Genomic DNA, 57671 nt, shown 5'->3' with positions numbered 1-57671 from the left:
AGGTGACGTTCGGTTGGGCGTAGGTACTGGGTGATCGTCAGCAGATCGCAGCCTGCCTCATGCAGGTCGCGCATTGCTTCGGAAATCTCCTCACGCGTTTCGCCCATGCCCAGAATCAGGTTCGACTTGGTGATCAAACCGCGGTTCCGACCGTGGGTGATGACATCCATGGAGCGTTCGTAGCGGAAAGCCGGACGGATGCGCTTAAAAATACGCGGGACGGTTTCCACATTGTGTGCGTAGACTTCAGGCTTCGAATCGCAAATGGCGTCGAGGTTATCCGGTTTTCCGGAGAAATCGGGGATGAGCAGCTCGACTCCGGTGGTCGGGTTCATCTTGTGGATCTGGCGTACCGTCTCGGCGTACAGCCAGACACCTTCATCTTCGAGATCATCGCGGGCCACGCCGGTGACGGTTGCGTAACGCAGATCCATCTTCTTCACGCTCATGGCCACCTTGAATGGCTCTGAACGATCTAGTGCAGCAGGCTTTCCGGTGTCAATCTGGCAGAAGTCGCAACGACGGGTGCATTCGGAACCGCCGATAAGGAACGATGCCTCGCGGTCTTCCCAGCACTCGAAAATATTGGGGCAGCCAGCTTCTTCACATACTGTGTGGAGGCCTTCGGACTGCACCAAATTTTTCAGGCCCACATATTCGGGACCGATCTTGAGTTCGGCGCGGATCCACTCGGGCTTACGCTCAACTGGCGTCTGGGCGTTGCGCTTTTCGACGCGCAGCAGTCGACGGCCTTCAGGTTCAATGCTCATTAGAGGGTCCTTCTACGTTAGTAATATTTTGCTTAGACGACTTGTGGCGAGAGGAGACGTTCAAGTTCCTCTTGCACCCGCTCAACGACATCGTTGGGGGAGACCGTCTGGCCTAGTTCTTCGGAGATCGTGGTTACGCCGGCATCGGTAATTCCGCAGGGAATGATCTGGCCGTAAGCGGTCAGGTCGTTTGAGCAATTGAGCGCAAAACCGTGCATGGTGACTCCACGGGTGATGCGGATGCCAATGGCGGCTATCTTTCGGTCTTCTTCGCCGTCCTTGCCTGGGACCCAAACGCCTGAACGCCCCTTGACCTGAACGGTGGGGATGCCCATTTCATCTATAACGTTAATCAACGCTTCTTCGAGGGTCTCCACGTACAAACGTATCGCACTGATTTTCTTCAGCTTCACGATCGGGTAGCCGATGAGCTGTCCGGGGCCATGCCAGGTCAGTTTCCCGCCACGGTCAACATCAACAACGGGGGTGCCATCTAGGGGTAAGTCTTCAGGTTCGGTCCTTTTGCCGGCGGTATAGACCGCCTCATGTTCAAGAAACAGGACTCGCGGGGTCTGTTCATCGGCCGCTACAGCATCGTGCAATTTTTGCTGGTAATCCCATGCTTGCATATATGGAATTAGCTCCGTGCCGAGTCCGACTCGTTCGAATTCGATCGCCATAGTGGTTACCATACGCCTTTTGCAACAGGCCCCGCTAATTGGCTGAGAAGCGCTGAGCTGTGGATAACCGGGGCGAGAATCTGTACTTTGCGTTAGAACTGGAACATGAATGATTCAAACAATCTGTTGGCCTGGCCAACTTGCCCCGGATATGTGACGGTTCGTCCGTTAAAGGCCAAGTCACCGTGCAAAGTTTGGTTAATGCGTCGTGACTCGGATCAGAGTTACATGGTGTTGAAACTTTCTTCGAACGCCGAAAGTATCTGTTCGCTGCGTCAGAAGCAGGTCGAATCCGCAAGGAAATATGTCATAGATTTTTACGGCACCCTTTCGACACAGTTGGGCGAGGGGATTCTGATGGAGTACTGTCCCGGCGGAAGCTTGGCTCAACTTCTCGAAGAACGAGCACCATTTTCTCTCGGAGAGTGCGTCACGGCCTTGGCACCGGTAGCCCAAACCCTGGCAGCCTTGCACTCCACTGGGCAAGTCCACGGCGACGTCTCGGCTGGCAATGTGTTGTTGACAGCCGATGGAATGCCGAAATTAGGCGATTTCCAAGAAAGTCGAACCGGTATCGATCAGACACCCGGGTCGGGTACTCCCGGGTTTATGGCGCCTGAGGTTTCCGCTCGCGAACCTGAGGGACGCCTCGGCGAGCAGGACGTTTACTCCTTAGGTGCGTGCCTCTGGTTCCTGCTTGAAGGAACCGCTCCTCCAGAACCGAATATGCGTCCACCTGTCACGGTCATCTTCCCGTCGGTGCCCACGCTGGTCCATGAGCTCCTGCTTGATTCTCTGCACCAAGATCCGGTGCAGAGGCCGACAGCGGAGCAATTCGCCAGGACGCTCTTCGCTGCGGCGCAGGCTGAAGCCATCACTTGGGAACAGTGCACGCCGGTGGAGTCGACTCATCTCATGGCCACAGTTCACCCTAGCGAGGTGCGCGGTAGGCGTCGGCGCAGGCGGTCAAGAAGACCCCAGGCTGAGAAGGGTCAAAAAGACTATGCCGCACCCGAATGGCGTATGCATGAATTACGCCGAACCCCAGGGCGCGCCAAGGTCTATCTGGCTGTCGCTGGAGGGGTAGCGCTCGTGGGCGTGAGCTTCCTCGGTGTAAATCTAGTGGGGGAGCGCGGGCAATCGGAGTCGGGGACTCTGTCGCAAACACAGGAGCGTCGTGAACCATGCCGGATCCTGGACGGCGCCGTGGTTCCTGCCTGCGCGTTCTCCGCTGAGACGGTGATAGCCAGTTTCATCAAGCTTTCACGCGAACGGGATGCGGCCTTAGAGTCCGAGGACCTCAAAGCATTGTCAGCGATTTATCCGCCCGCCTCCGAGCAATTCCAAAGGGACCAGCAAACGCTTGAACGCTTGGACTCACTGAAGCTGGGAATCAATGGATTAGCTACCCGCTTGGAAGATATCTCGGTGACTGCCCGTGCGCAACCAGACACCGTGATACTACGTGCGACATCCACTCAGGAAGCCTACGACTATGTGGATTCAGCGAACCGTGTGGTCCATCAGGTGGCCCGTGGCACGCGGGAACGTATCGAAGTGGAACTGAAGCTGATTGAGGGGAACTGGAAAATTGGAAAGGTGCTCAGCCGCGAGGCATGACAAAGGCGAGGCACCCCGAATTGCCTTCGGGGTGCCTCGCCTTTGCCTGGAGCTACAAGACTGCCTCGTAGCTTAGACCCAGAGAGTCGCGATCGCGATATTGATCAATGCCAGGCCGCCGGTTGCGTGCGCAATCCCGGTCGAAACCTCTTCGCCGGCCTTGACCTTCTTGCGACCGATGAATGCCGCTACGAGAATGGCGATGGCGATGACAACCTTGACGCCAATCTTCATGTGATTCACGTCGCCATCACCTGCTTCGGCCATGCCAACGAGAGCCAAACCGGTAATTAGCTGAGCAATCGCGCCATACCACTGCCAAACATTCACGGTAGGGGTCTTGAAGTTTGCCAGCCAGCCACCGAAGATCGCTGCCGCACCGAGAATATGCAAGAAAACAAGGATAAGAGTTAGGAAGTCCATAACTCCAGCCTAATTGATTTTCGACGAATTGTAGAAACGACGATCGCCCCTCCCGGATGAACGGAAGGGGCGATCGTTTACCTAGCTTGCGAAAGTCGATCGACGACTTTACAGACCCAGGTCGCCTTCGAAAGCGCCACCCTCAAGGCGGGCCTTGAGAGTCTGCAGGAATCGACCTGCATCGGCGCCGTCAACCAGACGGTGATCGTAGGTCAGGCAGAGGTACATCATGTGACGGATGGCGATCGAATCGTTACCATCGGCATCGGTGATGACCATTGGGCGCTTCACGATCGCACCGGTACCCAAGATTGCTACCTGCGGCTGGTTGATGATCGGGGTATCGAACAGTGCTCCGACCGAGCCGATGTTGGTGATCGAGAAAGTGCCACCGGAAAGCTCATCCGGACCAATCTTGTTGGTGCGGGTGCGCTCTGCGACGTCAGCAATCCGCGAAGCCATGCCAGCCAGATTCAGATCGCCAGCGTTCGACACAACAGGAACCAGCAGGCCCTTGTCGGTGTCTACCGCAAACGCCAGATGCTCGGCATTGTGGTAGGTGATCTGCTGAGTCTCTTCGTTGTACTCGGCGTTCAGCTTCGGGTGAGCCTTCAAGGCTTCGGCAACTGCCTTGGCGATGAATGGCAGGTAGGTCAGGTTGACGCCATTGACTGCCTTGAAATTGTTCTTGGCAGAAGCGCGCAGCTTGACCACGCGGGTCATGTCAATCTCGTGAACCTGAGTCAGCTGGGTGGAGACCTCAAGGGACTCACGCATACGACGGGCGATTACCTGACGGATACGTGGAGCCTTCTCGGAGGTACCGCGCAACGAGGATGCCTCGACAACCGGGGCGGCCGGCTTAGCGGCCGCAGGAGCGGCAGGGGCAGCAGCCGGGGCGGCGGCTTCCTTGGCAGCTACTGCGTCAAGGACGTCTTGCTTGCGAATACGTCCACCAACGCCGGTGCCCTTGACGGAAGCGATGTCGATTTCGTGCTGGTTGGCCAAACGACGCACCAGTGGGGTGACGTAGCCAGCGTCGCTGTTGTTTTCGGCAGCAGGAGCAGGAGCAGGAGCAGCGGCTGGTGCTTCTTCCTTCGCGGCCGGTGCTGGAGCGGCTGGAGCTTCTTCCTTCGCAGCTGGTGCTGGAGCGGCAGGTGCTTCTTCCTTCGCAGCTGGTGCTGGAGCGGCAGGTGCTTCTTCCTTGGCGGCCGGAGCAGCGCCCGCAGCACCGATCACTGCGAGAACGGCACCAACTTCGGCGGTGTCGTCTTCGGCAACACGGATTTCCAGCAGGGTGCCGGCAACTGGCGAAGGAACTTCGGTGTCTACCTTGTCGGTGGAGACCTCGAGCAGTGGCTCGTCTACGGCGACCTCTTCGCCAACTTCCTTCAACCAGCGGGTAACGGTACCTTCGGTGACCGATTCGCCCAGAGCTGGGAGGGTGACCTCGGTGCCCGAAGCGGAGTCTGCTGCAGCAGGTGCTGCTGCAGGGGCTTCGTCGGCTGCTGGAGCAGCAGGAGCTTCCTCCTTGGCCGCAGGCGCCTCTTCGGCGGCCGGAGCCTCTTCAGCTGCAGGAGCCTCCGGCGACGCGGCGTCGGAACCTGAGCCATCACCGATACGAACCAGAGGAGCGCCTACTTCGGCTTCCTCATCTTCGGCGACGAAAATTTCTTCGATAACACCAGCGACAGGTGATGGAACCTCGGTATCGACCTTGTCGGTGGAAACTTCCACCAACGGCTCATCAACCTCAACGCGGTCGCCGACCTGTTTCAGCCAACGGGTTACCGTACCCTCGGTAACGCTTTCACCCAGTGCGGGCAGGTTTACGGTCTCAGACATCTTCCCGTATCTCCTCTTAAATAAAGCTTGAAGTGTGGTTTGGGTGCGCAATTTAAACGGTTGAACACCCAAAACCGATGAATGGAGGCGTTGCCTCCGAGCTTAGTGCACCGGGTAGGGTGTGTGTGAACGCACTACCCGGTGACCAACAGCGTAATTAGCCGTGAAGTGGCTTGCCGGCCAAAGCCATTGCGGCTTCGCCCAGCGACTCGTTCTGCGTTGGGTGTGCATGGATGAGCTGTGCAACATCCTCCGGGTAGGCTTCCCAGTTCACGATCAGCTGTGCTTCACCGATCTGCTCGCCGATACGGCCGCCGATGCCGTGAACGCCCACGATTGGGCCGTTCTTGACGCGGACCATCTTGATCAGGCCGGAAGTGCCCAAGATCGAGGACTTGCCGTTGCCAGCCAAGTTGTACTCGGTGGTTTCGATCTGGTCCTCGCCGAACTTCTCCTTTGCGGCAGGCTCGGAATAGCCGACCGAGGCGATTTCTGGCTCGCAGAAAGTTACCTTTGGAATGTTGATGTCTTCGACGATGGTTGGGTTCTGGCCAGCGATTTCTTCGGCGACAAAGATGCCGTGCTGGTAACCGCGGTGTGCCAACTGAACGCCAGGGACCATATCGCCGATGGCGTAGATGTTGCCCACGCCGGTGTGCAGGCGCTCATTAGGGATCACGAAACCGCGATCGAGGGTGATGCCCTGCTCTTCGAAGCCCATGTTCTCGGTGACCGGGCCACGGCCGACGGCCACGAGGACAATCTCGGCTTCGAGGGTCTTGCCGTCGGCTAGGGAGACCTTGACGCCGTCGGCATCCTGCTCGACCTTCTCGAAGAAGACACCGGTGTTGAACTTGATGCCGCGCTTCTTGAAGGAGCGCTCGAGGTTCTTGATGATTGCTGGGTCTTCGTTTGGTACCAGTGAAGGTAGGCCCTCAACGATGGTCACGTCGACGCCGAAGGACTTCCAGACCGAGGCGAACTCAACACCGATAACACCGCCACCAAGCACAATGGCGCTCTTTGGCATGTCAACCATGTTCAGCGCTTCGGTGCTGGTCAGCACGCGTCCACCGATTTCCAGACCGAAGGTCTTGGAGGTCGAACCGGTCGCGAGAACGATGTTCTTGCCCTTGTACGGAACGCCATCAACCTCGATGGTGTCCTTGGAGACCAGTCGTCCGCTACCTTCGATAACGTTGACCTTCTTCATCTTCAGTAGACCCTGAAGACCCTTGTGCTTGCCGGCGACGATGCCGTCCTTGTACTTGCGTACTCCGCCTAGGTCAATTGACTCGAGGGAGGAGTTGATGCCGTACTTGGCACCTTCGCGAGCGTTTTCGGCGAGCTCTGCTGCGTGCAGGTACGCCTTGGTTGGGATACAGCCGGTGTGCAAGCAGGTGCCGCCGACCTTTTCCTTCTCGATCAATCCAACGGTGAAGCCCAACTGGATGGCGCGTAAAGCGACCGAGTATCCAGCGGAACCACCGCCGAGGATGAGGACATCAAATTCTTGCGTTGCTGCCGAATCGGCCACGTGAACGCTCCCTCGTAATAGCTAAGTGAGGTCGGCCATGGCCGACCTGGAGATCGGGTGGTGAACTGGACTAACTCTCGCACGGGGCGCGAGCCAATTAATTCACCGGTGATGTTTCAAAACTTACCTTAGTACCGCCAAAGCACCAGAGTCATCTTGAGCTGGCTAAAAGTCGGCCATATCTCGTATTTTGGCACACATCCCGGCGCATTGGACTATGACATCGCACGCACCGGGATGTGTCGAAAAAGGCATTTCTAGCGGGTGCCAGACAACTTCTCGGCGTAGGCGACCAAGGTGCGGACCTGCGAGCCGGTGCCGTTCTTAGGGGTGTAGCCCCATGGCGAACCCTCGTTGAAGGCCGGACCAGCAAAGTCGATGTGCGCCCAAGGAATCTTCTGACCGTCGGTTTCGCCCACAAATTCTTCCAGGAAGACCGCAGCGGTCATCATCCCGCCCATGCGCTCGCCAATGTTGGCCAGATCGGCGACCTGGGAATCGATGCTTGGACGGAGCTCTTCCGGAAGCGGCATGCCCCAGGCGAGCTCGCCCACTGCATCCGAGGCTGCGACCAAATCGTTACGTACCTGCTCGTTGCCCATGACACCGGCGGTGCGCAGGCCCAATGCGAGCATCTGTGCACCGGTCAACGTGGCAATGTCGATCACCACATCCGGATTCTCCTGGCTGGCCGCTACCAAACCGTCGGCCATGACCAGGCGCCCTTCGGCGTCGGTGTTGAGCACTTCGACAGTCTTCCCGCCGAGCATGGTCAGTACGTCTCCGGGACGCGTCGAAGCACCGCCTGGCATGTTCTCAGCCAGGCACAGCCACGCGGTGACCTTCACGTCGAGGCCAAGCTCCGATACCGCGGCGATGGTGTGGAAAACTGCCGCGGCGCCGGACATATCGGACTTCATCGCGTGCATGCCCGCGGCTGGTTTGATCGAGATGCCACCGGTGTCAAAGGTAATGCCCTTGCCCACCAGTGCCAGGTGCTTGGCGGCCTTGGCCGGGGAATACTCGACCTTGACCATGCGCGGCTGGCGGGCCGAGCCGCCACCAACGCCCATCAGTCCGCCGAAGCCTTCCTTGGTCAGGCGCTTCTCATCAAAGATGGTGACCTTCAACGGCAGTGACTTGGAGTAGTCCTTCACCGCGGTGGCGAAGGTTTCCGGGTACAAGATATTGGCCGGGGTGTTGATCAGATCTCGGGTGCCACGCACGGCGCGGCCGATAACCGCGGCGCGCTTGAGCAGGGCTGGCAGATCCTTGGAGGTTGCGACCGCGGTGGCGATGAATGCCTCGCCAAGGACTGGCTTGTCGTTCTTCTTCGAACGGAAGTTCTCGAAGCGGTATGCGCCCAGGGCTACGCCTTCGGCCACTGCTGAAACTTGCTCGAGCGTGTCGGCAGGCAAGGCGAAGATCGCGGTCTTGGCGTGGGAAAGCTGGCGTGCTGCCGATCCGGCGGCGCGACGCAACTTCTCGTCGTTGAGCTCGGAGAGATCCTTCACTCCCAAGCCGATGCACATGATCGTCTTGACCTTGATGCCGTCAATTGCTGGAAGCACGGTTGCTTCGTCGGCAGAACCGGCAACGTTCAGCGCGGCCAGCGACTGTTCCAGAGCGGTGGTGGTTTCTGCCGCGAGGGGTGAAGCGGCGATGGATACCTTGTCGCCGTTTTTCAGCACGCCCAAAATGAGGGCGTCGGCGTTTTTACGTTTGATGTCTGCACCAATGGCGGTCAACGTGAGATCACTGGAGTTGATCACAAAATCATTCCTTCTATGCCTTTGTAGGGTCTAAGGACGGTTCAGCCCGCGAGAATAACCGGTGGATGGTGCCGGTGAGCTGAGTGTTTCCTACACCCGATGTTAGCCGAGGTTTGAGCTCGGCGTGCGATACTTCACAGCGAGCGAAAGGCTGAACGGATAGGATAAGTTCTTGAGCTTTAAGTAATCGCCTCTGTTTGGCGGTACCGAAAACGATTGAGGTGAGAATGTCCAAGGATCCGTTGATGACTCTGGTCAGCACTAACTTGGACGATCCGAGTCTGCAGGGTCTAGGGATGTACGTTTCGTTGCGTGGAGTATCTGACGCGGGCCATGCCCATGACTTGGTATGCAATGAGCTCTTCGGAAATTTGAATTCTGAACTCTATGCCAGTTTTGACGCGGATGAGCTTGTTGTCTACAGCGCCCAGCGCCCACGGGTGTCTTTCCTCGGCGACCACTTCGCCGGCTATCAAGAGCCGCGCATCGAAATCTACCTGATGACCGACGCATTGGACCGGAAGTTCTGGTTCCTCACCGGAGTCGAACCAGATCTGCGTTGGGAACGCACCATCGCCGAGTTGCTCAACTTTATCGACGCGTTCAACGTGCAATTGGTGACCGGCACCGTGTCGCTGCCTATGCCTGTGCCACACACCCGCCCAGTGGGAGTGACAGCACACGGAAACCGCAAGGATCTCACCGAAAATATCTCCACGTGGGCCCCTACTGCCGAAACCCCATCGGGGCTGATGGCGCTCTTGGAGATCCGCCTGAATGACGCGGGCCGCGACGTCGTAGGCTATTCGTTGCACACCCCGCACTACCTGGCCGAATCCGAATATCCGGCGGTTGCCGTGGCTGCCTTGGAGCATGTGGGTGCCGCGCTGAAGCTGGCACTTCCCACAGAGAAGTTGCGCGAAGCGGCCCGGATGATCGAATCTCAGCTTGCCGAACAGATCGAAGGCAGCAACGAAGTCAAGCAAATGGTGCTCGGTTTTGAAAAGCGCTTTGACGAGCACGCGCAAGACCACGAGCGCCGTTCGCTGCTGTTGGACGAAGACGAAAAAATGCCAAATGCCGAGGAGCTGGGGGCAAGTGTTGAAGACTTCCTGGCCACAATCGAGGACAGCGCCGACTGGTTGAACGCCAACGGAAAGTCCGGGGGAGCGGACTCCGCATCGGGTGACCCTGACCAGTGATTCAATCTCACCTAAACTCGGCGCGATCTTGGTTGGTGGTTTGTGCCGGAATATTTACCTATATGGCGGCCGTGTCCCAACGAACAAGTTTTGGTGTTGCAGGGCTTCAGGCCACCGAAAGATTTGACGCCACCGCTCAAATCCTGGCGTCATTTTCGGTGGTTCAGCTTGTTGTCTACGCTGGCGCTCAGGTTCCGGTAGGACTGCTGCTGGACAAGGTTGGACCGCGCATCATGATCATCACCGGTTCGGTGTTGATGGCTATGGGTCAAGCGTTCTTGGCTATTTCAACGAGCGTTCCAATGGGGCTAGGCGGAAGAATCCTGGTCGGGTCGGGCGACGCGATGGTGTTCGTCTCGGTACTCAAGCTGCTGCCGTTGTGGTTCTCCGGCTCGCGCATTCCCGTACTAACACAACTGGTAGGAACCTTTGGGCAGGCCGGACAACTGGTCAGCCTCTTTCCTTTTCATCTGATCTTGGTGCAGTTTGGATGGACGCCGGCATTTTCAATTATGTCCGGTCTGGCTTTAGCAAGCTTGCTAATCGCGATATCGCTGATTCGCAATGGTCCGGGCTGGGCGCATCTGAGCGAGAGCGCACCGATGCGTACCCGTGATCGATTAACCACCGCGTGGAAGCAACCCGGAACCCGGCTTGGGTTCTGGACACACTTCACCACCTCCTTTATGCTCAATGTCTTCTTGCTGACCTGGGGGTACCCATTCCTAGTTCAAGGTCAGGGGCTCGAGGGTGGTTTCGCATCCGGGTTGATGTCGATTTTCGTGGCGGTTGCGGTCTTATACGGGCCACTGCTCGGAGCATTGACGGCCAGATATCCGCAAAAGCGCTCGAACTTTGCCCTGGGCGTTATTGGAGCCATGGTGTTCATGTGGGCGGTGGTGTTGTTCTGGCCTGGTGCAGCGCCGTTATGGGTGCTGATCATTTTGCTCGTTGCGGTGGCGGCTGGTGGCCCTTCATCGGTTATCGCGTTCGACTTTGCCCGGACCTTCAACCCACCAAACATCATGGGTACCGCCATTGGGCTGGTCAATACCGGTGGGTTCTTCGGCGGGTTCGTCACCATCTACCTGGTCGGCGTCGTGATGGACTGGCTTTATGTGGCCAATGGGTCGGTGGGCGAGCTCTACAATTTGCCGGCCTTCCGCATTGCGTTGTCGGTGCAATTTGTCATGGCGGCGATCGGGGTGACGTTCATGCTGATCGAACGGCGCAAGGCCAGACGGCAGCCGGCCAACATCCTGTAGGTACACTTCTCCACAGCGCGCGCTGAACTGCAGGCCGGAATGGTTGTTGGGACGCATCGTGGGGTTATGACTACTACACCCGAACGGCAGCCCCTCTCGTTGTCTGATTGCGATGACGTACTCGCCTATATTCCTCATGCCCTTGGCTTTCACCCGCAAAAGTCGATGGTGCTCCTACTGATCGTCGGCCAACGCCTCGAAGCGACGCTTCGTGTTGACCTGCCCAGCGAAATTCATGAAGTTGACCGCCAGCCGTGGGTCGCGCAGGTGCTCAGCTTGCTTCGACGACTTCCGCAGGTGCGCAGTGTTGTCGCAGTGGTATACGCACCGGGAGACATCAAAATCGCAGAGGAGATTCCCTATCAGCAAATGATCTGCGAACTCGAAGAAGCCTTTGACCCGCAGGGCATTCAACTGCGACAAGCCTGGTGCCTTTGCCGCGAAAAAGTCTGGGACTACGACGACGGCGACGTTGGTGTAGCTTTCCCGCGGCCAGACATCGCGCTGGGAGAAACCAACCTGTCGCTGGTCCTTGCCGGTTCTGCTCCGTTGGACCACCCTTGGGACGGAACCGGAATAGCAACGTGGGCTAACGCGGCAGAAGTCCAAGAGCTCACCGGCGCATTTGGCGATGACCTGGTGGACAGCCTCGACGATTGGGCAGAAGTATTGAACCTGAGCGATGAAGAAGCACTAGAACGCATTCATTCGAGTTCGCTGAGCAGCGCACGAATGCTGGCCGGCCTGAGAATTCGTCTCGTACGTGATCTACTACCTTTTCTTGCTGGTGTCGGTGCGGCGCAAACCATAGAAATGTCCAAACAATTGTGCGTTGGCAATGAGGGCGAGCAGGTTAAACCCTTGGCAGATTTTCTCTTGGGACGAGGGTGGCAGAGCCCGGACTGGAAACGATTGGAACGGCTATGGTTGGTTTCTCGCGATCTGCTCGGTGTTGCAATTGACGGTGAACGTCACGCCTTGATGTGTATCCTGGCTTGGATCGAATGGGCTCGCGGGCGAGGCACCATGGCCATCGCTTTGCTCGATCGAGTCCTAAGCGAGCAGGGAGACTACCGGTTAGCCCAGCTCCTTCGAGAGCTGATGAATCGTGGATCGATGCCCGAATGGGCGACGGACGAACTACGTGCCTGGCGTGCCCAGCTGGGTTAGCGGACGCGCGGGTGACCGGGTCAAGTGGTGTCTGTGGGCGAATTAGTGGATAATGAAAAAACAGACCCGGTTAGGTTCGAGTTGTCTAGGTTCCAGAAACGTAGTTTTTGGGAACATTAGACGTGGTTGGTGCGTTGTTATCAATGTACCCGCCGTCGCGTTGAGTCACTGATACAGCGCATTCGGACTTGACAGGGTCATAGTGGTGTTACCGGCAGGTGCATCCGGAACGCATCGTTAGAAAGGTTATTCGTGTCATCTTCTGAGACGAACGCTAATCGTAAGGTTACTGAGGCTGAGGCCGCAGAGGCCGAGGAAACGGCAGAAACTCCTGTCGCGAAAAAGCGCGCTACCCGTGCGAAGGCTAAGCCTCGCGCAAAGAAGACTGCAACTTCCGAGGAGTCGGACGTCGAGCAGGGTTCTGAAGAGTCCGAAGACGATGCTGAGTCGGGTGCCACTGACGCAGCTGGCGCCAAGGACGGCTCGGCAAAGCCGGAAGAGGAATCCAAGGGATTCACCTTGTCTTCCGCCGATGATGATGCTCCGCAGCAGCAGGTCATGGTTGCAGGTGCAACCGCCGACCCGGTCAAGGACTACCTGAAGCAGATCGGTAAGGTCGCGCTGCTGAACGCAGAGCAGGAAGTCGACTTGGCTCTGCGTATCGAAGCAGGGCTTTTCGCTACCGATAAGCTTTCCAAAGATGACGGCTCTATCGATCAGCGCTTGCGCTGGGACTACGAGCAGATCATCCACGACGGCAAGATCGCAAAGAATCACCTACTTGAGGCGAACCTTCGTCTCGTTGTTTCGCTGGCAAAGCGCTACACCGGGCGTGGGATGCTCTTCTTGGACTTGATTCAGGAAGGTAACCTGGGTCTGATCCGTGCGGTCGAGAAGTTCGACTACACCAAGGGATTCAAGTTCTCCACCTACGCGACCTGGTGGATCCGCCAGGCCATTACCCGCGCCATGGCCGACCAGGCACGTACCATTCGTATCCCGGTCCACATGGTTGAAGTCATCAATAAGCTGGCGCGTGTACAGCGACAGATGCTTCAGGATCTGGGCCGCGAACCGACTCCAGAAGAGTTGGCCAAGGAACTGGACATGACCCCTGAAAAGGTTGTTGAAGTTCAGAAATACGGTCGCGAACCAATCTCGCTACACACCCCGCTGGGTGAAGATGGCGACTCTGAATTCGGTGACTTGATCGAAGACTCCGAAGCGGTCGTTCCGGCCGATGCGGTTTCCTTCACCCTGTTGCAGGAACAGCTGCACTCGGTTCTGGACACGCTGTCCGAACGTGAAGCAGGCGTTGTAGCTATGCGCTTTGGCCTGACCGACGGTCAGCCGAAGACCTTAGACGAAATCGGCAAGGTTTACGGTGTCACCCGTGAGCGTATTCGTCAGATCGAGTCGAAGACCATGTCGAAGCTGCGCCACCCATCGCGTTCACAGGTTCTGCGTGACTACCTAGACTAAATTTTGACGTCATGCGGTCGCAATATCCCAATTGAGGATACTGCGACCGCATTTCTTTTTAAGCTGTAGCGCGGGGAGGAAGCGCTTAAAGCAAGAAGGGTGATCCAGCATCGGCTGGATCACCCTTCTGTTGAAAAGGACCTAGGTCCTAGTTGTTTAGTCGTTGATGTCGACCTTTGGCTTTTCGTAAAGTCGTGCCGACTCGTCCTGCCAGACCGAAGTGATTGGGCGCAGCTTGGGTTCCACGGAGCGTGCGTGGTGGGCACAGAAGAGTAATTCTCCGCTGTTCGAAGCCAGCACAGCCCGTACATAAGCCTGTGCGCCGCATCGGTCGCACCGGTCGAGGGCATTTAGTTCACGACTAGTGGTAGTAGTAGTCATTGCCAGCCTCCTTAAATCGATGTTCAATCTATACAACCAGCTTTGGCCTTGACTTTATCCCCAAATCGAGGTGCTTTCGCTCACCGCGTAGCGTTTGTGGAGAACTTTCGATGACGACTCGGGAGAATTACCGTCCGGGCGATAGCACCAAGTTCGAACACATAAACGAGTAGAATGATATCTAGTTCATTCTTTTCCCGCGTCAGTAGGAGATTGCAGCCCCGTGGCCTCAGCCGATAATTACAATGCACGTCATCTCTCCGTTCTTGAGGGGCTCGAAGCGGTACGCAAGCGGCCTGGCATGTACATCGGGTCTACCGATTCTCGTGGCTTGATGCACTGCCTGTGGGAGATCATTGATAACTCCGTCGACGAGGCGCTAGGCGGTTTCGGGCAATCCATCAATGTCATCTTGCATGCCGATGGTTCGGTCGAGGTGCATGATGATGGGCGTGGCATTCCCGTTGACATCGAGCCGAAAACCGGTCTGAGCGGCATGGAAGTCGTCTTCACCAAACTACATGCCGGCGGTAAATTCGGCGGCGGCTCCTATGGGGCTTCCGGCGGCTTGCACGGGGTAGGCGCTTCGGTGGTCAACGCTCTTTCGGCTCGACTAGATGTCGAAGTTGATCGCGGCGGCAAAACCTATTCGATGCAGTTCCGCCGTGGTGAGCCAGGCAAATTCGCTGATCGTGGCCGACCCAAAGCCGATGCCCCGTTCGCCGCTCATGAAAAAGCAACCGTTCCGGAAATCATCGGCAAAGCAAAGCGCGGGGTGACCGGTACCCGTATCCGTTACTGGGCAGATGACCATATCTTCACGTCGGACGCAAAATTCTCATATGAAGAACTCCAGAATCGCGCCCGCCAGACCTCATTCCTAGTCCCTGGACTGCGGATCACCTTGCGCGACGAACGTGCGCTGGCCGGAACCGCGGGAGCCGAAGGACCCTATGAGGAGGTCTTCCAGCACGACGGCGGCATTAGCGAGTTCGTCGAGTACCTGAGCAGCGATTCGTCGGTCACCGACGTGTGGCGCGTCCATGGCAGTGGTTCATTCCACGAGAAGGTTCCGGTAATCGACGAGAACGGGCGGAGCCATATCGAAGACGTTCAGCGCGTGTGCGAGGTCGACGTCGCGTTGCGTTGGGGGATTGGATATGACACCACCATCCAAAGCTTCGTGAATATCATTGCCACGCCTAAGGGCGGAACGCATATTTCCGGCTTCGAGCAGGCACTGCTGAAGTCTTTCCGCAAGAATGTCGACGCCAATGCTCGCAAACTCAAATTTGGTCAAAAAGACAAAATTGAGAAAGACGATGTGATGGCCGGGCTGACCGCAGTGCTCACGGTGCGCCTTGCCGAGCCCCAATTCGAAGGACAGACCAAGGAAATTCTTGGTACTTCGCAGGTCCGGCAGATTGTCACGAAGGTTGTCGAAAAGGCGCTGAACGAGCGCCTGGCATCCACCAAGCGCAATGAAAAGGCCGAAGCGTCGACGCTTCTTGAAAAAGTCGTCAATGAAATGAAGTCCAGGGTTTCGGCTCGGATGCATAAGGAAACTCAGCGTCGCAAAACCGCGCTCGAGTCTTCCTCGCTTCCAACCAAGCTGCTTGATTGCCGGAGCAAAGAAGTCGGGCGTTCTGAACTCTTCATCGTCGAGGGTGACAGCGCATTGGGTACTGCGCGTGTGGCGCGTTCCAGCGAGTTCCAAGCGCTACTGCCAATTCGAGGCAAGATCCTCAACGTGCAGAAGGCCTCCATTTCGGACATGCTCTCGAACGTGGAATGTGCTGCCATGATTCAGGTGATTGGCGCCGGATCGGGGCGAAGCTTCGATATCGAGCAGGCCAGATACGGCAAGATCATCTTGATGACGGATGCCGACGTTGATGGGGCGCATATTCGAACGCTGCTGTTGACGCTGTTCTATCGGTACATGCGGCCCATGATCGAGCACGGCCGCGTCTATGCAGCAGTTCCGCCATTGCATCGTATTGAGGTGATCAACCCGGGGTCGAAGGCGAACGAGGTAATTTACACTTATTCCGAGGCCGAGATGTCTGCCCTGCTGGCCAAGATTGAAGCCGAAGGTAAACGCTATAAGGAACCGATCCAACGGTACAAGGGTCTTGGCGAGATGGACGCTGACCAGTTGGCCGAGACGACCATGGATCCGCAGCATCGGATGCTTCGGCGCGTGGGCATTGAACACGCTCAGGCGGCCGAGGAAGTCTTCGACTTGCTGATGGGCTCGGACGTCGCTCCGCGCAAGAACTTCATCATTGCTGGCGCCGAGAACCTTGAACGGGACCGCATCGACATGTAGTCGGCCATGATATTTATGCACGAGATGGCCCTCCCGGGATACCTGCCTAATCGCAAGCCCGGGAGGGCTTTGTCGTAGCTTGAGCGCTGTCATGCGCCCGCCTGCGTTGGCTAGTTACCAGGACAGCAAACGCGGGGCGATGAGCAAGACCGTGGGGCATACCAAGAGCAGCACCGTGCAGGAAAGAACCACAAAATTCTGCAATCGATTCAGCGGCGCTACCGGTGACAACAGGCGTTGCAGCCGCCGCGAGGAAACTTCACCTCCGGGCATCCCTACGACTTCGCCGGTTGCGGCGCTTGAGGCATTCTTGGGTGCCCCAACCGAGGCAATAGAGGAAGCCACGCTCACTATGGCGCGAAGCAGAACCGGTCGGTCCACTACCTCGAGTGCTTTGTCATCGGCGAGCATCTCGATTAGTTGCCGCACCGCATCCAGTGCCAAACGCGAGGTAGGCAGCCAGGGTAATGCTTCGTTCCAGGCGGTAAAGGCAAGAATCAGCAGATCGTGTCGCTGGTCGAGATGTGAATTCTCGTGCGAGATGACGGCGCGTTGTTCCTCGGCCGAGAGCTGGGTCAGCAGGCCCTTTGACAGCACCGTGACCGATCCGTTGAAGCCCGGAACGCAATAGGCCACCGGAAGGTCATGATCGAGCACGAGCGTATTGGGCCGGGTCTGCGAGGGGTTGCTCAACAATCGCAAGAGCTGGCGGTGCCGGGCTCTTTGCAGGGTGGTGCGCCACGAAGCTCTCACCAGGGTGAGCACCAGATGAAAAGCGAAGAGCAACGCCGTACTGAGCGCAAATAGGTGAACGACGCCGGGGTACTGAACGCTGGTATCGCCGGTGACCAGAAGCCAACCTGCATGCAGCGCGGAGATGAGGTCGTTGCCGAGCGGGGTCAGCCCCCAGACAAGCATTGAGCCAATCATGGACAGGCCACCGCCCAGAGCGATCGCTTGCCAGAGCAATACCGCCGCCACCGGGGCACGCGCGGTCCATTTTGCTTTAGACAATGCCAACGGCGTCGGCCACGCCAAGACGATAGCCAACGCCGCTAGGAAATATGAGGTGAGAAGCACTCAGTCCCCGAAGTTCATGTTACTCAGACAGTCTTTACAGAATCCAAGATAGCACGCAGGGAGACTGCTTCATCAGCCGAGATTCCTCCGATAAATCGGGCGAGGACGGCTTCGCGATCTTGAGCGGTGCCCAAAGCGTCGTTTAGCAGTCCAACAGTATGGTCCTCGCGAGACGAGGACGCGGTGTAACGATGTGGACGAGTGGAGCGTTCCCGCGCCACAAGTCCCTTCTTCTCCAGTCGTGCCAACACGGTTAGTACCGTGGTAACTGCGAGTTCTTTTGCATCAGTACCGAGTGCCGCTAGGGCATCACGAAGATCGTTAGCGGTAAGCGGTTCTGCAGAATCCCACAGCAGGTCCATGACGGAGCGTTCCAGATCGCCAAGGCTGGCCACCAGGTCTTACCTCACTTGCTTTAGTGCTGATGCAGTGCTGCCAACCTCCATAGTGGGGGAAAGCATTCTGCTTGGAAACTTCATTATATAGGCGTTTCTCCGATATTTCTACGTGGCGTAAAAATATCGAGTGATGACTGGGTTTGCGGATAACCACCTTGGGCCGGTCAACGGGTGGCGCTGCTTCGTGTTGACTTGGGGTTTTTTGTTTCAGAAAGTTCAATCTGTGTCAATGCTAGGAATCTTGGTTTTTGCATCCCCGGGAAACTGTTGCGCTTCCGACGGGCCGTGAGTTCTACAGGCTGTCGAAATTGGTCTATTCTGGCAATACGGTCATTTTCTACGACATGTAGAAAATGAAGTATCGACTTCTCGTGACAGTTGAGGAATCCATGGATGTATTAGAGATTGCCCGGTGGCAATTCGGTATTACCACCGTGTACCACTTCCTGATGGTGCCGCTTACCATTGGCCTCGGGCTGACCGTTGCCGTGATGCAGACGGTTTGGCACCGAACCGGCAACGAACACTGGTTGCGCATGACGAAGTTCTGGGGCAAGCTCTTCCTCATTAACTTCATCATGGGGGTAGCCACGGGCATCGTCCAGGAGTTCCAATTTGGAATGGCGTGGAGCGAATACAGCCGATACGTGGGCGATGTCTTCGGCGCACCCCTGGCCATGGAGGCCTTGCTCGCCTTCTTCGTCGAGTCGACCTTCCTCGGATTGTGGATCTTTGGATGGAAGAAACTACCTCCGCGGATCCACCTAGCCACAATCTGGTGCGCCTCACTGGCGGCGATCCTTTCGGCCTACTTCATTCTGGTTGCCAACTCCTGGATGCAGCATCCGGTAGGCACAGAGCTCATCGACGGGCGCGCGGTGATGACCGATGCTTGGGCGGTATTCACCAACAACACCGCACTGGTGACCTTCCCGCACACAATTTTTGGTGCATTCGCGGTCGCCGGGGGCTTCCTGCTGGGAATCTCCTGGTTCCACCTCTACCGCCGCCGCAAGGAAGGCATCGACAGCGTTGATGCCAATGGACGAGTCGTCGTCGGTGAGGACCCGGCTAAGGGCCGGGTGCGAGATCGAAAGGATCACAAAGTCTGGATCACTTCATTGCGCATCGGCGCAGTGATCGCCGTGGTCTCCTTCGCCGGGGTCGCGCTGTCCGGCCATGAACAAGCAAAGCTCATGTTCGAGCAGCAGCCCATGAAGATGGCAGCCGCCGAAGCAGCATGCCATGACGGAACCGGCTTCTCGGTGCTCACCCTCGGTAACGTGAGCACCGAAGGGGCGACCACTTGTGACGACGTCGTTGCGGTCTTCGAACTGCCGGGGCTTTTGTCCTACCTCGCCAACGGCGATTTTGAGACTCCCGTCAAGGGCGTGAACACGCTGATTCCCGAATATCAGGAAAAGTACGGAAGCCACTACCCAGATGACCCGGCCTTCGGGCAGTACGCAGGCGAAGAGATCAGCTACCTTCCGGTGATGGAAGTAACGTACTGGGGATTCCGGCTGATGATCACCCTCGGCGGGCTTTCGGCGGTCGCTGCAGCCCTGGCGCTGTGGCTCACCCGCAAGGGGACGGTGCCCTACAGCAAATGGCTTTCACGGCTAGCTCTGCTCAGCATTGCAGCGCCCTTCGGCGCGAACTCGGCAGGCTGGATCTTCACCGAAATGGGCAGACAGCCATTCACCGTGGCGCCGAACCCTCAGATGGGCGGAGTGGACCAAGTGTTCATGTACACCGCCGCCTCGGTTTCTCCCACCGTGAGCGCCGGAGAAATGCTCTTCTCATTGATCACGCTGACCTTGGTTTACGGGGTGTTGCTGGTGGTGGAACTGGTGCTGCTCACCCGATACATCCGGGGAGGCACCGGATCGGCCATGCCCGAACTGCTGGATAACGAGCAGCCTTCGGACAAGGACCCTAGCGACGACGAGGGCGACGTACTCGCCTTCGCATATTAGACAGGCGATAGTAATGGATTGGCTTCCTACTCTCTGGTTTATCCTCATCGCCGTGCTCTGGACCGGCTATCTGTTTCTGGAAGGTTTCGACCTTGGCATCGGAATGCAGATCGGTCTGGGCCGCGGCGGCGAAAAGCACAAGCGCGTGCTGCTCAACACCATCGGCCCGGTCTGGGACGGAAACGAGGTCTGGCTGCTGACCGCCGCCGGGGCAACCTTCGCGGCCTTCCCCTACTGGTATGCGTCACTGTTTTCCGCGCTGTACCTCCCGCTGACGCTCGTGCTGGTGGCATTGATCTTCCGTGCGGTAGCCATCGAGTACCGCGGAAAAGCCGAAAGCAGGAGAACTCGCGGACTGTGGGATCTGGCCCTGGGCTGGGGTTCCCTTGTTGCGGCTTTCGGGGTCGGTGCAATGCTCGCGCTGACCACCCTCGGCCTGCCGCTGAACGAAAATGGCGACCGGGTCGGCGGGCCCTTCGCCTGGCTTACCTGGTCGGCAATACTCGGCGGTGTAGCGGTGGTGGCCTTTAGCTGGATCCACTCGATTGCCTTCCTGCGGCTGAAGACCGACGGGCCAATCCGTGCACGTTCGGGCAGGCTCTTTGTCCGTTGGCTCCCGCTGTGCATCGCCCCATTGCTGCTGTGGTCGCTGGTCGTCCTGCTCGGGCAGCGCTCGGCAATTGCCTGGGGACTCCTTGGGCTGGCCCTGATCGCGGTGTGCGGCGCATGGATGAGCGCACGGTCGGGACATGAAGCTCGCTCCTTCATAGCCCTGGGCATCACGCTCTTGGCCGCGGTGGCGGCGATCTTCGTCGCAGCCTTCCCGGTGGTGCTTCCCTCGACCCTTGACGCAGCCTTTGATTTGACCATCGACAACGCGTCGAGCTCGCCCTACACCCTGAAGCTGATGAGCATCGTGGCCGCCTTCGGCGTGCCTCTGGTGCTCGCGTACCAGTCCTGGAGCTACTGGGTATTTCGCAAACGCATCAGCGAAAGGCATATCCCGGAGGATCACCTGGTGACCTCGGTCGTGAAGTAGTTTAGCCAGTTCGAAAGGAACCGCTCATGCCTGCGCCCCGCTTTTTGCCTCGTGACCTGCTGCCCCGCCGACAGGTTGCCCTGTTGGCGGCCTTCTCGGTGCTCAAAACCAGCGGGCTAATCCTCGTGGCCTACACGTTGGCCACGTGGATCGCCCAGATGTCCGTCGGGCAGCCGCACCAGCAGCTGCTGCTCTGGTTGGCGCTGGGCGGGGCGGCATTGCGCACAGCGGGAGTCTGGGGACTCAACGCCGGCTCCCGGCGTATGGGGGCCGGAGCGAAAGAGCGGATGCGCGCAAACCTGATCGAATCCGCCGCTTCGCGCCCGGGGATCGTTGCAGATCAGCAAAATGACCTGTCGCTGGCGGAGACCTCGACGTTGGCAAGCCATGGCATCGAAAAGCTCGATGACTACTTCACCAAATTCATTCCCGCGCTGATCGGCGCCACGGTTGTGCCGTTGCTTCTGGGGATCTACATCTTGCGGATCGATTGGCTCAGCGCCCTGGTGCTGCTGCTGACGATTCCGTTGATCCCGGTATTCATGGCGCTCATCGGGATGCACACCCAAGACACCATCGAGCAGTCGCAAGCCAAGCTCGACGCCCTAGCCAACCAACTCTACGAACTCGCCCAGGGGCTGCCGGCGCTACTCGGACTGGGGCGTGCCCGCCACCAAGGGCACGCCATCGCAAAGGTGAGCGAACGCTACCGGGCCGCGACCATGCAGAACCTGCGGACCGTATTCATGTCCAGCTTCTGGCTGGAACTGATCTCAACGCTCTCGGTTGCCGTGCTCGCCGTACTCATCGGTGTTCGACTCGTTGGCGGAAACATGGATCTGGGCACCGGGCTGACCATCTTGATTCTCGCGCCCGAACTGTTCATCGCCTTGCGTGAGGTCGGTTCGGCCTACCACGCGGCCGATGACGGGCTCGCCGCCTACGAACGCTACAGCAAACAAATACAAGGCACTCCCGCCAGCCCGCTGCGCGCCCCAACCGGCCCGAGGCACAAGGCCAATGTGCTCGAAGTGCGAAAGCTGGCGCTTAGATACCGGGGGCAGGAACCGATCTATAGCGATTTTAATATGGACCTGCGCGCCGGAGACCGCCAGGTGCTGAGCACCGCCAGCGGTAGCGGAAAAACCAGTCTGCTCAAGCTCATCGCCGAGGCGCAAACCAGCAGCAATGAGTTCGCCGCCGAGCTGGTGAGCGGCGAGATCTTTGTGGCCGGTGAATTGGCATGCATCAGCCAGCACCCGCAGTTCAACGCCCAGACGGGAACCGAGCAAATCGCACAAGACGCGCCAGGCGCGCCCAAGGAGCTGGCCGAAAGGCTAGCTGCCGAACTGAACCTAAGCGCCATGTTGCCACGTGCCATAGCGGAGTACTCGCCAGGGGAACTACGCAGGCTCGAGGTGCTGCGCGCGCTATTGCGGCTGCACTCGGTGCCCAGCTGCCGGCTGCTGCTGGCCGATGAGCCCACGGCCCATCTAGACGAACAGAACGCGGACACGGTCCGCCGGCTGCTGGCCGAACTACCTGAAGATTGCGCCATGCTGGTGGCCAGCCACGACCCGCTCATCACCGAAACCGGTCCCGCGCTGAGCGCCCGCCAGCCAGCGCCCAATCACCTGCACGCGGTATCCCCGGTGCCGATGCGCGGCGGGGCCGCGCCCCAGGGGAAACCAGAGGACAAGCCCCGGTGGAACCCACGCAGGGAAGTCATGAGCAACTATCCGGCAGCCCGCAAGGCGCTGTGCTACGGGGTGCTCTCCATCCTGTGCGCCGTTGCGCTCGCCGGGCTCAGCGGTTGGCTCATCGTCGAAGCCAGCTACCAGCCGGCGATCCTGCACCTCACCGTCGCCTTTGTCATGGTGCGCACCTTGGGCATCGGGCGCGCGGTATTCAGGTATCTGGAACAGCTCGCCATCCACGACGCGGTGCTCGGCTATGCCGGGGCCCTGCGTGAAAAGCTGTGGAACGCCATGGTCGCCAACCCGGCACGCTGGGGCATGATGAGCCGCTCCTCGGTGGTGCTGCGGTATTTGCTCGCCGAAGTCGACGAATTACGCGACTCCCTCGCCCGAGTGCTCTTCCCACCCTTGCAAGCACTGATCGTGTGGGCCCTGGCCACTGCGGCGCTTTTCCAGATCCAGCCAGAATTCGGCTACGCGGCGCTTGGCGCCGGGCTCTTCCTGGCCTTCCCGGCGCGCTGGCTGGTGAAGCAAGTCGAAGGGCGGCATCTGGCCCTGGCGCTGAGCCATCGCTTGCAGCTGAACCAATTGGTGCTATCGATTCTGCGCACTAAGGAAGCACTGCGCGCCTACGGCAGCCTCGGCCCGGTGCTGCAGAAGCTAGCCCGGTCCGAAAGCCGGAATACCGCCCGGGCTCGCCGCCATGCCTATGGCCAAGGCACCGCCCCGGCGCTGGCCGCGTTGACCACGGTGCTGCTTGCCACGGCGTTGGTGTCCCTCTCGCAAAGCAGCGCATCGTTCACGGCCCTCGCCGTGCTGCTGGCCTTGTCCCTGGCAGAACCGGCAGCTAGCGCGCTGGGCGCGATCCAGCAGGGGCGAGCCTTGCACGAGCTGACCGATCAGCTCGCCGGCCGCGGGGTAGGGGAGCAACGCACTGCGGGACCAGGCGCAACCGCACCGAAACCTGGCTACACGGTCCACGGCTACCGGCTGGCCGGGCTGGAACTGGGCTACGTGCCCGGAACCCCGGTGATCAGCAACCTGGACGCGCAGATTCGCCCCGGAGAGTGGACCGCGCTGACCGGAGCCTCAGGCTCGGGCAAATCCACGCTGCTCACCGCCTTGCTCGGCGCCCTGCCCGCGAGCGGGGGACGCCTGGAAAGCATCGATGAGCACGGCAACTACCGTGCCCTGGAGCAGGGGGCGATGGACTCGGTGGCCTGGTGCCCGCAAGAGGCGCACCTATTCGATTCCACTCTTCGACGGAACCTGAACCTGGCAGCCAACAGCGCGGCGCCGGCGTCCGACGAAGCGCTCATCGGGATCCTGCACCGGGTGGGGCTCGCCGGCTGGTACGCGGCGCAACCTGCCGGGCTCGATACGCGGATCGGCAGCGGCGGGCACCGGCTCTCCGGCGGGCAACGCTGCAAACTTGCGGTCGCCCGAGCCCTGGTCGGCGGGCAGCAGGTGATCCTGCTCGATGAACCGACCGCGCACCTAGGCGTTGATGAAAGCGCCGAACTAATCCGCACGCTGCGTGCTGCGCTCGCCGGACGGACCGTCGTGCTGATCACCCACGAGACGAAGCTGGCCGAAATGTGTGAGGGTTCGATCTGCTTAGACCGAACTCTCACACCCACCAGCTAGAAGCAGCCGCCCGTTTAGAGCAGCACACCGCCATCGGAGAACGGCAAGGTGTCCTCTCCTGGATGCAGCTCTGGTTTCACCCGGGGCTTGGCGGCCGGGGCGGCGTCGCTCTGCTGTGGCGCAGGCGCGCTCGGCTCACTGCCGGCCACCGCACCGGCAGGTGCTTGGCCCGGCAGGGAACCGCCGAGAATGTTGATCGTCTGCGCCAGCGGGGCGCCGGAACCGTCACGCTTGGCGAATTCGGTTGGCAAGGCGCGCACCACCCCGGCGGCCGAACTGGCGCGGGCCGGCCCGTAACCGGCGTAGCCCAGCGCCAGGTAGTCCTCGCCCTTGGCGAAGCGGTGTGCCCGCACACCGGCCGTCGCGCGTCCCTTCACGGGGAACTCGCTGAAGGAACTGAGCTTCACCGACTGGCCCGAGGTCCCCGGAAGGGTCTGCGATCCGGAAGCTATGGTCGCCACGACCGCGTCCTCATTGGCCTGGCCCACCACGCCGAAATGAATGACCCTGTCTTCTCCGGCCAGCTTGATGCCGGCCATGCCCGAGGCGGTCCGCCCCTGCGAGCGCACGGCGGTGGCGGGGAATCGCAATAGCTGGGCCTGGCGAGTCAGGAAGACCAGCTCATCGGAGTCCTCGGCCGGCGCGGCGGAAACAACGACATCGCCGTCCTTCAAGGTGATCACCTCGAACTCTTCGCGGTTCAACGGATAATCGGGGGTGACGCGTTTGACTACGCCATTTTGCGTGCCCAGGGCGAAGACCCGGTCCAGCGGCAGCAACGCCACCACGCGTTCGCCCTTTTCAAGCTTCAGGAATTCGCCGACCGGGACGCCATTGGCCAGCTGCGGGAAGCCATGAGTTTCGGGCAGCACCGGCACGTCGATCAACGAAATGCGGATCATCCGTCCGGTGGTTGTCAGCGCGCCGATCTCCCCGCGGGCGGTCGAGGGGACCTGGGAGGAGAGCACATCGTGCTTGATGCGTGCGGAGGAAAAGTCCAGCGGGCTCCGGTCATGGGTGCGGGCGATCTGCCCGGTGGCCGAGAGCAGCACGAAGCAGGGCGAATCGGAGACTTCCAGGGCCAGCTTCGCTGTTTTTCCGGTGCCTACCTCTTCGGGCAGCGCGGTGCCCTTCAGCGGTTCGAGGGCGGAGGACTTGTTCAACTTGGTGCGCCGCGGCGTGCCGAAGGTCTCCGCCATCTGGCCGAGCTCCGCGGAAACCAAGGCATGCAGCTTCTGATCGTCGCCCAGGATTTCGCGCAGCTCGGCGATTTCGGCGCGCAGCTGCTCGGCTTCGGCCTCCAACTCGATCCGCGAGTACTTGGTCAACTGGCGCAGGCGCAGTTCCAGAATGTGGCTTGCCTGCGGTTCGCTGAGATCGAAGACCGTCATCAGCCGTTCGCGGGCTTCGGCGGTCTGCTCGGAGGAACGGATGATTGCGATGACGTCATCGATGTCGAGAATCGCGATCAGCAGCCCTTCGACCAGGTGCAACCGGTCTTCGCGCTTGGCCAGACGGTGCGCGGTCCGCCGGCGGACCACATCGATGCGGTGCTCCACATAGACGGTCAGCAGTTCGCGCAGTCCCAAGGTGCGCGGCTGGCCCTCCACCAGGGTCACATTGTTGATCCCGAAGGAGTCTTCCATCGGGGTGTACTTGTACAGCGCGGCCAGCACGGCGTTCGGGTTGAAGCCGTTCTTAAGCTCGATCACAAGCTTCAGACCATGGTGGCGGTCGGTGAGGTCAACGACATCAGAGACACCAACGATCTTCTTGTTGTTGACGCCGTCCTTGATCTTCTCGATGACTTTTTCGGGCCCTACCGTGTAGGGCAGCTCGGTGACCACCAGCGCGGACTTGCGAGCCGAGATCTTTTCCAGGCTCACGGTGGCGCGGGTGCGGAATGCGCCGCGGCCGGAGCGGTAGGCGTCCTTGACGCCGTCAAGTCCCACAATCGTGCCGCCGGAGGGCAGATCCGGACCCGGAACGAACTTCATGAGTTCTTCGACCGGTGCATCCGGATTCGCGATCAAGTGCTGCGCCGCGGCGACTACCTCGTTGAGATTGTGCGGTGCCATATTCGTGGCCATGCCCACCGCGATACCGGTGGTGCCGTTGACCAGCAGATTGGGGAACGCCGCAGGCAGCACCTCGGGCTGCATGAACTGGTTGTCATAGTTGGGGACGAAGTCCACCACGTCTTCGTCGAGGTTTGCGGTCATCGCCACCGCGGAGGCGGCGAGCCGGGCCTCGGTGTAACGCGGGGCGGCCGGTCCGTCATCGAGCGAACCGAAGTTGCCGTGGCCATCGATCAGCGGCAGGCGCAGCGAGAAGCTCTGCGCCAGACGCACCATCGCATCGTAGATCGCCGTGTCCCCGTGCGGGTGGAGCTTACCCATGACTTCGCCGACCACGCGAGCCGACTTCACGTGGCCCTTCTCCGGGCGCAGGCCCATTTGGGCCATCTGGAAGAGGATGCGTCGCTGCACCGGCTTCAGGCCGTCTCGGGCATCCGGTAGCGCACGCGAATAGATCACCGAGTAGGCGTACTCCAAGAAGGAGGATTCCATTTCGCTGGTGACATCGATATCGACGATGTTCTCGACGAAATCCTCGGGAATCTCGGGAGTTTTTTTGCGAGCCATTACTCTGCCTTCGCCCTTCATCTGCTGCTTCACGGCCTAAAATGTCGGATTTCGTGTTGCAGCTGGGCGCAAACGCGAAAGCGCGACTATTCTAAGCCTATGGTGGATCGTAAACTTTCAGCGGCATATCCAGCCCACTGGGAAGCAGATGTTGTTCTTCGCGACGGCACGACCGCGCATCTTCGGCCAATTACGCCCCAAGATGCTCAAGCCTTGCAAGATATGCACAAACAGCAATCTGAAACTTCGGTTTACCTACGCTATTTTACGTACAAGTCGTCGCTGACTCCTAAAGAGCTCGAACGGTTCACCAATGTCGACCATCGCAACCGGGTGGCCTTCACCGTGCTGCGCGGTTCGAAGATCATCGGGGTAGGCCGCTATGACCGGCTGGACGATCCAACGGAAGCCGAGGTCGCGTTCAACGTCTCGGACGAATACCAAGGCACCGGAATCGGTTCAATCCTGCTCGAGCACCTTGCCGCCGCCGGGCGAGAAAACGACATAGTCAAATTCACCGCCGAAATCCTGCCGGAGAACCGCAAGATGCTCACCGTATTCTCGGATGCCGGCTATGCGGTGGCCCGGCACTTCGAGGATGGGGTGATCATGCTGGAATTCCCCATCAGCCCCACCGAGAAATCAAAAGAAGTCACCGAAGCGCGAGAACACCGGGCCGAAGCGAGCAGCGTTGCCGGGGTGCTAGCACCGTCCGCCGTAGCGGTTATCGGTGCCAGCCGCGCCTGGGGGAGCATTGGCCACGACGTGCTGGACCGGCTCGTCGAAGGGGGATTTACCGGCACCGTCTATGCCGTCAACGAGCAGGCCTTCGAGGTCGGCGGGCTGCCGAGCTATGGAAATATTACCGAGGTCCCCGGCCCGGTGGACTTGGCAATTATTTGCGTGCCACGAGAACGGGTTCTGGAAACCATCCAGGACTGTGGCGCGCACGGAGTCAAAAGCCTGATTCTCATGACCGCGGGCTACGAGACCGCCGACGGCCTAGTGGCCCAACGCAAGCTGGTGGCGCTGGCCAGGGCAAATGGCATGCGCGTCATCGGCCCAGCGTCCTTAGGGGTACTCAATACCGATCCGCAGATCCGCCTCAATGCCTCGCTGGCAAGCGAATTGCCGCAGGCAGGACCGGTAGGCCTGTTCAGCCAGTCGGCAGCCATGGGCATTGTTTTGCAAGGCGCAGCGATGCAACGCGCGGTAGGCCAAAGCAGCGCCATCTCAGCCGGGCTGCGCGCAGATGTGTCCGGCAATGACGCGATGCAATATTTCGAGGATGACAAGCGCACCGGCGTTGTGGCGATGCATTTGGAATCCTTCGGCAATCCACGTAAGTTCTCCCGCATCGCCCGTCGCCTGGCACGCAGCAAACCGGTGATCGTGGCCAAATCCGACCTGATGGGCCGACGGATACCACCGGGACACTCGGTGCGCTTGGGCGAAGCCCCTCCGGCGGCGTTGAATGCGATGTTGCGGCAATCCGGGGTGATCCGGGTGAGATCCATCGAGGAGCTCATGGATGTCGCCTCGCTGCTCTCGGTATTTCCGGCCCCTGCCGGACCGCAGGTAGCGGTGCTCTCGAATTCTTTGGCCCTGGCCGAAATCGTCTGTGATGTCACGGTGGGACGCAACCTGTTCGCCACCGCGCAGGGTGAAGAATTGGATTACTCGCTCGGAGAATCACGATCGATCTCGAAATTGCGTGCGCGGGTGACCGAACTTGTGCAAGATCCGCAAGTGCACTCGGTGATCGTGGCGCATCTTCCGGCCATCGGGATAAACGCTCAATCGGTGATCAAGGTGCTGACCGAATTCAAGGGGCAGGACAAGCCCGTCATTGCCCTCATGCCAGGCATCACGGATCCGAAATTCCGTGAGGGTGTGCATCAAGGCATTCCGGTGTTTACCTCGCCTAGCGAGGCCGTTGGCGCGCTGTCCAAAGCCTACGGCTACAGCCAGTGGATGAACGTCCCGTTTCAAGCCCTGCCGGAACCCACAGATGTGGATGTTGCCGGCGCGCATGAGTATCTTGAGCAGCTGGTCGGCGACATCGTCGGTACCGAACTGAAAGAGCTGAACCACGAACAGTCCAGTAAACTCCTTGGCTACTATGGCATCAAGGTATTCGATTCGACGGTGGTCAAGTCCGCCGAGCAAGCCCTGGATGCCGCCAACCGGCTCGGTTGGCCGGTCGCGCTGAAAGCCAACGATCCGGATATGCGCCAACGCCTCGATCTGGGCGGCGTTCGATTGAACATTCCAGATGCGCAGAGCCTAGAGGCAAACTTCAATCATATGAGTTCGCTCATGGCCTCGTACGACGTGACCTCGCTCGAAGTGCAATCCATGGCACCGGCAGGTCAAGCCTGCGTGATCAAGGCGGTGGAAGACCCGTTGCTCGGGCCGGTGATCTCCTTTGGACTGAGCGGCGATCCGGTGAACCTGCTCGACGATTGGGCCCACGGGGTGGCGCCACTGACCACAGAAGACCTCGACAACCTGATTCGACGCCCGCGCAGCAGCGTTCGGCTCCGTGGCTATCAGGGTCTGCCGGCGGTGGACCTGGAATCCCTGAAAGACTTCATCACGCGCGTCTCGATGCTCAAGGATCATCACCCAGCGGTGACGATTATGAACTTTGCGCCGATTAGCGTGGCTCAGGATTCGCTGAGTGTCCTGGGGGTCAGCATGAAGATCGGCAATACCGAACAGCGTACCGATAGCGTGCGGCGGGCCCTGCGAAGTTGAGCTGAGGGGTGGCTTGGATGATTTGGTCCGTTGCACTCGGTAGAATTAGGTTATGAACTCACCAACGTATTCCACTACCGCTGGTGCTGAATTGCAGCACGACCTGGTCAGGGCCGGCTTCTACCCGCAGATGGTGCAGGACGTCTTAGCCGAGGCAATGATGTCCCAACCGGTGCTTGACCACTACGTTCATCTGGAGACGCACTTCGACCACACCGAAGTTCACCGCCACATCACGGTTTTGGTGCTCAGCGAAAATGTCTTGTTCATCATCCACGTAGACGATCAGCAGCTCGATGACCACGGCAATAATGTCGTGGCTCAGGTCTCGACCGAAATGATCTCCTTGCGACGTATCGCCTCGGTCGCTACCAATTATGTCTATCACCAGCCACAGCATTACCGCACAGGCGATGAGGTGCGTGAGCTGACCTTCGGCATGTCATGGAACGGGACGAGCCGAATCGACCTCGCCCCTGCTCCCTGCACCGATCCGCCGTGCGATGCAGATCATGGGCTGAACGGAACCGCGCAACCCGAGGACTTGGTGATTCGGGTCAGCGCCGAGGCCGACGGGCAGCGCGCGGTCAACAAGGCACGCGAGTTCGCGGTGCGTTTGCGACAAGAAACTATCTGATTGCGTATGAGCCAAATTTTGAGCGATCCCGCGTTGCCAACGCCGCCTCAGGCGCTGCCTGCGGCCCCTGCCTACGGGAAAACGACACTGTCGGAAATTCTCCCTTCCGCCGCCCACGCACTCGGCGTTCCCGGCTACCGCAATCCGCTGGGGCTAAAAGCCACTAAACGGGTCAGCCTGATCATGGTTGATGGGTTGGGTTGGAATCAGTTCAAATCCCATGCGGCGCACGCCCCATTCCTACGTTCGCTCTTTGAGCGAGCACAGAAGCTGGGCACCGGTTTTCCTTCGACGACTGCGACGAGCCTGACCAGCCTGGCCACAGGTGTGGCACCTGGCGAGCATGGCATGCTCGGCTATGACGTGATCGATCCCGAGCGTCGGCGAGTAGTTAACCAACTTGGCGGCTGGCCCGCGGATCTGAAGCCAGAATCCTGGCAGACCGTTCCCACGGTATTTGAGCGAGTCCATGAACACGGCATCCATGTGGCTTCGGTTTCATTGCCCCTCTTTGCGAATTCTGCATTGACCCGCGCCGCCTTGCGCGGGCCGAAATTTGTGGCGGCCAAACAAATTACCGCACGCGCCCGGGCCACTCAAGAAATTTTTGCCAGCCACCGCAACGCACTGGTGTACACCTACTTTAATGAACTAGATAAAGTCGGCCACAAATTCGGTGTGGATTCCAGCCAATGGCGCGACACCCTCGAGGAAATTGACTACGTCATCAAATCGCTGGTCTCCCGATTGCCGGAGGAGACCACCGTGCTGATCACCGGTGACCACGGAATGGTCGATGTCCCTGAATCACAGCGCATCGATTTCAGCCTCGAACCAGAACTCATCGAGGGAGTCGAGCTCACCAGCGGGGAACCGCGCGGCGTGCATTTATCTTTTGCCGCGAAGACCAGCGACGCGCAACGCCACCAGGTACGCGAAGCATGGCGACGTGCTTACGGCTCGAAGGCCTGGGTGCTCAGCCGCGAGGAAGCGATCGATCTGGGGTACTTCGGCGATATCTCTGAAGCCCATGCCGCTCGCATGGGTGATTTGATCATCATGGCCGCCGAAGCAATCGCTTTCTACGATGGTCGGCGGGTGGCTCCGATGGCCTTTGACATGATTGGCCAGCATGGCTCGCTGACCGCCGGCGAGCGATTCGTTCCGCTATTTACGCATCACACCAAGTAATTCGCGGATAAGTCGCTTTCAGACCGGTAAAACAAGAGGCACTGCACAAAGTTGAAAACATTTGTGCAGTGCCTCTAGTTTTGCGCGGAAGCGGCTCGTTTAGGAGTCGGTGTCCTTCTTGCGCTTTCCAAACATGATGTCATCCCAGCTTGGAACCGAAGAACGCTTCGGCTTGCGCGGGGAGGAATCCTCGGCGGAAAGTTCGGGTTCCTGACTTGCGTCGTTGGAATCTTCCTTGTCCGTGACTACCATCAACTGCGAAGTCCGAGATGAGATGCCTTGTGACAGATGGGGGAATGACTCCTCATCGTCGTTCTCATACTTGCTCATGCTGCGTTCAATGATCTCGTTCAACCGGTCATCCTTCGCAGGATCCTCCGGGGCACGCTGGCCACGACGGGAATTGAGCAGGCTGACCAATTCCTCGGAATCGTTATTGTCTGCGCTGGCACTTGGTGCGGCCGGCTGCTCGGCCTGGCCTACGGCTGCGATGGGACGAAAATACTCTGGTGCCTGCTGCTCGCTTAACGTTTGCGCCCAACGATTTAGGTTCTTCAAGGACTTGCGCGCCGGGGTGAAAGCCCACTTGGCGACATTTTCCTTGCCGTCCGCCGAACCGTTGTCCAGCGACTCAACGTTTTCAGATGGCAGCGGAGAATCAAACTCCACCGTTACGATCCACTGGCCCTCAGGATCCTTCCAAGAGTTCCAGCGTGCGTGTTCGGCGTCGATATTGAGCTGGTGCAAACGATGCGTCACCATTGAACCAAGGTCCGCCGGTTCTTCGCCGAAAATCTCGCGGTACTCGGCATCGGTTTGAGGCCCGGAAACCTCTACCCGACGAGCCAATTCAGCGATGTGCTCACGTTCTGCTAACACTGGGCCTTCATACTTGACGATCTGTTCAACCGGAACATTCCATTCCAAGGACAGATCGTAAGCGGAAGCTCCAGCACGTACTCGTGCCTGGATCTCACGCGGCGAATGAACCGAAGACTCATCGCGGTTTCGCGGCGCCCGAGCTCGGGCGATTTCGGCCATTGCACTGCGCAGCGCATCGTCGACGGAAAGCTCAAAGCTCATCCCATCGTCGCTGCTGACCTGCAGGCTGGAACCATTTTCATGAATTCCTACCAGTCTCAGCTGACGCATTACTACCCTCCACACGGTCTATTTCCTGAGTAAAACTCTGCCACCTATGACCCTGATTTCCTATTACCGCCCCGGGTGTGGCGCAAGAATACTCGCAAGTTCATATCACTTTGTGGCTGATGTGTCACTGGCGGGAATGTTCGGCGCAGTTCAACGTTATACTTTTAGGCCGGTACTGGTGTTTACCAACAAGTGCCAAGTATCGAGATTATCGCCAGCGGAAAAGAGTGAAATACGATCATGGCCAATGAAAATGTTGCCTCACGTGAGACCAGCCAAGACCAGTCCCGCGCCGAGCAGCTGGCCGCAGCGAAAAAATTGGGCACCGCCGCGTCCGCGAACCTGGTCGATGAAAGCGAAGCTGAGCTTGCCGAAGCCTATGTTTTGCCCGGGGGAGAAGCCGGCCAAGACGAAGCAAATGTGGATATCATTCCGGAGCAAGCCGACGAATTCACCTGTGCCTCGTGCTTCATGGTGCGCCACCGTTCCCAGCTTGCCCGCGAAGATCAAGGGCAAAAATATTGCACCGAGTGCGAGGGCTAAGCCCCAACACTCGATGCAAGAAACAGACTTTCGGGGCTAAGGGCTAGCCCTGTTCTTCGGTAGATTCCGGAGCGCGGAACTGGATAGCCTCTTTGGCTTCCTGTTCTGAGGAATCACGCTGAGCCTCCTCGGTGAATTCATACATCACACCGCCCAGAGCCGCGGTGAGCTCTTCGGGGCGGCGCGTGGAAGTGATCCAATAAGGGGTCTCATCGCGCGGATCGGTGACTTCCATGCGAACTACCGCATCGAGCCAGCCGCGCAAGTTCATGAATGCTAGTCCATGCAGCTTCTGGCCACGCTGCTTGAATGCTTCTTCGCCGCGATAGCCGATGGCCTCGCCGACGAATTTTCGCTCAATGGTAGCGCGGCCCACGGTGAGACTTTCTTCGGTGACTTCCAGGGTAGGGACCTTAAGCAAGAAGATCACCGCGATGCCGACCAGGACAATGAGTCCGATTGCGATACCCCAAGGGATACTGATCGGGGCGACCGCTACGCCTGCGGTGATCGCGATTAGTAAAGGCCAAATCCATGTGCCGACCGAAGGCCATAGCTTTTCACGGAATAGAACATTTGAAGCCTCTGGGCTGGGAGTACTCATACCAACCAGTTTAGGCAATTTTTCGGAGTTGAATAACCGCTCGGATTCACTGGCGCAACCCTTTGGCGGCGCGCGATAGAGTTGGACAGGTAGAAAACGACCAATCGATTTACCGGGAGATTAGAAAAACTCATGAATGAGCCCACGATTTCAGTCAAAATCAAGATGCTCGATCCGCAGCTCCCGGCCCCCAGCTACGCCCACCCGTCCGATGCAGGTGCTGATCTGCATGCCCGGGGTGACGTAGTGCTCAAGCCGGGGGAACGCGCATTGATCCCTACCGGGCTCGCCTTGGCACTCCCGCACGGATATGTCGGCCTCGTTCACCCGCGAAGTGGTCTGGCCGCGAAGCACGGTATTACCGTCGTCAACGCACCGGGTACTGTTGATGCCGGATACCGTGGCGAGATCATGGTCACACTGTTGAACACGGACAACTCCAACGACTTTGAAGTACGTCGTGGCGATCGTATTGCACAGCTGGTTATCCAAAAAGTCGAACTAGCCCATTTTGAGCAGGTCGAGTCCCTCGACGACACGGCTCGCGGTACCGGTGGTTTTGGTTCAACAGGCGGATTCAACGCTAACTAAGTACCCTTGGTGTAAGAGCGCAAAACTTTAAGGACATCATGTTTTTCAAGCGTAAGAAGTCGGTAGAGCAGCCGGTCGAAGAGCCAACCGTCGAGGAAAGCACTCCGGAGCCCACCCCTACCAGCGGCCCATTCGACATCAGCGACGTGCCCGAAACCGATAGCTACCTCGACTTCGGTTCGATTCTCGTCAAGCCGATCCCTGGCATGAAGGTGCGCATGGATATCGAACAGGCGAATCAGCGGGTTGTGGCGGTTTCGCTGGAGATCGCCGAATCGCGCGTCCAACTGATGGCTTTCGCTTCTTCGAAGTCGGCATCCCTATGGCCCGGTATCCGTGAAAAAATTACCGGCGATATCCATGGGCAGAAGGGTGAGATCTTCACCCGCGAAGGAGAATATGGCGAAGAGCTTCTCGCCAAGGTTCCGCAGCAGCTGCCTGATGGCCGTGCCGGACACGTCGCGCTGCGTTTCGTGGGCGTCGACGGGCCGCGTTGGTTCCTGCGCGCGGTCGTTGGCGGTGCCGCAATCGCCGATGAGGAAGCTACCCAGATCGTTGACGAACTGCTGCGTAGCGTCGTGATCAACCGCGGCGATAAGCCACTGCCGCCGGCTGAGCTACTTCCATTGAACGTACCGAGCAATGCCAGTACCCGCGTCGAGACACCCGAACCGGAAATCACCCGTCCGGAACGCGGCCCTGAAATCACCCAGATCGGCTAATGGCATGTCCTGCGAGCCCGGCCCTTTAGAGGCCCATCTTGGCAGCAGGGAAATCAGGCCGGCACACCTGCGCCTGGAGTCCTTGTCCGAGTTGCCGGTAAAGGGGCGAGTTGAGCACCTCGGGTACATTCAGTCGGTCAGCTACTCGGCCCCCAACACGCCACCGCGTCTGACCGCCGTAGTGGTGGACCGGTTGGCTGGAGTTGGTGGGCGCCGTGGCACCGTTCCGCATGTAAAGCTGCTGTTCATGGGCCAAAAGCAGGTACCCGGGATTAAACCCGGAGTAAAAATCAGATATGCGGGCATGGTTGCGCAGGTCGATCATGTGCCCAGCATCTTCAACCCGCGCTACCTGATCGTTCCGGTCAACCGCCGCTAAGTTTTGGGTTCTATAGTTGCCGTATAAGCAGGTCTCGCACCGCGACCGAGGCAGAAGTGAGAAGCATGAACAACGAAGAACAGCCAAACGAGCCGCAACGCCACAAGGAGCACTCGTTGGCTTCGAGCCTCGGACAGAATGCAAAGCTGGCGCAGAATGCCGACGGCGGGATCGATGTCATCGCCAGCGTTGGCGGTACCCGCGGCATCGTTGAGACGGTGCTCCCGGGTTTCGTGTTCGTCATGGTGTACGCGCTCAGCCTAGAGCTTTCGTGGGCGTTGATCGCCTCGATCGGGCTCGGGGTGCTGTTCATGATCGTGCGGCTAGTGAAGAAGTCATCGCTGATGCAGGCCGCCAGCGGTCTCATCGGGATTCTGATCTGCGCCTTCGCGGCTCGTGCCACAGGTGAAGCCAAGGACTACTATGTTCCAGGCTTCTTTATCGGCGCCGGCTATCTGCTCGCGATGCTGATTTCGATTATCGTCAAGTGGCCGCTGGCCGGGGTGCTCTTCGGATTCATCCGCAACGAGGGAACCGCTTGGCGTTCCCAGCCGGCAAGGCTACGCCGCTACAGCGTCGCGACGTGGATCATTATCGGGGTATTCATTGCACGTCTCGCGGTGCAGTTGCCGATGTACTTCGCCGACAATGTGGTGGCCCTGGGCCTTGCCCGCGCGTTGATGGGCGCCCCGCTGTATGCCGCTGGGCTCTGGTTCGCCTGGCTGGTATCCCGTCCGGCCAAGGACATCCAGCCGGAGCAGACTCGGCAGTAAAACTAGCGGGCCGCTCCGCGCAGAGTGCGTCGCAACGGGCTTTCAGCCTCGGGAGTGGTGATGAAGAAGATTTCGTCTCCACCCTCGATCACGTCATCATCGCTGGGCGGGAACGGCGCCTTATCGCGCACCACCGCCACGATGGTGGTGTCTTGAGGCCAGGTGACACGGCCCAGGGTACGTCCAATCAGCGCCGAATCGTGCGGCACGGTGAATTCGACCATATGCACCTCACCGCTTTTGAGCGTCAGCAGGCGTACCAGGTCTCCAACTTCTACTGCCTCTTCGACTAAGGCAGTCATCAGCCGCGGGGTGCTCACCGCCACATCCACGCCCCAGGCGTCGTCGAACATCCATTCATTCTTTGGGTGGTTTACCCGTCCCACGGTTCGACGCACACCAAATTCGCTTTTGGCCAGCAGCGAGACCACCAGGTTAACTTTGTCATCTCCGGTGGCCGAGACGACCACATCGTATTCTTCGAGCTTGGCTCGCTGCAGGACCGCCAGTTCGCAGGCGTCTCCGATGAGCCACTGGACGTTTTCCAGATCTTCTCGGTCAGCCATTTCGGCTTTCGGATCGACAATGAGCACCTGATGGGAATTTAATACAAGCTCGCGGGCGATAGATGATCCAACTGATCCGGCCCCGGCAATCATTACTTTCACGTGTTTAGCTCTCTCCTTCAGTCGCTGACTGGAATCGGCGCATTGGCAAGGACTTTTTCCACATCTTTGCTTTTTTCAAGGCGCATCATGACATGGACCAAGTCGCCGCCTTGGAGGCGTGTGCGGCTTTCTGGGATGGTTCCTTCACCGAAACGGGTCAAGTAGGCGACCCGAACACCGGCAGCTTCTTCGAGCTCCTTGACCAGGTGTCCGTACCAGCCTCGATGCAAGGCGACTTCGGTTAACATCAGTCGGCCCGAGGGCTCGCGGTAATCGCCACGGATGGAATACTCGGGAAGGATGCGCCGCAGGACTTGATCTGTGCTCCAACGAACCGCTGCAACCGTGGGGATTCCCAAGCGTTGATAGATTTCGGCGCGTCCCGGGTCGTAGATTCGCGCCACCACATGCGGCACGTTGTAGCTTTCCCGGGCCACGCGGGTGGCGAGAATGTTGGAATTATCACCGCTGGAAACGGCCGCAAAGGCGTAGGCCTCGGCAATTTTCGCCTCCACCAGGGTATCCCGGTCAAAGCCCAAGCCGACGACCTTGGTTCCCGAAAATTCTTGTCCCAGCCGGCGGAAAGCCTCAGGATTTTGGTCGATTATCGCCACCGAATGTCCGGCTTCGTCTAGCGTATGGGCCAGCGCAACGCCTACGCGTCCGCAACCCATGATCACAAAGTGCGCCACCGCCAACTCCTTGTTTTCTTGCCACCAGTGCAACTTCTGTGTGCTGCGCAGTTCACAGCCACGCAAGTAACAATAGCGCGCCGCGAACCACGCGCCTGAGACGAGGGTACTGCCTATGGCGCGCCCTGCGATAACGTTATCTCGTGCCTGCTTTATTTGATGGTCTTAAAAGGATCCTCGTGGGCCGGCCGTTTAGCACCGAACAGCTCAAACGCAAGCCGCTCCCACCTAAGATCGCTCTGCCGATCTTCTCTTCCAGCGCGCTATCGTCTTTGGCCTATGCGCCGGACGAAATTCTGCTGACCCTAGCCATGGCGGGCATTGCCGCGACAATGCTCTCGCCGGCGGTAGGTGTGGCGGTACTTGTCGTGCTGCTAGTGCTCGTGCTGTCCTACCGTCAATCGGTGGAGGCCTACCCCTCGGGCGGCGGCGACTATGAGATCGTCCGGAAAAATCTCGGGCCGCGCTCCGGAACCACCGTGGCCTCGGCTCTCCTGGTTGACTTCGTGCTCACCGTTGCGGTGTCCAGTTCTTCGGCCGCGCAGTACCTCTCGGGCGTTTTCCCCGCCTTGGAAGAGCACCGGGCCTGGGTGGCCTCGGCGATTGTGGCATTCTTGGTCGTCGCGAACCTCCGCGGCCGCGGACAGGGGCGTTGGTCCCTGGCCATTCCGGTGTACCTGTTCGCCGCCGGAATGCTGGCAATGATCGCCATCGGCGGGGTCCTGGCGCTGACCGGAAATCTGGGGCTGGCGCCGAGCGCCGAGTTCAACATTATTCCGGAACAGGAATTTGAGACCGGCATGCACGGCGTCTTTGGCGCCTTGCTGATCCTGCGCGCCTTCTCCACCGGTTCGGCGGCGCTGACCGGTATCGAAGTGCCCATTTCAAATGTGCATCACCTGCGCAAGCCCCGGGCCCGAAACGCCGGGCGCATTCTGCTGGTGCTGGGTCTGCTCTCCGGGGTGCTCACGCTCGGAACGCTGATGCTCGCCCGAGCCACGGGAATCAAGGTCGTGGCCGATCCGCAGGCCTCGTTGATGCTCGCCGGCCAGCCAATCGCGCAAGATTATGTGCAAGTCCCGGTCTTGGGGCAGTTGGCTCAAGCCGTCTTCGGAGACTTCTTCCTCGGCACCGTGGTGGTGTCCCTGCTGACCATCGCAGTCTTGCTGCTCGCAGGCAACCAGGCATTTAATTCATTCCCCAACCTCGCCAGCCATTTGGCTGGGGATGGCTACCTGCCGCGTCAGCTACGCACCCGTGGCGACCGCTTGGGCTTCTCCAACGGCATCCTTTCCCTCGGCGCCGCGGCGATCGTGCTGATCTTGCTGTTCAGCGGTGATGTGACGATTCTGGTGCAGCTCTACGTGGTTGGCGTGTTCGTTTCCTTCACGCTCAGCCAGCTCGGGATGCTCAAGCACTGGTCCCGCGTGTTGATCACCGTCACCGATCGCAAGGTGCGCGCCGCCAAGCAACGCAAGCGCCTGCTGAACCTGATTGGGTTGATTCTTTCGCTGCTGGTGCTGGTGATTGTGCTCGCCACCCGATTCGTTCACGGCGCCTGGCTTGCGGTGCTTGGCATTGTGGCGTTGACCTTGATCATGGAGTCCTTGCAGCGTCACTATCAGCAGGTTGACGACGAACTGGCGATCTCCGACGAGCATTCGGCGACCGCGTTGCCAGCCCGTGTCCATGCCTTGGTGCTGGTGTCCACGGTGCGTAAACCGGTGTTGCGTGCGCTCGCTTTCGCGCGAGCCTCACGCCCCTCCAAATTAGAAGCGATCATCGTGGACATCGAAGCGGAGAAGACCGAGCAAACGTTGGCCGCCTGGGATCGATTGCGCATTCCCGTGCCGATTACCGCGCTTGCTTCGCCCTATCGCGAAATTGCCGGACCGCTCATCGAACATATTCGCTCGATTAAGCGTGAATCTCCCCGCGACCTCATCGTTGTTTACATTCCCGAATATGTGGTCGGGCACTGGTGGGAACAGCTGGTGCATAACCAGACCGCGCAGCGAGTGAAGAACCGCCTGCACTACGAACCTGGAGTGCTCATCGCCTCGGTGCCTTGGCGCCTGCTGAGCTCATCCGAAGCACTGATCGGTGGCCCGACCGAGGAATCCTCGGCACACCGCCATACAACACCTCACGAAGGATAACTTTTATGAACGCCACCGAAACCCTGCAGCTGCGGTTAGGTTCGATAGCCCACGGTGGACACACCGTAGCTCGCCATGAAGGACGGGTAATTTTCGTCCGCCACGGCATCCCCGGCGAACTGGTCAATGTGCGCCTGACCGATGCGGGCGAGAGCGCCAAGTTCTGGCGCGCCGATGTCGTTGAGGTCCTTGAAGCGAGCGAGCACCGCGTAGCGCACGTCTGGGAACAGGCTGACGCGTTGAAGCACCGCGATCCGGTTGGGGGAGCGGAATTCGGCCATATGTCCCTGGACTACCAGCGCGAGCTAAAAGCCCAGGTGGCTGCCGAGCAGCTGACGCGCTTAGGCGGCTTGAAGGCCGAAGACTATAATTTCCCGGCGGTACAGGCCGTGGCGGGCGACTCCACCGGTCTGGGCTGGCGTACCCGGATGTCCTACTCGGTCACCGAGGACGGCCGGCTGGCGATGAGCGGATTCCGCAGCAACGAACTCACCGCAATCGACAACATGCCCTTGGCGCATCCGGGTATCGAGGCCATCGGCCTGTATTCCGTGGATTTCACCGGGATCGACCGGGTGGAGGCTGCGGTCTCCAGCGAGGATGACTCAACCGTTCTGGTCTTGCTCTCGGAACTGCGTCCGGGCGCGGCCAAGCGGGTGGCGCAGCAGCTGTCCGAAGGGGTGAACGTTGCGGCGTTCAGCCAGATCGGTGGTTCTGCCGCCGATGGCAAGGGGGAGCTGCAGACCATCGTGGGCAACAGCTGGTTGACCGAAAAGGTGCTCGGCAAGACTTTCCGGATCACCGGCGAGGGATTCTGGCAGGTGCACCGTCAGGCAGCCACGTTGTTGACCGAACGGGTGCTGGACCTGACTCAGCCGGAACCGGGCGAGGTCATTGCCGACCTCTACGCCGGTGCAGGCTTGTTCTCGCTGCCCCTGGCAGAAGCTGTGGGGCAGCACGGACGAGTGTTCAGCATCGAAGGTGCGCCGGGAACCCATGCGGATGCGAAGAAGAACCTGGCCGAGGTGCGCCAGGTGACAGTGACCCGCGGACGCGTGGAACGGCTGATGCGCCAGCTGGCCCGCGAAGCAGACCTGGGTGCGGTCGTCCTCGATCCGCCGCGCACCGGATTGGACAAGCAGTCCGCCGCGGAATTGGCGGAAAGCGGCGTTCCACGCATTTGTTACGTCTCCTGCGACCCGGCTGCTTTTGCCCGTGATACGGCTCGTTTGATGGCACGTGGCTACGAATTAGATCACATGGAGATTCACGATTTGTACCCGCATACCCACCATATGGAGTCAATTGGCTTGTTCGTGCGCCGCTAAACGATGGTTTGCGTCCGTTGGAACACGAATTTGCGGGATTGTTTCTGCTGATCCGGCATTTTCTTTCAGTAACGGATAGACTGTTTTTAGCACTGCAGCGATACAAGCATGACAATCTCAGTTAGGAACGCCTAACTGGAATAATGTTTGCACATGCATGAAGAATGAGTGTCTGGCGAGAGGAGTCCCAATGAGTAAAGTGGACAGTTTCGGTGCCAAGGGCGTACTTGACGTCAAGGGAACCGAATACGAAATTTACCGACTGAACAAGGTCGAAGGCTCGGACAGCCTTCCCTACAGCTTGAAGGTTCTTTTGGAGAACCTGCTTCGCACCGAAGATGGCGCGAACATCACCGCAGATCACGTCAAGGCCCTGGGCCAGTGGGATGCATCGGCTCAGCCGAATACCGAAATCCAGTTCACCCCGGCGCGCGTCCTGATGCAGGACTTCACCGGTGTGCCTTGCATCGTTGACCTTGCCACGATGCGTGAAGCCGTGCAGGAACTCGGCGGCGATCCTACCCGTGTGAACCCGCTGGCACCTGCCGAAATGGTCATCGACCACTCCGTGCAGATCGACACCTTCGGTTTCGCCGGAGCGGTCGAGCGCAACATGGAAATCGAATACCAGCGCAATGGCGAGCGTTACCAGTTCCTGCGTTGGGGCCAGACCGCATTTGACGACTTCAAGGTCGTCCCACCGGGCACCGGTATTGTGCACCAGGTCAACATCGAGTTCCTGGCTCGCACCGTGATGACCCGCGAGGTCAACGGCGTGCTTCGTGCCTACCCGGACACCTGCGTCGGCACCGACTCGCACACCACCATGGTCAACGGCATGGGCGTACTTGGCTGGGGCGTTGGCGGCATCGAGGCCGAGGCAGCAATGCTCGGCCAGCCAGTGTCCATGCTGATCCCACGCGTTGTCGGCTTCAAGCTCGCTGGCTCGATCCCAGCCGGCGCAACCGCAACCGACGTGGTGCTGACCATCACCGAAATGCTGCGTAAGCACGGCGTGGTTGGCAAGTTCGTTGAGTTCTACGGCGAAGGCGTGGCAGCAGTGCCGCTGGCTAACCGTGCAACCATCGGCAACATGTCCCCAGAGTTCGGCTCGACCGCCGCAATGTTCCCAATCGACGATGTCACCTTGGACTACCTGCGCCTGACCGGCCGCAGCCAGGAGAACGTGGACCTGGTCGAGGCATACGCCAAGGAACAGGGCATGTGGCACGATCCAAACCGCGAGATTCGCTTCAGCGAATACCTCGAGCTGGATCTGTCCACCGTGGTGCCATCGATCGCCGGCCCGAAGCGTCCACAGGACCGCATCGAGCTATCGGGCTCGAAGGAACAGTTCCGCAAGGACATCCACAACTACGTTTCGAACTCGGAAGACACCCAGGGCGTTGGCCGTCCATCGACCGCAGTTGAGGTGACCAAGGAAGATGGCGAGAAGTTCACCATCGACCACGGTCTGGTTTCGATCGCTTCGATCACCTCGTGCACCAACACCTCGAACCCTTCGGTCATGCTGGCCGCAGCGGTGCTTGCACGCAACGCCGCCGAAAAGGGCCTTGCCTCCAAGCCATGGGTCAAGACCTCGGTCGCCCCAGGCTCGAAGGTCGTCACCGAGTACTACGAGAAGTCCGGCCTCATGCCGTACCTGGAGAAGCTCGGCTTCTTCGTCGTAGGCTACGGCTGCGCAACCTGCATCGGTAACTCCGGCCCGCTGGATGCCGAGATCTCCGAGGCCATCAACGCCAACGACCTCGCAGCCACCGCGGTGCTCTCGGGCAACCGAAACTTCGAAGGCCGCATCAACCCAGATGTGAAGATGAACTATTTGGCTTCCCCGCCATTGGTCATCGCCTACGCACTGGCCGGCACCATGGACTTCGACTTCGAAACCGATTCCCTGGGCAAGGACAACGAGGGCAACGACGTCTTCCTGAAGGACATCTGGCCATCGCCAGTCGAGGTTCAGGAAATCATCGATTCCTCGATCGACGAAGGCATGTTCGCCAAGGGCTACGAAGGCGTCTTCGAGGGCGACGACCGCTGGAAGGCGCTCGACACCCCAGAGGGTTCAACCTTCAAGTGGGACGAGAAGTCGACCTACGCGCGCAAGGCTCCGTACTTCGATGGCATGACCGCCGAACCACAGCCGGTTTCCGACATCGACGGCGCTCGCGTGCTGTTGAAGCTGGGCGACTCGGTCACCACCGACCACATCTCGCCTGCAGGTTCGTTCAAGTCGGAAACCCCGGCCGGACAGTACCTGATCGAGAACGGTGTGGATCGCAAGGACTTCAACTCCTACGGCTCACGCCGTGGCAACCACGAGGTCATGATCCGCGGTACCTTCGCGAACATCCGCATCAAGAACCAGCTGCTGGACGGCGTCGAGGGTGGCTTCACCCGCGACTTCACTCAGGACGGCGCTCCGCAGGCTTACGTCTACGACGCTGCCGAGAACTACAAGAGCGCTGGCACCCCGCTGGTCGTGCTTGGCGGCAAGGAATACGGTTCGGGCTCCTCGCGTGACTGGGCTGCCAAGGGCACCGCACTGCTGGGTGTCAAGGCCGTCATCACCGAGTCCTTCGAGCGTATCCACCGCTCGAACCTGATCGGCATGGGCGTTCTGCCACTGCAGTTCCCACAGGGCGAGTCCGCTGATTCGCTGGGTCTGACCGGTACCGAGAGCTTCTCGATTGCCGGCGTGACCGAGCTGAACAACGGCACCACCCCGAAGACGCTGAAGGTGACCGCTACCGCCGAAGACGGCAAGGTCACCGAGTTCGACGCCGACCTGCGCATCGACACCCCAGGCGAAGCAGATTACTACCGCAACGGTGGCATCCTGCAGTACGTCCTGCGCCAGATTGCCGCTGCTAACTAAGGTTTCCACCTGAAGTTGGTTCCGGTTTCTGGAACAACGCCGAAGGCCCCAAAGCAATTGCTATGGGGCCTTCGGGCATTTAATGCCCTCCGGCAAGGAACTAAGCTGAAGCCATGAGCGCTAACTGGCATCGTGGCCTGCTCGCCGACCCGCAGGCGGCATTGGTGCAGCAGTGGCTGAGTTCTCCGCTGCTGGTTGAAGATCTCTCGTGGGGTCTGACCGACACCCGAGTGCTGCGCCTGCGTTCACTCGGACGGGAATGCATCCTCAAGACGGCCGGATCGGCGAATCTTCATCTCGGCCGAGAGTTCAAGGCCCACGCAGGCTACACCGCCCCGTTGCTGGCACACGGGCTGACCGCTGCATTGCGTCATGAAGATCGGGCGCTGCGTCTGCTGCTCCTGGATTATTTGCCCGGTGTCTTATGCGAACGGACTTCCAGCGCCGATGACCCGGAGGTACACGAGCAGGCGGGTCGGGCATTGCAGCTCCTGCACGGGCAGTACGCCAAGGTGGACGAGGGATATGAAAAGAACTTCATAGCCAATGGCCTGAAATGGCTGGACGCAGAGCACCGGATTGAACCGAGTTTTGTGGCCGCCGCGCGCAAGATCTTCGCAGATTATCGTCCTGAACCGGTCCTCGTGGTGCCCACGCACGGTGATTGGCAACCGCGTAACTGGTTGATAGATCAAGGGAAACTGCGGGTGATCGACTTCGGCCGTTTCGCCTTCCGGCCCGCCGAAAGCGACCTGGCCAGGCTCTCGGCCCAGCAGTGGCGCGAGCATCCTGAACTAGCTACCGCGTTCTTTCGAGGGTATGGCCAGGACCCGCGGGAATTGCGCAGCTGGCCCATCGTGCAGCTGCGCGAGGCGATCGGCACCGCGGCCTGGGCCTACCAGGTCGGCGACACGGCCTTTGAAATCCAAGGACACCGTATGCTGCGCGACGCGTTGGAACTATTCTGAAAATACCGGCGGCGGCCCCAGGCTTGCGGGCTGCCGCCTAACAGTAGTCAAGGTCATTGCGGGTAAATTCGCACCTCACCGCAAGGTGACGGATAATGGAAATAGTCCTGCGAAAGCTACACTAAGAGTTTCGGATGGATCGACCGGTCCGTAGTGGGCGAACAAGTAAAGGGGATGACAGTGTCTTTGTTGGAGACCATCAACAAGCCTAGCGATCTGCGGGCACTTACCCTGGAACAATTAGAGGACCTCGCGGGGGAAATTCGCGCATTCCTCATCGCCAACGTGGCCCGTACCGGCGGCCACCTCGGACCGAACCTCGGGGTGGTCGAACTGACCTTGGGCATTCACCGTGTCTTTGACTCACCCACCGACTCCATCGTCTTCGATACCGGTCACCAGTCCTACGTGCATAAGCTCGTCACCGGACGCCAAAACTTCACCACCCTGCGTCAGCAAGGTGGACTTGCCGGTTATCCGGACCGCGGAGAGTCCGAACACGACATCGTCGAATCATCCCACGCCTCCTCCTCCCTCTCTTGGGTCGATGGCATCTCGCGGGCCAACAAGCTGCGCAAAAACACCGAGCGCTACGCGATTGCGCTGGTCGGTGACGGCGCGCTGACCGGTGGCATGGCCTGGGAAGCGGTCAACAATATTGCCGCCGACAAGGATCGCAAGGCCATCATCGTGGTCAACGACAATGGACGCTCTTATGCGCCGACCATCGGCGGACTCGCCAACCAGCTCTCGGGCCTGCGCCAGCAGCTGGATAAGTTCCGCACCCACCCGTACTACGAAGATGCCATGAGCAAGCTCAAGGGCAGGCTCAAGGACTCGGGGGCGGTAGGAAACTTTGCCTACAAGTCCCTGCATGCCACCAAGAAGGGCATCAAGGACTGGTGGGCTCCGCAGGGCCTGTTCGAGGATCTGGGGCTGAAATATATCGGACCCATCGATGGGCACAACCAGGGCGCCGTAGAAGAAGCATTGCTCCAGGCCAAGCAGTTCGGCGGCCCGGTGCTGGTGCATGCGATGACCGAAAAGGGCCACGGCTATGCGCCGGCCATTGCCGACGTGGCGGATCAGTTCCACGCCGTGGGCGTGATCGACCCGGAGACCGGCACCCCGGTGTCCAGCGGGGGAGCGCAGAGCTGGACCAGCGTCTTCGGCGAGGAAATCGCCGTAGTGGCGGATGAACGCGAGGATATTGTCGCAATCACCGGGGCCATGCTGCAGCCGGTGGGCCTGAAGAAGATGGCCGACAAGTACCCCGAGCGCGTCATCGACGTGGGAATCGCCGAGCAGCATGCCATGACGGCCGCCGCGGGACTGGCCTTTGGCGGCCTGCACCCGGTAGTTTGCGTCTACGCGACCTTCCTGAACCGGGCCTTCGACCAGCTGCTGATGGATGTGGCACTGCACAAGGCCGGGGTCACCATCGTGCTGGACCGGGCCGGAGTCACCGGCCCCGACGGCCCAAGCCATCACGGCATGTGGGATATGGCGCTGACCCAGATCATTCCAAATCTGCACCTAGCCGCCCCTCGTGATGCCTCGCGGCTGCGCGAAGAACTCCGCGAAGCGCTGGCCATCGACGACGCGCCGAGCGTGGTGCGGTTCTCCAAGGGCTCGGTGGGCGAGGAAGTCGAGGCGATCGACCGGCTGCCAGATGGGGTGGACGTGCTGGCACGGCTCGGCGACCGGGCGGCCCCGGATGTGCTGATCGTCTCGGTGGGCGCGATGAGCGAGCTCTCCCTGGACGTCGCACACCGGCTGAACAGCCAAGGCATTTCGGTCTCCGTCGTTGACCCGCGCTGGGTGCTGCCGGTACCGGCTTCGGTGGTTTCCTTGGCCGCCCGCCACCGCATCGTGGTCTGCATCGAAGATGGCGTGCGCGCCGGGGGCGTCGGTTCCCGGCTGCGTACCGAAATGCGCGCTGCAGGGGTCGACACGGCCTTGAACGAGGTCGGTCTGCCCACCGAGTTCCTGGCTCACGGCAGCCGCGCCCAGGTGCTTGAACGCGTGGGGTTGACCGCCAAGCAGGTAGCCCGCGACACGCTGGCCCAGGTGCTCGGCACGAAGGTGCCCTTCGCCCGGCCGCTTCCTGGCCAGGAACTTCCCACCGGGCAGATTCCCAAGCTGTGAGCGGACCGATGCCATTGCCAACCGGGTTAACGCGGAACCCGGAGCCGATGAAATTCGGCTCGCTGATTGTCAGCCGCGCCTGGAAATACGACGGTAGCCCCCACTGGGTGGTCCCCGGTTTTTACCTGGGCTCCGATGAACACGGCCATTGGCTGCACCAGCCGGCCGGTTCCTTGGTCGCCAGGCCCGGAACCGCGCATCTGGCGGCTACCGACGCGCTGTGCCTGGTTCCGCACCGGGGCTTCTGGGTAGCGACCCTGTATTCAGATGCGGCCGATGACTTCGATGTCTACATCGATCTGGCTACTTCCATCGGCTGGCAGCCGCTGCGCCGCGGCGGGTGGGAAGTGAATTCCGTGGACATGGACCTCGACGTCATCCGTTCGCGCACCCGAGGCACGTTCCTGGACGACGAAGACGAATTCGCGGAGCATGCGCTCAGCATGAAATATCCCGAGGAACTGCAGCGCCAGATGCGCGAAACCAGCGCCACGCTATTGCACGACGTCGCCGAGAACCTGCCGCCCTTCACCCACGCACACCGACAGATCTGGCTGGCCAAGGTCGCGGAACTCCCGCACTGAGCCCGGCACCCAAACCTACCTAGAGGAAAAAACTATGGCGATCATCCGCACCTACCGTCTTGACGAGAAGAACGAACTGCAGTTCCGCGAAGCCTGGTACCAGCAGTTTGACGACGAGGAACTCGGACAGTTCGTGATCAACCACGGTACCGTCGGCCACATGTCAAAGACCAACGAAGTCCAAGATGTGAAGGCCGAACGCGCCGACGAGCTCTTCGCCGGATTCCTGGCCACCTGCGCGGAGGACGGCTTCGCGGAGATCCCTACCGAGGAACAGAGCTGGGTGATCGTGCAGTACGCGCTGAAGACGGTGGAAGGCACCGAACGCGACCGCTACATGGAGAAGAAGGCGACCGAAGCGCTGACCGGACACCTCGCCTGGCGGGGACTTGGCACCGTGGAGTCTAGCGACTTCGCGCCGCGCAAGTTGAACATCCGGGTGCTCTCACCGGCTCCAAAGCTTGCCGTCGCGGCGGTTAAGGTGTGCATCCGTGACGCCAAGCTGGACTTCACCAAGATGAGCGTGGGCACCGCGCCCTATGACAACCTGGAGGCCGTCAAGATGGCTCACCCGATGCCGGCGAAACCATTCTCACTGAGCTAGAAGCGACGGGGCAGCACGCTGACCCGCAGTAGCTGCGCCCGAAAGTGATGCTGAAGCCAGGCTTCTCCGCCATCGGCCGCACGAAGCACAAAGGACAAAGGACAAATGATTCCACAAGAGGATCGGGACGAATCCCCGGGAGCCACGCGTAAAACATCACAGATCGGGGCCACCCGAACACCACTTCACCTGGTGTTCCAAGCCTGCCTCGGTGTGATTGTTGGAATTGGCATTACCTCGCTGCTCGGCGACGTGCCCGGCGCCCAGCTGGCTCTGGGCGGCGTCTTCGTGGTGCTTGCCGCGTGGATCGTTGAGCAAGGTTTCCGGCTGCCGGCCCCGACCACGAAGACCGGATCGCGGATCCGCCTGGTCTTGCGCCTGGTTTCGCTGATCGGATTCACAATCGCCGTCAGCCCGCTGCTGGCCCTGATCGAAGCATGAGCGATTCACCACCAGCCAGCTAATCGCTAAGCGGTAACCGGAGCAAGCCCCTGCTCTTGGCCAGCCGATCGCCCGCGTGGTGCTGGGCTTCGGCTTGGCCTTGCAGCCGCTTTTGGTGCTCAACGGCTGGAGCGCAGCCAGCTAGCCGACCAGCAAGTTTTGGCATGCAGCGCAAAGCGCAAGAGCCGGCCGGAACAATCCCGCAAGGGAAAAGTTCCGGCCGGCTCTTTTGGCTTGCCGCGACGCTTAGTCGGTGCCGGAGTCGAACGCTGCGGACTCGATGGCGCGGTCCTGCGCCCGTCCGGAATCATCCACAGGCGAAGCGTCAACGATATCGTTGGCGCCGCCGTTCTCCAACGAGCCAACGAGCTTTGCGGTGGATCCACCGACAAGGCCCATGCCGGCGTACTGTTCCAGGCGACCGCGCGAATCGGCGATGTCCAGGTTGCGCATGGTCAGCTGGCCGATGCGATCCAGTGGGCCGAAGGCTGCGTCGCCTACGCGCTCCATGGACAGCTTATCCGGGTGGTAGCTCAGGTTCTCGCCTTCGGTGTTCAAGATGGTGTAGTCGTCGCCGCGGCGCAGACGTACCGTCACGGTACCGGAGATGGCCGAGCCGACCCAACGCTGCAGCGCCTCGCGCAGCATCAGCGCCTGCGGGTCCAACCAGCGGCCTTCGTACATCAGGCGGCCCAGGCGGCGGCCTTCGTTGTGGTAGCTGGCCACGGTGTCTTCGTTGTGGATGGCGTTGACCAGACGCTCGTAGGCGATGTGCAGCAGCGCCATGGCCGGAGCCTCGTAGATGCCGCGCGACTTCGCCTCGATGATGCGGTTTTCGATCTGGTCGCTCATGCCCAGTCCGTGACGACCGCCGATGATGTTTGCCTCGTTGACCAGGGCCACCGGATCGGTGTATTCCTTGCCATTGATGGCAACCGGGCGGCCGGCGGAGAAGGTGACCGAAACATCCTCGGCCTTGACCTCGACGGATTCGTCCCAGTACTTCACGCCCATGATCGGCTCGACAGCCTCGAGGGAGGTGTCCAGCAGTTCCAGGGTCTTCGCCTCGTGGGTTGCGCCCCAGATGTTGGCGTCGGTCGAGTAGGCCTTTTCGGCCGAGTCGCGGTAAGGGAAACCGTGTTCCTGCAGCCATTCGCTCATCTCCGAGCGTCCGCCGAGCTGAGCGACGAATGCCGGGTCAAGCCATGGCTTGTAGATGCGCAGCTTCGGGTTGGCCATCAGGCCGTAACGGTAGAAGCGCTCGATGTCGTTGCCCTTGTAGGTCGAACCATCGCCCCACACGTCAACACCGTCTTCGCGCATGGCGCGCACCAGCAGGGTGCCGGTGACCGCGCGGCCCAGCGGGGTGGTGTTGAAGTAGGCTTTTCCGCCCGAGCGAATGTGGAAGGCACCGCAGGAAAGCGCGGCCAGACCTTCTTCGACCAGGGCTGGCTTGCAATCGACCAGTCGCGAGGCTTCGGCGCCGTATTCCAGGGCGCGGTCCGGAACTGCATCGATATCTGGCTCGTCGTACTGGCCGAGATCGCCGGTGTAGGTGTACGGGATGGCGCCCTTGTCGCGCATCCAGGCAACTGCGACCGAAGTATCAAGGCCGCCGGAGAACGCGATACCTACGCGTTCGCCTACAGGGAGAGAGGTGAGGACTTTAGACATGTTTCCATCCTAATGGATAAATATGCAACACAGTGAATTGAGGCGTGAAATGTTCCGCACACCGTCCTACCCGATAGCCTATGGGTAAGTAGCCGTTGCGTGAAGCGGCCCCACGAAAACAATCAAAGAGGTGCTTATGGAATTTCGTCAGCTTGGCCGCAGTGGTCTGAGTGTTTCCGTCGTCGGACTCGGTTGCAACAACCTGGGGCGCCCCGGAACCGCCACGGAATCTCAAGAGGGAACCGACGCGGTGATCCACGCCGCCCTCGATTCAGGAATCACCCTCTTCGATGTTGCCGACACCTATGGGCGCGAACCCGGATTGTCCGAAGAGCGCCTGGGCAAGGCGTTGGGCGCCGCCCGCAAGGACGTGGTCCTAGCGACAAAATTCGGCATGGATATGAAAGGCGTCAACGGGCCCGACTTTGCGGCTCGCGGCTCGCGGCGTTATATCGTCAACGCCGTGGAAGCCTCGCTGCGCCGACTTGGTACCGACCATATCGACCTGTATCAGTTCCACACCCCTGATGCGAACACTCCCATTGACGAAACCTTGCGTGCCCTGGATGACCTGGTCACCAGCGGCAAGGTGCGCTACCTCGGCCATTCCAATCGGTCCGGCTGGCAGATCGCCCAGGCGGAATATGTGGCCCGCGAGCTGGGAACGGAGCGATTCATCTCGGCGCAGAACCACTACAACCTAATCGACCGCCGGGCCGAACTGGAAGTGCTGCCCGCAGCCAAGGAGTTCGGGCTCGGGGTCCTTCCCTACTTCCCGCTGGCCAATGGATTGCTCACCGGAAAGTACGCCAAGGGCTCGGCGCCCCAGGGCAGCCGGTTGACCCATGCCCGCCAGCAACTACTGGAAACCAGCGATTTCGAACAGCTGGAGAAGTTCTCCGCCTTTGCCGCCTACCGCGATCTGGCACCGGCCGAGCTGGCCTTCTGCTGGCTGGCTGCACAAGAGCCGGTGGCTTCGGTGATCGCCGGTTCCACGCGCCCAGAGCAGGTCAAGGCCAATGCGCACGCGATTCGGTGGGTGCCCACCACGGAGGAAAGCGCTGAAATCGACGCGATCTTCCCTAGCCCGCAAAAGGTTGCCCTGTTTTAGCGGAACACCGCCAAAGACGCGGAGCTAAGGTGCGCCAGCCCAAGAAGGGGTCGGCGCACCTTAGCTCCGTGAACTGTCAGCTGTCCGTGGTTCAGGAATCCTGCGGCGGGAAGACGAGGATGTTCTCGCCCTCGATGGCCGCCGCGTAGCGAACCAGCGGTCGCGGGGCCGGCCCACCGAGCACAGTACCGTCCTGGTAGGCATAGCGTGATCCGTGGCAGGGGCAATAGAAGTTCGCCTCATCGGTGTCCGTGCCGACCGCGCAACCTTGGTGGGTGCAAATATTCGAGTATGCCAGCACCGTGCCCGCGTCGGCGCGATAGAGTAAGACTCCTAGGTCCTTGCCGCTTGCTGGACCGCGCACGATCACTTCGGCCTTGCCGTTCTCGGGCAATTCTGCCGTGCCGAGCACAATTTGCCCTTCCCCGCTGGGGCTGGGCGCCTCGCTCGCCGGGATAGCTGGCTCGGAGGAGGATCCGCCGCTACAGGCGGTGAGCGCAACGATGGTTCCTGCGGCACCGGCCGCCCCGAGCAAGTTGCGGCGCGTTGGTGGGATAGATCCATTCATAGGCCAATTGTTGCAGACGATGCCCGGGCTGGCACTAGCCCAAGGGCATTTATTCCTCCGCCGCCCGTCGCTAGGCCTGGCCCAGATACACCACGATCTGCTCATCTTCGATGGTGCAGGCATAGCGAGGCAGGGCGGCAATGGCCGGACCGGCGGACACCGCACCGTCGGCGGGTTGGAAACGCGAGCCGTGGCAGGCGCAGTAGAAATCATCTTTGGAAGATTTCGTAGTCACCGCACATCCTTGATGAGTGCAGATATTCGAGTAGGCATGCACGGTCTTCGCATCCTGGCGGAAAAGCAAGACGCCTATTTCTTCACCGGTAGCCGGGTCCTTCGCCACGACCTGTGCGCGGGACTTCTCGGGAAGGTCCGCCAACGGCAAGACGTTCTGCGCTTCGCCGGCTGGTTCGGGCACTTGCCCGGGCGTCGGATTCGGGGCGGCAGATTCTCCGTTGCCGCAGGCGGCGAGCAGGGCGCTGGATCCTAGAAGCGCGGAGGCGCACATCACCGTGCGGCGGGCTGGGCGTGCAAATTCGGTCATACCGGGATTCTCTCAGATGAACCTGTGCCATAGCTAAGTTGAAGATTACTCTCGTCTCTAGTCAACGCCGATTGTGTCCGGCATGGACAACGCCCCGTGCTGCCAACGACTCCGTGGGGGAGTTGGCAACACGGGGCGTGAACTGCCGGGGTGTTAGGAATTGAATTTCTTCCCGTTCACCCGCTCGGAGGCTCCGACCTGATCCAGATACGGGGTGATCCCGCCCAGATGCATTGGCCAACCCGCACCGGTGATCATGCACAGATCAACGTCGGCGGCCTCGGCGACCACCCCTTCGGAAAGCAGCAGGCCGATTTCTTCGGCCAGCGCATTCTGCACCCGGGTGAGGATCTCATCCTTGGTCGACGGCTTGCCGCCGAAGCTCAGCAACGCTTGGGCCGCGGGATCCAGCATCGGCTGGCCGTTGCCGTCCTTGGCCCATAAGCTGGTGATCTTCGCGTCGACCAATTTGCCGAGGTTCTCGGACACCGCGAACCGATCCCCGAAGGACGCGTTGAGCGACTCGTTGACGTGCTGCGCGACGGGCAGACCCACCATGGCCAGGAGCGTGAACGGCGTCATCGGCAGGCCCATGGGAGTCAGCGCGGTATCCGCCGTCTGCGCGTCGGTGCCTTCGTCGAACGCGGCCTGAACTTCGCTCATCAGCCGCAAGAGCACGCGGTTCACCACAAATGCCGTGGCGTCCTTGGTGCGCACCGTCGTCTTGCGCAGGTTCTTGCCCAGGGCGAAGGCGGTGGCTACGGTGGTTTCATTCGTCCACTGCGTCGCAGCGATTTCCAGCAGTGGCATCACCGCTACCGGGTTGAAGAAGTGGAAGCCGACAAGGCGTTCGGGATGCAACAGGTCCCGTCCCATCTCGGTGACCGAGAGCGAGGAGGTGTTCGTGGCCAGGATGCATTCGGGGGAGACGACGGCTTCCACCTCGGCGAAGACCTGCTTCTTGACGTTGAGTTCCTCGAAGACCGCCTCGATGACGAAGTCGGCATCGGCGAACACCTCCTTGGTGACCGAACCGGAGACCAGCGCCTTGGCGCGGTTGACCGCGTCCTGGCTCATCCGGCCTTTGCCGTGCAACTTGTCGATCTCACCGTGGATGTAGGCCAAGCCCTTGTCGATGCGTGACTGATCCAGATCGGTGATGATCACCGGAACGTTCAACTTGCGCACGAAGAGCAAGGCCAGCTGGCTGGCCATGAGGCCCGCGCCGACCACGCCGACCTTGGTAACCGGTCGGGCGAGCTTGGCATTGGGCGCTCCGGCCGGGCGCTTGCCGCGCTTTTGCACCAGCTCGAGGAAGGCATACACGGTATTTTTGAACTGGTTGGTGGCCATCAGCTCGGTGAGCGCCTGGATTTCCAGTTCGGCCGATTCCTTTTGGGTGAGCTTCAACCCCCGGCGGAAGACTTCGAGCACCTTGTAAGGCGCGGGGGCTGCTCCGGAAAGTTTCGCGTCGACAAACTGTTCGGCCTTGTCTGCCGCCTGCAGCCAGCGTCGGGCTACCTCTGGATCGCTGGGGTCTACCGAATTTTCTCGTTTGACCTCGATGTCGCCGCTGAGCACGCCGTCTGCGAACGCGACCGAGCTCTCGATGAAGTCGGCGGGCTCGAATAGCGCATCGGCCACACCGAGCTTGTAGGCCGCCGGGCCGGAGAGCGTGCGGTTGTTGTTCAGCGGGTTCTCCACCATGACCTGCAACGCGTTTTCTGGTCCGATGAGCCGCGGCAGTCGGTAGACGCCGGCCCATCCCGGGATCAGGCCCAGGAAGGCTTCGGGCAGCCCCAGGGCTCCGGCTGCGGTGCTCACCGTGCGGTAGGTGCAGGCCAGCGCGATTTCCAGGCCGCCACCTAGGGCAAGCCCGTTGGTGAACGCAAAGGTCGGCACCCCTAGATCTGCGAGCAATGCGTAGGCTCGGTGCCCGAGGGTGGCCATCGCGGTCGCCTGCTCCGGTGCGGAGAGCCGGGTGACCGCCGAGAGGTCGGCGCCGGCGATGAGGAAGTAGGGCTTGCCGGTGATGGCCAGTCCGTGGATTTCGCCGGCCTTGGCGCGGGCCGCCTGCTTTTCGAGCGCGGCGTGCAGCTCCAGCAGGCCGTTGGGGCCCAGCGTGGTGGGCTTCTTATGGTCCAACCCGTTGTCCAGGGTGAGCAGTACCAGGGTTTTGCCGCTCGGTAGGGCTACATCCTTGGTGAACGAGTGGGTGATCGTTTCATCGTGCATGAGTTCGGCTACGGCCGAAAAGTCCTGAGTCATTTCTTGCTCCCTAAGCCTTTGCGCCAAATTCTGCGTGGTTTGGATTCTCCCAAATCACCGTGCCACCCATGCCGAGGCCGATGCACATGGTGGTAATTCCGTAACGCACCGTGTGGTCCTCTTCGAACTGGCGGGCCAGCTGAGTCATCAGGCGCACGCCCGAGGAAGCCAGCGGGTGGCCAACGGCGATCGCCCCGCCGTAGCGGTTCACTCGCTCATCGTCTTGTGCGATGTTGTAGAAGTCGAGGAAGGAGAGCACCTGCACGGCGAAGGCCTCGTTGATTTCGAACAGTCCGATATCGGTGATGCTGAGGCCGGCCTTGGACAGCGCCTTTTCGGTGGCCGGAACGGGGCCGTATCCCATGACATCGGGCTCCACCCCGGCGAAGGCGAAGGAAACCATGCGCATCTTCGGGGTCAGACCCAGCTCACGCACCGCTGCGCCGCTGGCGAGCATAGCTGCGGTGGCCCCGTCGTTCAGTCCCGCCGCGTTGCCGGCGGTCACCCGGCCGTGGGCACGGAATGGGGTGCGCAGTTCGGCCAGCGATTCCAAGCTGGTGCCCGGCCGCGGTGGCTCGTCAACGGTGTTGACCGCCCAGCCTTCGCCCGGACGCTGCGCGGCGACCGCCACGAGATCCGGCTGGATCTGGTTGTTCTCATAGGCGCGAGCCAGTTTGTTTTGCGAGGCTACCGCGTAGCTGTCGGCGCGTTCCTTGGTGATTTCCGGAAAGCGGTCGTGCAGGTTCTCCGCGGTGTTGCCCATGTTCAGGGCCTGCGGGTCAACGATCTTCTCGGAGAGGAAGCGCGGGTTCGGATCCGCGCCCTCACCCATGGGGTGGTTCCCCATATGCTCGACGCCGCCGGCGATGGCCACGTCGTAGGAGCCGAAGGCGATGCCGCCGGCCAGCGAGGTCACCGCGGTCATGGCGCCCGCGCACATCCGGTCGATGGCGAATCCGGGCACCGACTTTGGGATTCCGGAGAGCAGGCCCACGGTGCGTCCGATGGTCAGTCCCTGGTCGCCGGTCTGGGTGGTGGCAGCCATGGCGATCTCATCGATCTTCTCGGCGGGTATTTCTGGGTTGCGGCGAAGGAGGCCACGTACGGCCTTGACCGCGAGGTCATCGGCGCGGGTGCCGTGGTAGATTCCCTTCTCGCCTGCCTTGCCGAAGGGGGTGCGTACCCCGTCGATGAAGACGACATCGCGGTCGTCGAGCGAGGTGTGCGCGTTTCCGGGCACGGTCGAGGTGTTGACACTCACCGTCGGGCTCCTTGGGGTAGTTTCAGGCTGCCCCGAGAGCCGGGGCAGTGGCCAGCATCACTGTGACCTGAACCATACGTTACTCATGAGTAACTTCAAGTGCAAGTGCTGGTTCCACCCTCCGGGCCCGGCTAGCGCTATTTTGCTCTAGCCGCGCAGCGCCTGGGCGAGTTTTGCGCTGAGCAGATCACGTTGCCAGGGGCGCGCACCGAGTTCTTCCAAAGCGGCATCGATCGATCCGGCGCTGTATATGGCCGGGGGATTCCAGCACAGCGCACGCAAGAACTTCGGGGTCAGAAGATTTTCTCCCGGAATGTTCCATTCTTCGCTGACTTCCGCAAGCACCTCTCGGGCAGCCGTCAGCCGGACCGCGGCCTGCGGGTTCTTCTCGCTCCACAGGCGCGCGTTCGGCAGTTCCGAACCGCCGGTTCGCAGGTCTGGGAGGTCCGTGGAATTTCGCCCGCGCTGCATCGCATCCAGCCAGCGCGGAGCGTCGCGCTTGGCGCTGCGTCCGTGGAAGCCGGAAATCTGCAGCAATGCGGGGACGCTGTTCGGCCGGTGGTCGACGGCGGCCATAATCGCAGAGTCTGGCAGCAAGCGGCCCGGAGCCACATCGCGGGACTGGGCCAGGGTCTCGCGGGACTGCCAGAGCTCACGCGCCACCGCGAGATTGCGCCGGTTTTTGATCTTATGGATTCCGGAGAGTTTGCGCCAGGCTTCCGGTGGGGCCACCGGGTCCGGCAGCTGGCGGACGTACTCGAATTCTTGGGCGGCGAATTCCAGCTTGCCCTGCTCCTCAAGCACCTCGGAAATCTTTTCGCGCAGTTCGAAGAGCACCTCGACGTCCAGCGCCGCGTAATTCAGCCAGGACTCCGGCAGCGGCCGGGTGGACCAGTCCACCGCCGAGTGTTCCTTGGCCAGCTGCAGTCCAAGCAGTTCGCCGACCATGGTGCCCAGGGCCACGCGGGGGAAACCCGCCAAGCGTCCGGCCAGTTCGGTATCGAACAGGCCGGTGGGGGAGAGTCCCGCGTCGTGCAGGCAGGGTAGATCTTGGGTGGCCGCGTGGAGGATCCACGGCAGCTCGTTCATGAGTTCCAGCAGCGGGTCCAGCGAGTCGAGGCTCTCCGGGTCGATCAGCCAGGTGCTTGCGCCTTCGCGGCGGATCTGGATGAGGAAGGCGCGTCGTCCATAGCGGAATCCACTGGAGCGTTCGGTATCGACGGCCAGGTCCCCGGTGCCGGCGCGTAGTGCGCGCACCGCTCGATTCAGCGCCGCCGCGGTGTTGATGACTTCCGGAATGCCGTCTCTTGGGGCGGTCAGTGGGGTCAGGGTTGGCTGGTCTGCGGCTGGCTCTGAAGTAGTCATGGTCCCTCTATTCTAGGACCGATGGCGCGAAGTTTTAGCTTAGGCGGCGATGCGGCAGCTGCTGCACGCCCTC

47 protein-coding genes (2 of these 47 running past the window's edge) are annotated in these 57671 nt (G+C 60.3%); 26 read left to right on the top strand and 21 right to left on the bottom strand.

What is annotated here, in order from left to right; translation table 11 throughout:
• Together lipA and lipB are read right to left on the bottom strand one after the other, a co-directional pair.
• On the bottom strand, nt 1-770 hold the 5' portion of the coding sequence (gene lipA / locus CQ015_RS05575; RefSeq protein WP_105552411.1) for a lipoyl synthase. The gene continues 232 nt to the left of window position 1, outside the view; only the first 770 of its 1002 coding nucleotides appear in the window; it begins with the start codon at nt 768-770; its stop codon lies beyond the left edge, outside the window.
• Between the two features lie 32 nt (nt 771-802).
• Entirely contained in the window at nt 803-1450 is a 648-nt protein-coding gene (gene lipB, locus CQ015_RS05570; protein WP_105552410.1) for a lipoyl(octanoyl) transferase LipB, read from the bottom strand.
• 105 nt (nt 1451-1555) lie between these two features.
• Here lipB and CQ015_RS05565 point away from each other — a divergent pair, with 105 nt between their 5' ends.
• Nucleotides 1556-3070: a serine/threonine-protein kinase gene (locus CQ015_RS05565; protein ID WP_105649564.1), complete on the top strand. Its 1515-nt coding sequence runs from the start codon at nt 1556-1558 to the stop codon at nt 3068-3070.
• 72 nt (nt 3071-3142) lie between these two features.
• Here the strand turns inward: CQ015_RS05565 and CQ015_RS05560 are convergent, their stop codons facing one another.
• From CQ015_RS05560 to CQ015_RS05545, 4 genes are all read right to left on the bottom strand, one after another.
• Nucleotides 3143-3493 carry a hypothetical protein gene (locus CQ015_RS05560; protein WP_096286439.1) on the bottom strand — a complete coding sequence of 117 codons (351 nt, stop codon included), beginning with the start codon at nt 3491-3493 and terminating at the stop codon, nt 3143-3145.
• 108 nt (nt 3494-3601) lie between these two features.
• Nucleotides 3602-5338: a 2-oxoglutarate dehydrogenase, E2 component, dihydrolipoamide succinyltransferase gene (gene sucB, locus CQ015_RS05555; protein ID WP_105649563.1), complete on the bottom strand. Its 1737-nt coding sequence runs from the start codon at nt 5336-5338 to the stop codon at nt 3602-3604.
• Between the two features lie 157 nt (nt 5339-5495).
• Nucleotides 5496-6875, bottom strand: a complete 1380-nt coding sequence (gene lpdA / locus CQ015_RS05550; RefSeq protein WP_096286435.1) for a dihydrolipoyl dehydrogenase — start codon at nt 6873-6875, stop codon at nt 5496-5498.
• A 257-nt stretch (nt 6876-7132) separates the two neighbouring features.
• On the bottom strand, nt 7133-8647 hold the full coding sequence (locus CQ015_RS05545) for a leucyl aminopeptidase (protein WP_105649562.1): 1515 nt from the start codon (nt 8645-8647) through the stop codon (nt 7133-7135).
• Nucleotides 8648-8892: 245 nt separating this feature from the next.
• Here CQ015_RS05545 and CQ015_RS05540 point away from each other — a divergent pair, with 245 nt between their 5' ends.
• The 4 genes from CQ015_RS05540 to CQ015_RS05525 all read left to right on the top strand — a co-directional run bounded on the left by CQ015_RS05540 (nt 8893) and on the right by CQ015_RS05525 (nt 13766).
• Entirely contained in the window at nt 8893-9849 is a 957-nt protein-coding gene (locus CQ015_RS05540; protein ID WP_258137808.1) for a proteasome assembly chaperone family protein, read from the top strand.
• Nucleotides 9846-11114: a nitrate/nitrite transporter gene (locus tag CQ015_RS05535; protein ID WP_105552405.1), complete on the top strand. Its 1269-nt coding sequence runs from the start codon at nt 9846-9848 to the stop codon at nt 11112-11114. The genes CQ015_RS05540 and CQ015_RS05535 overlap by 4 nt, the downstream gene beginning before the upstream one ends.
• Nucleotides 11115-11180: 66 nt before the next feature.
• The gene (locus CQ015_RS05530; protein WP_181148230.1) at nt 11181-12284 is read left to right on the top strand and encodes a DUF4192 family protein; all 1104 of its coding nucleotides are present in this window, start codon (nt 11181-11183) and stop codon (nt 12282-12284) included.
• Nucleotides 12285-12536: 252 nt separating this feature from the next.
• Entirely contained in the window at nt 12537-13766 is a 1230-nt protein-coding gene (locus tag CQ015_RS05525) for an RNA polymerase sigma factor (RefSeq protein WP_105552403.1), read from the top strand.
• Nucleotides 13767-13922: 156 nt separating this feature from the next.
• On the opposite strand, the gene CQ015_RS05520 is transcribed toward CQ015_RS05525, so the two are convergent.
• Entirely contained in the window at nt 13923-14147 is a 225-nt protein-coding gene (locus CQ015_RS05520) for a hypothetical protein (RefSeq protein WP_096286423.1), read from the bottom strand.
• Nucleotides 14148-14370: 223 nt separating this feature from the next.
• On the opposite strand from CQ015_RS05520, the gene CQ015_RS05515 reads away from it, so the two are divergent.
• A complete protein-coding gene (locus tag CQ015_RS05515) occupies nt 14371-16479 on the top strand; it encodes a type IIA DNA topoisomerase subunit B (protein ID WP_105552402.1) in 2109 nt (702 codons plus the stop codon).
• 114 nt (nt 16480-16593) lie between these two features.
• Here CQ015_RS05515 and CQ015_RS05510 read toward each other — a convergent pair whose 3' ends face one another.
• Both CQ015_RS05510 and CQ015_RS05505 read right to left on the bottom strand, forming a co-directional pair.
• Nucleotides 16594-17559, bottom strand: a complete 966-nt coding sequence (locus CQ015_RS05510; protein WP_105649560.1) for a M56 family metallopeptidase — start codon at nt 17557-17559, stop codon at nt 16594-16596.
• Nucleotides 17560-17582: 23 nt separating this feature from the next.
• The gene (locus CQ015_RS05505; protein ID WP_096286417.1) at nt 17583-17954 is read right to left on the bottom strand and encodes a BlaI/MecI/CopY family transcriptional regulator; all 372 of its coding nucleotides are present in this window, start codon (nt 17952-17954) and stop codon (nt 17583-17585) included.
• Between the two features lie 392 nt (nt 17955-18346).
• Here CQ015_RS05505 and CQ015_RS05500 point away from each other — a divergent pair, with 392 nt between their 5' ends.
• From CQ015_RS05500 to cydC, 3 genes are read left to right on the top strand one after another with little or no spacing between them, the layout of a single operon-like run.
• Nucleotides 18347-19936 (top strand): cytochrome ubiquinol oxidase subunit I, encoded by a 1590-nt coding sequence (locus tag CQ015_RS05500; RefSeq protein WP_105552400.1) that lies wholly within the window; start codon nt 18347-18349, stop codon nt 19934-19936.
• Between the two features lie 13 nt (nt 19937-19949).
• Nucleotides 19950-20975 carry a cytochrome d ubiquinol oxidase subunit II gene (gene cydB / locus CQ015_RS05495; protein WP_105649559.1) on the top strand — a complete coding sequence of 342 codons (1026 nt, stop codon included), beginning with the start codon at nt 19950-19952 and terminating at the stop codon, nt 20973-20975.
• 26 nt (nt 20976-21001) lie between these two features.
• The gene (gene cydC / locus CQ015_RS05490) at nt 21002-24319 is read left to right on the top strand and encodes a thiol reductant ABC exporter subunit CydC (RefSeq protein WP_105649558.1); all 3318 of its coding nucleotides are present in this window, start codon (nt 21002-21004) and stop codon (nt 24317-24319) included.
• A 14-nt stretch (nt 24320-24333) separates the two neighbouring features.
• On the opposite strand, the gene CQ015_RS05485 is transcribed toward cydC, so the two are convergent.
• The gene (locus CQ015_RS05485) at nt 24334-26964 is read right to left on the bottom strand and encodes a DNA topoisomerase (ATP-hydrolyzing) subunit A (protein WP_105552397.1); all 2631 of its coding nucleotides are present in this window, start codon (nt 26962-26964) and stop codon (nt 24334-24336) included.
• Nucleotides 26965-27063: 99 nt separating this feature from the next.
• Between CQ015_RS05485 and CQ015_RS05480 the strand changes: the two genes are divergently transcribed.
• Genes CQ015_RS05480 through CQ015_RS05470 form a run of 3 tightly spaced genes read left to right on the top strand, consistent with a single transcriptional unit; the run spans nt 27064 to nt 31552 of the window.
• On the top strand, nt 27064-29724 hold the full coding sequence (locus tag CQ015_RS05480) for a GNAT family N-acetyltransferase (protein WP_105552396.1): 2661 nt from the start codon (nt 27064-27066) through the stop codon (nt 29722-29724).
• Between the two features lie 52 nt (nt 29725-29776).
• Nucleotides 29777-30361 (top strand): DUF5998 family protein, encoded by a 585-nt coding sequence (locus CQ015_RS05475; RefSeq protein ID WP_105649557.1) that lies wholly within the window; start codon nt 29777-29779, stop codon nt 30359-30361.
• A 6-nt stretch (nt 30362-30367) separates the two neighbouring features.
• Nucleotides 30368-31552 (top strand): alkaline phosphatase family protein, encoded by a 1185-nt coding sequence (locus tag CQ015_RS05470; RefSeq protein WP_105552394.1) that lies wholly within the window; start codon nt 30368-30370, stop codon nt 31550-31552.
• A gap of 99 nt (nt 31553-31651) precedes the next feature.
• Here CQ015_RS05470 and sepH read toward each other — a convergent pair whose 3' ends face one another.
• Nucleotides 31652-32704 carry a septation protein SepH gene (sepH, locus tag CQ015_RS05465; protein ID WP_105552393.1) on the bottom strand — a complete coding sequence of 351 codons (1053 nt, stop codon included), beginning with the start codon at nt 32702-32704 and terminating at the stop codon, nt 31652-31654.
• 240 nt (nt 32705-32944) lie between these two features.
• Between sepH and CQ015_RS05460 the strand changes: the two genes are divergently transcribed.
• Nucleotides 32945-33247, top strand: coding sequence for a DUF4193 family protein (locus CQ015_RS05460; RefSeq protein WP_105552392.1), 303 nt, complete (start codon nt 32945-32947; stop codon nt 33245-33247).
• 43 nt (nt 33248-33290) lie between these two features.
• Here CQ015_RS05460 and CQ015_RS05455 read toward each other — a convergent pair whose 3' ends face one another.
• Entirely contained in the window at nt 33291-33851 is a 561-nt protein-coding gene (locus CQ015_RS05455) for a DUF3093 domain-containing protein (protein WP_105552391.1), read from the bottom strand.
• A 132-nt stretch (nt 33852-33983) separates the two neighbouring features.
• On the opposite strand from CQ015_RS05455, the gene dut reads away from it, so the two are divergent.
• From dut to CQ015_RS05435, 4 genes are all read left to right on the top strand, one after another.
• Nucleotides 33984-34442 carry a dUTP diphosphatase gene (dut, locus tag CQ015_RS05450; protein WP_105552390.1) on the top strand — a complete coding sequence of 153 codons (459 nt, stop codon included), beginning with the start codon at nt 33984-33986 and terminating at the stop codon, nt 34440-34442.
• A gap of 38 nt (nt 34443-34480) precedes the next feature.
• Nucleotides 34481-35164 carry a DUF3710 domain-containing protein gene (locus tag CQ015_RS05445; protein WP_105552389.1) on the top strand — a complete coding sequence of 228 codons (684 nt, stop codon included), beginning with the start codon at nt 34481-34483 and terminating at the stop codon, nt 35162-35164.
• Nucleotides 35165-35246: 82 nt separating this feature from the next.
• Entirely contained in the window at nt 35247-35543 is a 297-nt protein-coding gene (locus CQ015_RS05440) for a hypothetical protein (RefSeq protein ID WP_258141571.1), read from the top strand.
• 65 nt (nt 35544-35608) lie between these two features.
• Entirely contained in the window at nt 35609-36316 is a 708-nt protein-coding gene (locus tag CQ015_RS05435; RefSeq protein WP_105649555.1) for a DUF3159 domain-containing protein, read from the top strand.
• Between the two features lie 2 nt (nt 36317-36318).
• Here CQ015_RS05435 and CQ015_RS05430 read toward each other — a convergent pair whose 3' ends face one another.
• Both CQ015_RS05430 and CQ015_RS05425 read right to left on the bottom strand, forming a co-directional pair.
• Nucleotides 36319-36984: a TrkA family potassium uptake protein gene (locus tag CQ015_RS05430; protein WP_105552386.1), complete on the bottom strand. Its 666-nt coding sequence runs from the start codon at nt 36982-36984 to the stop codon at nt 36319-36321.
• A 17-nt stretch (nt 36985-37001) separates the two neighbouring features.
• The gene (locus CQ015_RS05425) at nt 37002-37676 is read right to left on the bottom strand and encodes a TrkA family potassium uptake protein (protein ID WP_105552385.1); all 675 of its coding nucleotides are present in this window, start codon (nt 37674-37676) and stop codon (nt 37002-37004) included.
• Nucleotides 37677-37819: 143 nt separating this feature from the next.
• Here CQ015_RS05425 and CQ015_RS05420 point away from each other — a divergent pair, with 143 nt between their 5' ends.
• The 8 genes from CQ015_RS05420 (at nt 37820) to CQ015_RS05385 (ending at nt 48807) form a co-directional block, all read left to right on the top strand.
• Complete coding sequence (locus CQ015_RS05420; protein ID WP_105552384.1) at nt 37820-39835, top strand: APC family permease; 2016 nt, start codon at nt 37820-37822, stop codon at nt 39833-39835.
• A gap of 5 nt (nt 39836-39840) precedes the next feature.
• Nucleotides 39841-41163: a class I SAM-dependent RNA methyltransferase gene (locus tag CQ015_RS05415; protein WP_105649554.1), complete on the top strand. Its 1323-nt coding sequence runs from the start codon at nt 39841-39843 to the stop codon at nt 41161-41163.
• Between the two features lie 190 nt (nt 41164-41353).
• The gene (gene acnA / locus CQ015_RS05410; RefSeq protein ID WP_105649553.1) at nt 41354-44062 is read left to right on the top strand and encodes an aconitate hydratase AcnA; all 2709 of its coding nucleotides are present in this window, start codon (nt 41354-41356) and stop codon (nt 44060-44062) included.
• A gap of 113 nt (nt 44063-44175) precedes the next feature.
• The gene (locus CQ015_RS05405) at nt 44176-45030 is read left to right on the top strand and encodes a phosphotransferase family protein (RefSeq protein WP_105649552.1); all 855 of its coding nucleotides are present in this window, start codon (nt 44176-44178) and stop codon (nt 45028-45030) included.
• A 180-nt stretch (nt 45031-45210) separates the two neighbouring features.
• Entirely contained in the window at nt 45211-47178 is a 1968-nt protein-coding gene (gene dxs, locus CQ015_RS05400) for a 1-deoxy-D-xylulose-5-phosphate synthase (protein WP_105552512.1), read from the top strand.
• An 8-nt stretch (nt 47179-47186) separates the two neighbouring features.
• A complete protein-coding gene (locus CQ015_RS05395; protein ID WP_105552511.1) occupies nt 47187-47762 on the top strand; it encodes a DUF402 domain-containing protein in 576 nt (191 codons plus the stop codon).
• A gap of 34 nt (nt 47763-47796) precedes the next feature.
• Nucleotides 47797-48366: a hypothetical protein gene (locus tag CQ015_RS05390; RefSeq protein ID WP_105568890.1), complete on the top strand. Its 570-nt coding sequence runs from the start codon at nt 47797-47799 to the stop codon at nt 48364-48366.
• 105 nt (nt 48367-48471) lie between these two features.
• Nucleotides 48472-48807: a hypothetical protein gene (locus CQ015_RS05385; protein ID WP_105649551.1), complete on the top strand. Its 336-nt coding sequence runs from the start codon at nt 48472-48474 to the stop codon at nt 48805-48807.
• A 246-nt stretch (nt 48808-49053) separates the two neighbouring features.
• Here the strand turns inward: CQ015_RS05385 and argG are convergent, their stop codons facing one another.
• Nucleotides 49054-50481 carry an argininosuccinate synthase gene (gene argG, locus CQ015_RS05380; RefSeq protein WP_096286375.1) on the bottom strand — a complete coding sequence of 476 codons (1428 nt, stop codon included), beginning with the start codon at nt 50479-50481 and terminating at the stop codon, nt 49054-49056.
• Between the two features lie 136 nt (nt 50482-50617).
• Here argG and CQ015_RS05375 point away from each other — a divergent pair, with 136 nt between their 5' ends.
• Entirely contained in the window at nt 50618-51592 is a 975-nt protein-coding gene (locus CQ015_RS05375; RefSeq protein WP_105552373.1) for an aldo/keto reductase, read from the top strand.
• A 91-nt stretch (nt 51593-51683) separates the two neighbouring features.
• Here CQ015_RS05375 and CQ015_RS05370 read toward each other — a convergent pair whose 3' ends face one another.
• The 6 genes from CQ015_RS05370 to CQ015_RS05345 all read right to left on the bottom strand — a co-directional run.
• On the bottom strand, nt 51684-52160 hold the full coding sequence (locus CQ015_RS05370) for a ubiquinol-cytochrome c reductase iron-sulfur subunit (RefSeq protein ID WP_105552372.1): 477 nt from the start codon (nt 52158-52160) through the stop codon (nt 51684-51686).
• 70 nt (nt 52161-52230) lie between these two features.
• Nucleotides 52231-52704: a Rieske (2Fe-2S) protein gene (locus tag CQ015_RS05365; RefSeq protein ID WP_105552371.1), complete on the bottom strand. Its 474-nt coding sequence runs from the start codon at nt 52702-52704 to the stop codon at nt 52231-52233.
• Nucleotides 52705-52857: 153 nt separating this feature from the next.
• Nucleotides 52858-54972 (bottom strand): 3-hydroxyacyl-CoA dehydrogenase NAD-binding domain-containing protein, encoded by a 2115-nt coding sequence (locus CQ015_RS05360; RefSeq protein ID WP_105649550.1) that lies wholly within the window; start codon nt 54970-54972, stop codon nt 52858-52860.
• A gap of 10 nt (nt 54973-54982) precedes the next feature.
• Entirely contained in the window at nt 54983-56233 is a 1251-nt protein-coding gene (locus CQ015_RS05355) for an acetyl-CoA C-acyltransferase (RefSeq protein WP_105552369.1), read from the bottom strand.
• A gap of 147 nt (nt 56234-56380) precedes the next feature.
• The gene (locus tag CQ015_RS05350; protein WP_105649549.1) at nt 56381-57598 is read right to left on the bottom strand and encodes a ribonuclease D; all 1218 of its coding nucleotides are present in this window, start codon (nt 57596-57598) and stop codon (nt 56381-56383) included.
• Nucleotides 57599-57632: 34 nt separating this feature from the next.
• A protein-coding gene (locus tag CQ015_RS05345) for a DUF3000 domain-containing protein (RefSeq protein WP_105552367.1) crosses the window boundary here: on the bottom strand, nt 57633-57671 show its 3' end. 603 nt of this gene lie beyond the right edge of the window; only the last 39 of its 642 coding nucleotides appear in the window; its start codon lies off the right edge, out of view — the gene reads right to left on this strand; the stop codon is at nt 57633-57635.

The organism is Arthrobacter sp. MYb221 (genome assembly GCF_002979835.1).
Taxonomy (GTDB): Bacteria; Actinomycetota; Actinomycetes; order Actinomycetales; family Micrococcaceae; genus Glutamicibacter.
Note: the sequence above shows the minus strand (reverse complement) of the source record. Positions and strands in the feature narration are given on the sequence as shown.

What these genes read in the sequence shown, in the direction of transcription:
- CQ015_RS05485 (WP_105552397.1), bottom strand. Translation starts at nt 26,964, where the DNA reads ATGGCTCGCAAAAAAACTCCCGAGATTCCCGAGGATTTCGTCGAGAAC.
- CQ015_RS05540 (WP_258137808.1), top strand. Translation starts at nt 8,893, where the DNA reads ATGACTCTGGTCAGCACTAACTTGGACGATCCGAGTCTGCAGGGTCTA.
- argG (WP_096286375.1), bottom strand. Translation starts at nt 50,481, where the DNA reads ATGTCTAAAGTCCTCACCTCTCTCCCTGTAGGCGAACGCGTAGGTATC.
- CQ015_RS05350 (WP_105649549.1), bottom strand. Translation starts at nt 57,598, where the DNA reads ATGACTACTTCAGAGCCAGCCGCAGACCAGCCAACCCTGACCCCACTG.
- CQ015_RS05385 (WP_105649551.1), top strand. Translation starts at nt 48,472, where the DNA reads ATGATTCCACAAGAGGATCGGGACGAATCCCCGGGAGCCACGCGTAAA.
- cydC (WP_105649558.1), top strand. Translation starts at nt 21,002, where the DNA reads ATGCCTGCGCCCCGCTTTTTGCCTCGTGACCTGCTGCCCCGCCGACAG.
- CQ015_RS05435 (WP_105649555.1), top strand. Translation starts at nt 35,609, where the DNA reads ATGAACAACGAAGAACAGCCAAACGAGCCGCAACGCCACAAGGAGCAC.
- CQ015_RS05445 (WP_105552389.1), top strand. Translation starts at nt 34,481, where the DNA reads ATGTTTTTCAAGCGTAAGAAGTCGGTAGAGCAGCCGGTCGAAGAGCCA.
- CQ015_RS05455 (WP_105552391.1), bottom strand. Translation starts at nt 33,851, where the DNA reads ATGAGTACTCCCAGCCCAGAGGCTTCAAATGTTCTATTCCGTGAAAAG.
- CQ015_RS05475 (WP_105649557.1), top strand. Translation starts at nt 29,777, where the DNA reads ATGAACTCACCAACGTATTCCACTACCGCTGGTGCTGAATTGCAGCAC.
- CQ015_RS05405 (WP_105649552.1), top strand. Translation starts at nt 44,176, where the DNA reads ATGAGCGCTAACTGGCATCGTGGCCTGCTCGCCGACCCGCAGGCGGCA.
- CQ015_RS05500 (WP_105552400.1), top strand. Translation starts at nt 18,347, where the DNA reads ATGGATGTATTAGAGATTGCCCGGTGGCAATTCGGTATTACCACCGTG.
- CQ015_RS05360 (WP_105649550.1), bottom strand. Translation starts at nt 54,972, where the DNA reads ATGACTCAGGACTTTTCGGCCGTAGCCGAACTCATGCACGATGAAACG.
- dut (WP_105552390.1), top strand. Translation starts at nt 33,984, where the DNA reads ATGAATGAGCCCACGATTTCAGTCAAAATCAAGATGCTCGATCCGCAG.
- CQ015_RS05460 (WP_105552392.1), top strand. Translation starts at nt 32,945, where the DNA reads ATGGCCAATGAAAATGTTGCCTCACGTGAGACCAGCCAAGACCAGTCC.
- cydB (WP_105649559.1), top strand. Translation starts at nt 19,950, where the DNA reads ATGGATTGGCTTCCTACTCTCTGGTTTATCCTCATCGCCGTGCTCTGG.
- CQ015_RS05480 (WP_105552396.1), top strand. Translation starts at nt 27,064, where the DNA reads ATGGTGGATCGTAAACTTTCAGCGGCATATCCAGCCCACTGGGAAGCA.
- CQ015_RS05375 (WP_105552373.1), top strand. Translation starts at nt 50,618, where the DNA reads ATGGAATTTCGTCAGCTTGGCCGCAGTGGTCTGAGTGTTTCCGTCGTC.
- CQ015_RS05390 (WP_105568890.1), top strand. Translation starts at nt 47,797, where the DNA reads ATGGCGATCATCCGCACCTACCGTCTTGACGAGAAGAACGAACTGCAG.
- CQ015_RS05415 (WP_105649554.1), top strand. Translation starts at nt 39,841, where the DNA reads ATGAACGCCACCGAAACCCTGCAGCTGCGGTTAGGTTCGATAGCCCAC.
- sucB (WP_105649563.1), bottom strand. Translation starts at nt 5,338, where the DNA reads ATGTCTGAGACCGTAAACCTGCCCGCACTGGGTGAAAGCGTTACCGAG.
- CQ015_RS05520 (WP_096286423.1), bottom strand. Translation starts at nt 14,147, where the DNA reads ATGACTACTACTACCACTAGTCGTGAACTAAATGCCCTCGACCGGTGC.
- acnA (WP_105649553.1), top strand. Translation starts at nt 41,354, where the DNA reads ATGAGTAAAGTGGACAGTTTCGGTGCCAAGGGCGTACTTGACGTCAAG.
- CQ015_RS05530 (WP_181148230.1), top strand. Translation starts at nt 11,181, where the DNA reads ATGACTACTACACCCGAACGGCAGCCCCTCTCGTTGTCTGATTGCGAT.
- sepH (WP_105552393.1), bottom strand. Translation starts at nt 32,704, where the DNA reads ATGCGTCAGCTGAGACTGGTAGGAATTCATGAAAATGGTTCCAGCCTG.
- CQ015_RS05395 (WP_105552511.1), top strand. Translation starts at nt 47,187, where the DNA reads ATGCCATTGCCAACCGGGTTAACGCGGAACCCGGAGCCGATGAAATTC.
- CQ015_RS05470 (WP_105552394.1), top strand. Translation starts at nt 30,368, where the DNA reads ATGAGCCAAATTTTGAGCGATCCCGCGTTGCCAACGCCGCCTCAGGCG.
- CQ015_RS05560 (WP_096286439.1), bottom strand. Translation starts at nt 3,493, where the DNA reads ATGGACTTCCTAACTCTTATCCTTGTTTTCTTGCATATTCTCGGTGCG.
- CQ015_RS05370 (WP_105552372.1), bottom strand. Translation starts at nt 52,160, where the DNA reads ATGAATGGATCTATCCCACCAACGCGCCGCAACTTGCTCGGGGCGGCC.
- lipB (WP_105552410.1), bottom strand. Translation starts at nt 1,450, where the DNA reads ATGGCGATCGAATTCGAACGAGTCGGACTCGGCACGGAGCTAATTCCA.
- CQ015_RS05565 (WP_105649564.1), top strand. Translation starts at nt 1,556, where the DNA reads ATGAATGATTCAAACAATCTGTTGGCCTGGCCAACTTGCCCCGGATAT.
- CQ015_RS05365 (WP_105552371.1), bottom strand. Translation starts at nt 52,704, where the DNA reads ATGACCGAATTTGCACGCCCAGCCCGCCGCACGGTGATGTGCGCCTCC.